Genomic DNA, 44,198 nt, shown 5'->3' with positions numbered 1-44,198 from the left:
CCGCACCACGGCCGACGACCACGGCACCGGGGCCCGCCGCACCGCTGACCCGTACGACGAGCCCTACGGCACCGGACGCGGCGAGTACCCGCGCCGCGCACCCGCCGACGACCACGGCACGAGCCCCCGCCGGACACCCGACGACGACTACGGCACGAGCCCCCGCCGCACCACGGCCGACGACCACGGCACCGGGGCCCGCCGCACCGCTGACCCGTACGACGAGCCCTACGGCACCGCGCGCGGCGAGTACCCGCGCCGCGCACCCGCCGACGACCACGGCACGAGCACCCGCCGGACACCCGACGACGACTACGGCACGAGCCCCCGCCGCACCACGGCCGACGACCACGGCACCGGAGCCCGCCGCAGCCCGGCCGACGACCCGGACGAGCCCTACGGCACCGGTCGTGGTGACCGGTACGGCGAACCGTCGCGGCGTGAGCCGTACGGCGGCAGCCGTCGGGGGGAGCGGTTCGGGGAGGACGCTGAGGCGGAGGAGGCCGGGGACGCGGACGGCTGGGGCACGCGTCGGGCCGGTGCCAACGGTTCCCGGGCGGACGACCGCCACCCCTTCGGCACGGACCGCGACGACCGTGACCGGGCCGCCGCCGGAGACGGCGCCGGGCGCCCCCGGACGCCGTGGGACGAGCCGGAGGACACCGCCGCCCGCGACCGTGACCGCCGCACCCCGTGGGACGGTGACGCGCAGTGAGCACGCCCGAGGAGTTCGGCGCCGTCATCCACCTCGACCTGCGCTCCGGCGCGGCCGAACTCGGCACTCCGCAGGCCCTGCGCGCCAGGGTCGCCCGCCAGTTGGGCCAGGCCGGCCTGCCGGAACCCGACGACCCCCTGTTCCTGGTCGTCGACACCCCGGCCGGACTCACCGACCACCAGCCGCAGTACGAACTGCTCACCAGCTACCGGGCGGTGGGCGAGGTCAGGATCCTGGTCCTCCTGGTGGGCAGCGCACCGGGGTCGTACGCGGGTGAGGGCGAGGCGTTCCAGCCCGATCGCCGGCTGGTGCGGCCCGCGGTGCTGCGGGCCTCGGGCTGCGCCCTGCTGTGGGCGGGCGACCTGCGTTCCGCCCGCACGGCGCTGGAGCGGCCCACGCCCGACGACCCGGACGCCCTCGCGGTCCTGGTGGACGTGCTGTCGGTGCCGGACGTCTACCTGACGGTCCTCGACCGCCTGGAGGAGCTGCCCGACGCCGTCGCCGCTCCCGGGGTCCGGCTGCTGGAGCAGGACCTGCCGCCGGAGGTCCGCGACCGGGCCTGGCGGGACGCGCTCGCCCGGTTCGCCGGCGAGGACGCCGAGCTCGCCCCGGACGTGCTGGCGACCGCCTCGTCGGGAGCCGACCTGCCGGAGCCCCTGCGGAGCCTGGTGACCGGCCGGGGCGCCCGGGACCAGCGGCACCGCGACCCCGGCGGGGTGGCGGACGACGCGTACCGCGCGTGCGCGGACTCCCTCGACCGGGCCGAGGACGCGCTGGCCGGGCTGGGCGCCCTGCCGGGACTGCTGCGGCCCTCCCGCCGGGCGGCGTTCGAGGCGGACGTGGACCAGGCGCGGCACGACCTCGACTCCTACCGGGAGCTCGTGGGTGCCGCGCTGCGCGGGGGCGGTGCGACGGCGTCCGCCGCCGAGTCCGCGGCCCGGCTCGCGGCCCTCGGGCTGCGGGTGCCCTCGGCGGAGGGCACGGGCGAGCGGATCGGCGAAGGGCTGAAGGAGTTCGCCGGGAAGCTGCTGGGCCAGGGCCTGACCCTGCGGTCGGTGGCCCAGCGCTTCACCGGCCTGGCCGGCCGGGTGGAGCCGGTACCGGGGACGGCCCTGCTGCCGAAGCTCGCCGCGTGCTCGGCCCGTGACCTGACGGGTGCCGGCGGCGCCCGGGACGGCCGGCCGGGCCCGCCCCCCGGCCCGGCGGTCGCCGGCCCGGCCGCGGCGGCCGTGGCGGGCCTGCTCGGCGCGCTGTGGCAGGGGCCCCTCCTCGCCCTGGCGCTCGCCGTCCCGCTGCTGTTCGTCGGCATGGCGGTGCTCGGCACGGCCCGGCTGCGGGACACCGGACGTCCGGGCCGCTGGGCCGTGGCCCCCCGGGTGGCGGCCCTCACCGGCGCCGCGGCCGGCGCCGCCCTGGCGTACGCGACCGGTCCCGCACCCTGGGTGAGCACCGTGGGCCTGCTGGTGGGCCTCGGCGTCGCGGCCGAGACGGCACGCCGGCTCTGGCGCGCGGCGGCCGGCGCCTGGGCCCCGGGCCACGCCACCGCCGCGCTCCGCCGCGCCCTGGAGGAACTCGACGCGCTGCTCGCCGAGGCGGTCCGGGAGCACTGGGCCGTGGAGGAGCGCCTGTACTGCGCGGACGCCGCCCGCTCCGTCGCCGGCATGCTGCGGGCCACGGCCGCCGCCGCGGAGGCCGAGGCGGAGCCCGAGCCGGAGCGGCCCGCGGCCGGCGGCGGGGAGGACGCCGGGACGCTCGCCGAGGACGACTGGCTCTCCAGCGCCTCGGTCCTGGAGACGGACCCCTTCACCGGGGACGACGACGCCGACTGGGCGAGCCCGTACACCCGGCGCGACGAACAGTCCCCGTGGGACGAGCCCGCCGGGGAGAGGCCGGCCGGCGCTCCGTGGGAGGACCGCGCCGCGAGCGCCCCGCGCTGGCTGGACCGGGAGAACGGCGAGGGAGGCCCCGAGCTGGTCGCCACGCTGGCCGCCGACCTGACGGACGCCGCTCTGGTGGCGATGGGGCCCTACTGGGGCGCCGTGGAGCGCGGGCAGGCCGGCGCCCTCGCCGTCCGCCGCACCGAGGAGAGGGTGCGGGAACTGCTGGCGGACGCCCGCCGGCACCTGCGGCACAACGGCGTACTGGCACCGCCCCCGTTCGCCGCCGCCCGCCGGGTCCGCGCCACCTCGGCGAGCCTGCTGGGCACCGACCCGCGGGGCCTCGCCGAACTCGTCGGCGCGGAGGCCGACCGGCAGGCCGTGGTGCAGTTGTCCTCGCCCGAGCAGGGCACGCTGCTCAGTCGCGACCCGGCCGCCGCGGTGTGGATCAGGTTCGCGCCGCGGGCCGTACAGGACGAGATCGAGAAGGCCTGGCAGGCGAGCGGCTCGACGCCACCGGCCGCGGTGCTGTGGACGTCGTCCGGACGGTACGCCGGCCTGCTGCGGCTCACCCCGCTGCGGATGGGCGTGGTGGACACCGTCCGCCCCCGCCAGAGCTCCGGGCCGGGCGGGACGGACGCCTACGGCCGGCCGGACACGTACGGCGCGCGGAACCCGTACGACCGGCCCGCCTCGTACGGCGAGGGGGACACCTACGACCGGGCCGGCAGCCCGTACGGCGAGTCGGACTCGTACGACCGGACCGGCCCGTACGAGGAGACGGCCCCCTACGGACGGGCCGCCTCCTACGGCGAGACGGGCACCTACTACCGAAACGGCCCGTACGACGACCCGGACACCTACGGGCGCGCGGACGGCCACCACCCGGCGTACGACCGCACGGACGCCCACGACCGCACGGACACGTACGACCGCACGGACACGTACGACCGGACGGACACGTACGACCGTGCCGCTCCGTACGACCCATACGACCCGGCCGAGCCGGCCGACCCGTACGAACGAGGGGACGGCGATCTCCGGTGACCAGCACCACGCACCGGCACACGACGGGGCCCGGCGGCCCGCGGGCGGCCACGCTCGCGTTCACCACGCCCTCGGGGCGGCGCCGTGTCGCCCCGGTGCGCCTGGGGCGCGAGTCGCGTCGTGATCCCCTGCTGCCCCAACTGATCCGCAACGGCCTGCTCGACGACGAGGGTCAGCAGTGCGTGCAGGTGCGCCTGACCACCGCCGACGCCTCGAACCCGGGGGCGCGGGAGCTGCTGGACACGGAGGCGGGCACCGCCCTGTCCCTGTACCGGGCGCTCGACGGCACCGAGTACGCGGGGCTCTTCCCGCGGATCATCGGCTACGACCTGGACGCGTCGGAGCCGTTCCTGCTGTACGCGGCGCCGCGCGGCACCGCCGCCGCACGGACCCATGTGATGTCGGCGACCGACCAACGGGGTTTCACCCGGGACCTGCTGCTGGCCCTGTACGTGCTGGAACGCCAGGGCCTGGTGCCGTGCGGCGTCTCGCCCGCCACCGTGCTGTGGGACGGCGCCGCCGCCCAGCTCTGGGGACTGGAGGGGGTGGCCCGTGCCGGGCGGCCGAGGCGGCCCTGGGGCCGGTCGCCCTACTGCTCGCCCGAACAGCGCCGGGGCGAGGGGCTCACCGACCCCCGGGACGCGGTGTGGAGCGCGGCCCAGGTGCTCTACCAGCTCGTGACCGGCCGGCCCGGCCACGCCGACCGGGCACCCGCCGACCTCGACGAGCACCGGCTGCTCGCCCGGACGCTGCGCGACGCGTTCGCCCCGCGCGCCGCCGACCGGCCCACACCCGCCGAACTGCTCGACCTCCTGGCGCCGGGCGCCGCCCGCCGGGTCGCGCTCGCCACCCCCGCCGCCGAGCCGGACACCCACCAGGAGGACGGCTTCGAGCAGGCACTGCGGCTCAAGCGCCGGACGCCCGCCGCCGCCCCGGAGGCCGAGCCGGGAGCGCCGGCCGGGGGCGGTGACGGCGGGGTGCTCTGCCCGTACTGCCTGGAGACCATCCGGCTCGACCTCACGGCGCTGTACGTCACCGACAGCCGGATGCAGTACCAGCCCCTGGACCCCGCAGGCATCGGCAACCCCCTGCGCCGGCAGGACGTCATGCGCGGTGCCGTCCAGAAGTGCGCGGCCGATCCGGACTTCCCGGAGCACTTCATCCCGGTGCCGTACCTCACCTACGGGCGACCGCTGACCGTCGCGATGGTCGGCCAGTCCTCCACCGGCAAGAGCCACCTGCTGACCCAGATGATCGCGGCGATCACCGACGGCGGTCTGGAGCCGTTCGGTCTCAAGTGGCAGTCCGTCAACCCGGAGCAGCACGCCCGTTTCGTACGGGAGCGGGTGCAGCCGTTGCGCAACGGCAAGGTCCTGGACCACACCGCGGGCGTCGGCCTGGACGGCTTCGCCCGCTTCGTGGAGTCCCTGCTGATCACCGACGTCCACGGGCGGGTGCGCCCGGTCGCCTTCTTCGACCTCGGCGGGGAGGACCTGGTGCGGACCGACGCGGCGCTGCGGTTCCTGCTCGGGATCGACGCCCTGGTCTTCGTCGTCGACCCGGCGCTGGCGCTCCCGCTGCCGCACCTGGACCACGCGCGGGAGCGTCTGGGGGTGGAGGTGAACCGGGACGGCGACCTCGCCTTCGGCACCGTCCTGGACCGGTTGCCGAAGAGCGGCCCGTACCTGGACGTGGCGGCCGCGATGGTGCTGGGCAAGGCGGACCTGCTCAGGTTCCAGCCGCCCGTCGACCGGTGGCTGGACCGGCCGCCCGCCACCTCCCTGGACACCGGCCTGATGCGGGAGGAGAGCCGGGACGTCCACCGGCTGCTGCACCGCTACGCCGGTCCGGCGTGGCTGCGCCCCTTCGACGCGATCCGCCGCTGCACCCTGCACGTCGCCTCCGCCACCGGCGGTCAGGAGGACCACGGCCGCTATCCGGCGGGAGCCGGCCCCCGGCGGGTGCTGGAGCCGTTGCTGTCGCTGTTCGCGATGCACGGGCTCATCGACGTACCGGGCGGCGCCGAGGCGGTCGCCCTGGGGGAGACGCCCGCGTTCGAGGCGGTGCCGGTGGAGGACGCCCGAGGAGGGGAGCGGAAATGAGCGACGTGCGGAGCGGAAGCGCGGGCCGCGGGGAAGGGGCCGCCGCGCGCGGGCCGGGCGGGGGCACGGACTCGGTGCACCAGGTCGTCTTCCGGTGGGACGGCAACCACGGCCGCCAGGGCACCGGCATGAACGCCGTCGCCCGTTCCTGCACGGCCGAGCGCGCCGAGGAAGTGGGCCGGGAGCTGGGCCCGCTGCTGTGGGTGTCCGGCGCCGCCGCCTCGCGGCCGAGCACCGTGCGCGTCGTGTCCCGCGACGGGGGCGTCATGCTGGTGTACCGCTGGCCCACCACCGACCGGGGCGGTCGGCCCAGCACGGTCAGCCACGTCCTGGTCGGCGACCCGCGGACTCTGAAGACGCGTCAGTGCCTCGCTCTCGCGTACGGCGGCTGGGGGCGGCAGGAGGTCGCCGAGACGGTGACCGGTCCGCAGCGCACGGTCGACTGCGCGCAGCTCGACCGGCTGGCGCTCCGGCGGCTGCCGGAGATGCTGGAGCGGCTGCCGTCGGTCAGGGACACTCTGGCCGTGGTCACCGCGGAGTGGCTGCGCGACCCCGCCCAGCGGGTGTCGTTGCTGACGGAGCCCGGGGACCGGCGGTCCGGCCACCCGGACCAGGACGAGGCACCGCTGGTGTACCTGGGGCTGTTCCTGATCTTCGGGACCTGGCTGCGGCAGGAGTGGACGTTCGCGACGTACGACACGGTGGACACCCATCCACTGCGGCTGATGTGCGTCCCGCGCTGGGAGGAGGGCACCGGCGGGTCAGGCCCGCTGGCCCGGGTGACCGGCCGTCCCGTGTCCGACCCCCGTTTCGAGCACTGGGCGGCGGACCGGCTGGTGGACCACCTCCTCGCGCATCGGGAGGCACGGGCCGGGGTGCCGCAGCTGGTCGACGAGTTCGCCGACGGGGCGACGTGGGACCGGACGCGGCGGCGCGAACGGCTCCGGGAGATCCTCGACCCGGACCGCCACGGCACGGGCACGGGCCGGCACGCCCCTGCCCGACACGTGCCGGACCGTAACGGCCCGGGCCGGGACGGCACTCCCCTGACCGACACGGACCGGGCCGGGGCGGCATGGGACGCCCCCGACCGCCATGGCACGGACCTGACCGGCACGGGCCGGGGCGGCTTCGGGCGGCCCGGACCGGACGACACTGGCTGGACCGGCACGGGCACCCCAGGCCGGACCGGGACGGAGGGCCCAGGCCGGTCCGGGGCGGACCGGCACGGTGGGGACCGGGCCGGAACGACACGGTTCGGCACGGGCCGACACGAACCCGACCGGACCGGAGCGGGCCGGAACGGCGCAGAGCGACACAACCCTGACCGGACCGGAACAGGCCGGACCGGAACGGAACAGACCCGAACGGACCGAAACGGTACCGACCAGGCCGGCACAGCATGGACGGGCACGAACCAGAGCGACCCGAACCGGCACGGCACCGACCAGACCGGACAGGACCGGACCGGACAGGACCGGACCGGCGTCGACCGGACCGGCACGGCATGGACGGGCACGGACCTGGACGACCCTGACCGGCACGACCCGAACCGGCACGGCACCGACCAGACCGGCGGGCGGCACCCGGTTCCGATCGCCGGTCGGCCGGCTCCGTCCGCGAGTCGGCCGGACGTCGCGGCACCCGGGCAGGGACCGGCCACGCCTGCGAGCCCGGTCGTCCCTGAGCCGTCCCCGAGCCCGGAACCGTCTCCCGGACCTTCCCGCGGACCGGCCCCGGAACCGGACCTGGGCAGAGACCCGGCGACGCTCACCCCCGACCCGTACTCCGGCCCTCCGTACTCCGGCCCTCCGTACTCCGGCCCTCCGTACTCCGGCCCGCACGCGGCCCCGCCCCCGTCGGAGTACGCGCCCTCCTCCCCGGAAGCGCCGGCCCGCGCGTCACGCCCCGGCCCGGGGACCGCCCCGCAGCACGATCACGAGCGTGAGCTGCACGCACTGCGCCAGGACCTGCGGGACACCCAGCGCGGCGACTCCATGCGGCGCGAGGTGGTGAGGACGCAGCTGCGCGCACTGCCCGACGAGTCGCTGGTGCGGGAGCTGCGCTCCGATGACCTGCCGCCGGACTCCGTCGACCTCCTGCTCGACGAGCTGGGCGACCCCCGCCGCGTCGAAACACGCCAGGAGGCCACCAGGCACGCGCTGTGCGAGCACGTGCTCCGCAGGAACCTGTACTTCTCACCGCCCGGACAGCCCGGGGGCCCCGTGTCGAGGACGGCCATGGCCGACCGCTCGGCCGACCTCTTCACCTGGGCCGTCGCCCCCCTGGCCCGCGACCCGCGCTATCTGACCGACCTCCGCGAGCTGCTGCACCGCATGCTCCGGGACACCAGCGTCCCCGCGGGCAACTGGCTGCACAAGGCCGTCGTCGCGCCCCCCGACGGCCAGGCCCCCGACCTGCCGCCCGAACTGTGGCAGCAGCTCGTGCGCGACGCGCTGCAACGCGGCACGAGCCTCTCCGCCGCTCTCCCGGCGTCGGCCGCGGCAGGGCCGACGCCGACCCCGCATGCCCCCTCCGCACCGGCGCCGGAGCGGCCCGACCTCACGGCGAGGCTCAGCGAGCAGCTGAACAAGCCCGGTTGCCTGATGGGGATCGTCGTCGGGGTGATCGTCGTTCTCATCGCCCTCGGCGTGCTCCTCGTCACCTGACCGTGCCCTCACCGTCCAGGCGCCGGGGAGAGGATCGGCCGGCCCCCGACGGGGCCGAAGACCCCGGCGCACGGCGATGGCGACCGGCTGCACGGCCACCGGCCGCGGGCCGGAGCGCGGGCTCACGGGCGGCACAGTTCCGCGATCCGCGCCGCCCGGTCCGGGTAGCGCGCCGTGAGGCCGGCCGCGTCGCCGTGCTCGTAGTCCGCGTAGGTGAATCCGGGTGCCATCGTGCAGCCGAAGAACGACCACGCGCCGCCCGTCGCCACCCGGCCGCCCATCCAGGTCCCGGCGGGGACGGTGAACTGCACGTGCTGCCCGCCCAGGACGTCCGGCCCCAGTACGGCCGTGCGGGAGCCGCCGCCCGGGGCGAGCAGCAGCAACTCCAGCGGATCGCCGAGGTAGAAGTGCCAGACCTCGTCGACGGGCAGGCGGTGCAGCGCGGAGAAATCACCCGGGCGGGCGGTCAGCAGGGCCACGATGGCCGAGCCCGCCGGGCGCCCGTCCGGTCCCTCGGGGCCGGCCCAGGTGCGCCGGAACAGGCCGCCCTCGCGGGGGATGGGCTCCAGCCCGTAGTGGGTGATCAGGCCCTCGGCGGTCAGCGGGGACGTCATCCGGCAAACGCTACCTCCCTGCGGAGGAAGGCGAGTTGCGCCTTCTTCTCCGGCAGGAACACGTCCGGCAGGTCGACCTCGGGCAGGACGACCGCGGGGCCGGCGGTGAAGCCCTGCTTGAGGAAGCGGGCGATCGCCTTGTCGTTGCGCACGTCCGGGTCGACCACGATCCGCGTCCGGTCCAGGCCCAGCAGGACGTACGCCAGGAGCGCCGCCGACAGCGCGGCGGTCCAGCCGGGCCGCGCGGCGCCCGGGTCGGCGGGGGCGAGCAGCAGGTGGACGCCGATGTCGCCGGGCTCGACGGCGTAGCACTCGCCCACCCGGTCGGCCCCGGGTTCGTAGGTCTGGAGCAGGGCGACCGGCACGCCGTCCTTCACCACGAGGTGGGCGTGGTGGGTGTCGAGCGTGTCCATGTGGGCGTAGATCCCGGCGACCTGATCCCGTGTGAGTCCGTTCATGCCCCAGAACGCGGCCCGTTCCTCGCTCACCCAGCGGTGGATCACGTCGGCGTCCGCGGCTGCGTCGAGGGGCAGGACGCGGACGGTGCCGAAGCCGTCGAGGTCCTGCTCGTGGACGGCGGTGCGGGAAGCGTACGGGGTGGTGGTGTGCGGGTCAGGCATCGCTTTCCTTCGTGAGCCGGTCGAAGTCGGTGACCACCGGGGCGAGTTCGCCCGCGAGCCACAGGGGCCGCTGGTCGCGGTGGTGGGGCGTGCCGGGGACGCCGCAGGCGCCGAGGGGCACCACCCAGCGGCTGTCCTGCCGGTCGGCCAGGTCCCAGACGTACCTGGCGGCGGGGCCGCGTGCGGCGCGGTCGGTGAGGCCGGGCACGGCGGAGGTGCACAGCACGCAGTCGTGGTCGCCGGACAGGCCGGGTTCCTCCGCCGGGGAGGCGCCCGGCAGCGCCCGCCAGGGGGCGAGGCGGTGCGTGTCTCCCCAGGTACCGGCGGGCGGCGCCGCGGCGACCTCCTCCAGCGCCGCGCGGACGATCCCGGCGCGGTCGATGCCGTACAGGTCCTCGGCGCGCAGCAGGTGTTCGAGGGCGTGGCCGATCCGCGGCACGAGCGCGAGCCAGGGCAGGAACACCTCGGGGTACGCGGGCGGGACGGCCGCCGCCGCGAACGCCGGGTGCGCCGCCAGCCGCCGTACGACCGCCGTGCGCACGGCCGCGTAGGCCGCCGCGTCCGTGCTGTCGGCGTCCATCCGCCGGTCCCAGGCGAGGAGGCGGTCGCGAAGGGCGCCGGCTGCGCGGCCCAGGCCGTCGAGGGAGGCCAGGTGGTCCAGCAGGGGGCCGGCCGAGCCGAGGTGGGTGTCCGTGTGGATGGCGGGCATGTCGGCGGCCGACCAGCGCTCCCGGCCGGCGAGGAGGGCGGCGATGCGGTCGGCGCGGTGCGGCGGGGCGAACTCGACGCCGAGCGGGGTGGCGGGGCCCCGCTGGTTGGCCATCACGGCGACGCCGTCGGTGAGACCGGCGCGGGGCGGGGTGTGCCAGCCCTCCCACTCGTGGCCGGGCTCCCAGGCGGGCACCGGGCGCAGGCGGCCCGCGGCGGAGCGCACCGGCACGCGCCCCGCGACCCGGTGCAGCAGCCCGCCCTCGGTGTCGGCGGCCTGCACGACGTTGACCGGCTCGGCCCACGCGTCCAGGGCGCGGTCCACGTCGGCGACCCGCCGGGCGCGCAGCAGCGGCAGCAGGGCGCTGAACCCGAGGTCGGAGGTGACGCGCGGCGGATGGCGCAGGCTGAGGGCGGCCGGGGTGCCGTCGTCGAGGCCCTCCGGCCCGCCGATGACCACCGGGCCCCGGTCGGTCTCGATGACCTCGACCTCGACGGTCTCCTCCCCCGCGACCCGGATCAGCTCGGTGTGCCGGGCGGCGCGGTGCCAGGTGCCGTCCGGGCCGAGCGCCTCGACGCCGGCGCCGGTGCGGCGCAGCCGCTCGTGGTACAGGTCCTGGTAGTCGGCCATGGCGTTGGTGATGGCCCAGGCGACGGTGCCGGTGTGGCCGAAGTGGGCGATGCCGGGGACGCCGGGCACGGCGAGGCCGACCACGTCGAACTCCGGGCAGGAGAGGTGGATCTGCTGGTAGACGCCGGGGTCCTCGATGAAGCGGTGCGGGTCACCCGCGATGACGGCGTGCCCGGTCACGGTCCGCTCGCCGCTGACCAGCCAGCCGTTGCTGCCGGCGGTGCCGGGGCCGTCGGTGGCGAACAGGGCGACGGCGTCCGGGCCGAGGTGGGCGGTGATGTGCTCGCGCCAGAGTTTGGCGGGGAAACCCGCGAAGAGGATGTGCGTGGCGAGCCAGACGCCGAGCGGGGTCCAGGGTTCCCAGCGGCCGGGGGCGAGGCCGGTGCGCCCGAACTCGGGGGCGGGCGCGTCCTCGGCCAGTCCGTCGTTCACGCCGTCGGCGTACGCCCGTACCCAGGCGGCCGTCTCCGGGTCCTTCTCCTCCAGCGCGGTGAAGCAGCGGCGCGCGGTGTCCGCGAGCCGGGCCCGCCGGGCGAGGCGGTCCCAGGGCAGGGCCTCGGGGCCGAGGAAGGACGCGGAGGTGCCCTGCGCGCGGTGCCGCTCGACCTCCAGCTGCCAGGCGCGGTCACGGGCGGTCACCCGGGCCTGGGCGCGGGCGAGTTCGTGCACGTCGTCCGCGCGCAGGTGGGGGATTCCCCAGGCGTCCCGGTATGTCTCGGCGCTCACCCCTGTGCCCCTACTTTCCTTTAGGTTAGGCTCACCTAAGTTAAACGTGGTGGCCGAATAGTACGCGAAGGGTGAAGAAACGATGGGGCAGGGGCGGGGCTGGGAGGGCGCGGTCCTCAGACTGATGCGCGCGAAGGACTTCGAGTTCACCGTGACGGACGCCGAGGACGTCACGGTGGACTACCGGCGGCTGCGCCTGACCGACGGCGGCATGCTGGCGGCGACCGGCGTCCACCCCACGATGTGGGTGCGGCTCTGGTTCGACAACGGGGGCAGGCCGCACCAGCGGGCGTACACACTGGTCGACCCGGACCCGGCGACCGGCACCTTCGGCCTGGAGTTCGCCCTGCACGAGGGCTGCGCGAGCGACTGGGCCCGGGCGGCGAAGCCGGGCGACACCATCGAGGCGACGGTCCAGGGCACGGGTTTCGAGGCCCCGGTACCCGCCCCCGGCCGGGTCTTCGCCGTGGCCGACCCGGCGTCGCTGCCCGCGCTCAACTCCCTCCTCGACGCGCTGGACACGGTCCCGGCGACGATCTGGTTCGAGGGCGACACCGGTGGCCTGCCCCTGCGCACGGACCCCGCCCGCCACGAGATCCGGCCGGTCCCGCGCCGCGACGCGGGAGCCCATCTGGTGGAGCGGGTGAAGGAGTCCCTGCCCGAGCTGCTGCGCTCGACACCCGAGCCGTACGTCTGGATCGCCTGCGACACCGCGACGACCCGGGCGCTGGCCGCGTACACCCGCAAGGAGCTGGGGGTGCCCAAGCAGCGGGTGAACGCGCTGGGGTACTGGCGCGCGACCTGAGCCCGCACGCGCGATCATCGGGGCATGGACGTCACCCTTCACCTCGCCCAGGACCCCGAGGCCGACGAACTCCTCGGCCGCAGTCCCCTCGCCGCGCTGGTCGGCATGCTGCTGGACCAGCAGGTACCCATGGAGTGGGCGTTCAAGGGCCCGTCGACCATCGCCCGGCGCATGGGCGCGGAGGACCTGGACGCGCACGACATCGCCGCGTACGACCCCGAGGCGTTCGCCGCGCTGCTGTCCGGCAAGCCGGCCGTGCACCGCTACCCCGGCTCGATGGCGGGGCGCATCCAGCAGCTGTGCCGGTACCTGGTGGAGAGGTACGACGGTGACGCCGAGGCGGTCTGGCGAGGCGCCGGCACCGGCAAGGAGCTGCTGAAGCGGCTCCAGGAACTGCCGGGCTTCGGCAAGCAGAAGGCCCAGATCTTCCTCGCCCTGCTCGGCAAGCAACTCGGCGTCCAGCCGGAGGGCTGGCGTGAGGCCGCCGGCGCGTACGGCGAACCCGGGTCCTTCCGCTCCGTCGCCGACATCACCGGACCCGAGTCCCTGACCAAGGTCCGGGCCCACAAGCAGCAGATGAAGGCGGCGAAGGCCTCCGGCGGTTGAGCGGGGGTGCCCGCGGCGGCCTGCGCGGGTTCGGCGGGGGGTGCGCGTGGCGCGGTGGGTGGTCCTGTGGGCCGGGGCCGTCAGCCCGGTGGACCGTCCCGGGTGGCGGGCCCGACGGAGCCGCCCCAGATGAAGGCGGCGAAAGCCTCCGGCGGTAGAGCGGGGGGTGCCCGCGGCGGCCTGCGCGGGTTCGGCGGGGTGCGCGTGGCGCGGTGGGTGGTCCTGTGGGCCGGGGCCGTCAGCCCGGTGGACCATCCCGGGTGGCGGGCCCGACGGAGCCGCCCCCAGCATGGAGCATGACCGAGCCACCGAGCGGCTCCCCTCAAGGACAGCCGTACGACGACCGCGGAGTCCACGCCCGGCACGGGACGCACACGCACCCGCACCCCCCGGCCGCCGACCGGCACGAGCCCGAACCGCCCTTCGAGGGGCCACTGCACCTGCTGTCCCGCGCCGCGTGGCAGACCGTGCTGGCCACCGGCGTCGCCTCGCTGATCCTGGGCGTCCTGGTCCTGGTCTGGCCGGGCGCCTCCCTGCTCGCCGCCGGCGTGCTCTTCGGCCTCTACCTCCTCGTCAGCGGCGTCCTCCAGCTCGCCTCCGCCTTCGGCACGCACCGGACGACCTCCCTGCGGGTCCTCGCCTTCGTCAGCGGTGCCGTGTCGATCCTGCTGGGCCTGTTCTGCTTCCGCGGCCCGTTGCAGTCGGTGCTGCTGCTCGCGCTGTGGATCGGCATCGGCTGGCTGTTCCGCGGCGTCACGGAGATCGTGGCCGCCGCGCACGACCCGGCGATGCCCGCGCGCGGGTGGCACATCTTCCTCGGCGTCGTCACCCTCGTCGCCGGCATCGTGCTGATCGACTCCCCGGTCGAGTCGGCCGCCGTCCTCATGCTGGTCGGCGGCTGGTGGCTCGTCGTCGTCGGCGTCGTCGAGATCGTCACGGCCGTGCGCTTGCGCGGGCGTGCCCGTCAGGTCCCGCACACGCTGTGAACCGCGCCCGTCCCCGCCGAGCCGTCGCTACGCCGGGCGAGCGGTTCTCGCCCCCGGTGCGCCGGCCCGCGCACGCCCGGCGGGGACACGTCCTGACATGAGCCCCGCCATGCCCGCCGTCGCCGTCCGCGCCCCGCGCGCCGGTCGGCGCGGCGCGTGGCTGCGGGCCCTGGTCCTGCTGCTCGCCCTGCTCGTGCCCTGCACGCACGTGACGGCCCAGGCCGTGCCGGTCGCGGCGGCGGCGAGCGGGGGAGCCGGTGGCGCGGGCGGCGCGACCGGGGAGTACGACCACCTCGACACCGTCGTGCGCCCGTCGGCCCGTGCCACCCGGCACGCCCCCGCGGCCCCGCCGGCCCCGCCGTGCCCGACGGCCGCCCGCCCCGCCCACGACGCCCACGCCCTCACGCCCTCCGTCGCGGCCGGGCCTCCGCCCTCTCCGCGCTCCGTGGTCCTGCGCTGCTGACCGGCCCCGGACCGGCCGCCCCCGCCGGTCCGCCGCGCACACGTGGCACCACAGGAACACGGAACACGGAACGAGGCACCGCCATGCTCAACGACCCCTACGCCGTCCTGCGCGCCCTCCTGCGCGCCGAGGCCGCCCGCCGCACCCCCAAGCCCGACACCCGGCCGCAGGCTCCGCGCGAGGGGCAGTCGCCCGCGCGGGACGGGAAGCGTGACTGACGGGAGGCCCGTACGGCGGGGCGGTCCGCCACCGGCTCCCCGTTTGCCCCCGTTTACGGCATCTTCCCGGCGCCGCACTCCGGCGCCATGGCTGCGCCCGCGACGTCCGGGCCGGTAGGCTTTCCGTGTGATCTTCAAGCGCATCGGAAACGGCCGGCCGTACCCCGACCACGGCCGGGAAAGCACCCGGCAGTGGGCGGACGTCGCGCCGCGCCCGGTCCGCCTCGATCAGCTCGTGACGACCAAGGGCCAGCTCGACCTGGAAACGCTCCTCGCCGAGGACTCCACGTTCTACGGCGACCTCTTCGCGCACGTCGTGAAGTGGCAGGGCGACCTGTATCTGGAGGACGGCCTGCACCGCGCGGTGCGCGCGGCGCTGCAGCAGCGCCAGGTGCTGCACGCCCGGGTCCTCGAGCTGGGCTGACGCGGCCCGGTTGGCCCGTTCGGGTGGGATTGCACCGGCCCACGGAACGCCGACTGATCATTTAATAGGCATCGCCATCCGGGCGCACTACGCTGCGCCCATGAGCATGCTGACTCCCCCTGGCATGGGCGGCCAGTACAAGATCACGGGGGACAGGTACCCGCGGATGCGGCCGGCCCGGCGGCGCGGCCGGCTCGCGTTCGCCGCCGTCGCCTGTGCCACCGTCCTCGGGGTGGTCGGCTGGGGCACGCTCCAGCTCATCGACGTCTTCACCGGCGACGACAAGGCCTCCGCGGCCGGGGCCGGGGACCGCTGCCGGCCCACCGGCACCGCGGCGAGCGCCGCGCCCGCCGCCGTGGCCGTGCCCGAGCCGGCGCAGGTCACCGTCAACGTGCTCAACGCCACGACCCAGGGCGGCCTCGCCCAGAAGACCGCCGACGAGCTGAAGAAGCGCGGCTTCCGCATCGGCGACGTGGGCAACGCGCCCGAAAAGTTCGACAAGAAGGTCGGCGGCACGGGCGTCCTGCTCGGCCCGGCCGCGTCCCTGAAGACCTCGCTGCCCGTCCTCGGCACCCAGCTCCCCGCCGCCGAGCGCCGCACCGACGCGGCCCGCGAGGGCGCCGCCGTCGACCTGATCATCGGCGACGGCTTCAAGGGACTGGCGCGGCCCGCGGCCGCCGACGCGGCGCTGGCCGAGCTGACCGCGCCGCGTCCGGCCTCCACCGGCCGGCAGACCTGCTGAGCGGCAGCGGTACGAAGGCTCCCGGTCGCCCGGGAGCGTGCTACTCGGCCGCCCCGTACATCCGGTCGCCCGCGTCGCCGAGGCCCGGCACGATGTAGCCCTGCTCGTTGAGACGCTCGTCGACCGAGGCCGTCACGACCGTCACCGGAGTCCCGGCCAGCTCACGCTCCATGAGTTCGACGCCCTCGGGGGCGGCGAGCAGCACGACGGCCGTCACGTCGTCGGCACCGCGCTTGATCAGCTCCTGGATGGACGCCACCAGGGTGCCGCCGGTGGCCAACATCGGGTCCAGGACGTAGACCTGGCGCCCGGACAGGTCCTCGGGCATGCGGGTCGCGTACGTGGAGGCCTGCAGCGTCTCCTCGTTGCGGATCATGCCGAGGAAGCCCACCTCGGCGGTCGGCAGCAGCCGGACCATGCCGTCGAGCATGCCGAGACCGGCCCGCAGGATCGGCACCACCAGCGGGCGCGGGTGGGAGAGCTTGACGCCGGTGGTCCGGGAGACCGGCGTGTGGATGTCGACCTGTTCGGTGCGCACGTCGCGCGTGGCCTCGTAGGCGAGCAGGGTGACCAGCTCGTCGGCGAGGCGGCGGAAGGTCGCGGAGTCCGTGCGCCGGTCGCGCAGGGTGGTGAGCTTGTGGGCGACCAGGGGGTGGTCGACGACGTGGAGACGCATGTCCACCACAGTAACCGGGCGCCAAGGCCAACGCTTCACCCGCTCACGGGCGTCAAACCGCCCGGCCGGGGGAAGGTGGGAGGGACCGACGCGGGGTGGTGAGACTGTGCCTGACCGGGACTTCCACGAGGCGCCGTCCGCCGGCGAGCAGCCGGGGACGGTGCGCGGGGCGAAGCGGAGTACGGAGCCGGAGGGGGAGGCCGAACGCCGTCGGCGGCGGGCCCAGTTCCTGCGCGACCTGGCGGAGGCCCGGGAGCTGCGGGACCGCGTCCAGCCGCGCCGCGCCAAGGCCGCCCGGCTGCGCCACGCGATGCGCATGCGCACCTTCCGCTGGTAGGCCCGCCCCTGGTCCGATGTGGTCCGTCCCTGGCCCGACCGGGGGTGATCGCGCGCCGCGCCGACGCCGTGGGGCGCGGGCGTGCGCGGGCGCCACGGGAATCCGCGTACGATCCGCGAGTGGCCGCAACAAGTGCGCTGTCGGGTGGCTGTCCGGGTACGTACTCCCGGACGCGATCGAAACAGCCGGACACAGGGCGCCGAAGACGTCCCCTGGGTGACTTGTTTCTGCCACGATTCCGAGTGGGTGGGGCTCGGAGCACCGCTCCCCCGCCCGAAACCTCCGCCGGGGGGATCCCCAACCGGCACGCCTACGACCAGTGGGAGAGTCACGGTGTACTTCGCCGCACTGCTCGCGCGCACCGAAGACGGGTGGGAAGCGAGCGACACGGAGCTCGACGATGTGGAGACCCTGTCGGATCTGGCCGACCTGGCCCGGGAAGCCTCGCCCGACGAGGACACGGTGCTCGTACTGATCGAGCAGGAGGACGCGTGGTTCGGAGTCGTCCGGGTGGACGGCGAGGACGACCCCCGCATCTACGTCTCGGACGCTGCCGCGGCCGCCCGCAGCAGCTACGGCGAGATCCTGCTCACCGACGAACTGCTCGGCCGGGAACCCGGTGACGAGGGCGACGACCTCGACGCCCTCGACCTCGACGGCACGGAGGACGGCGAGTCCGCCGACGACGGTGCCGACGACGCCGACGGCGACGACGCGGCCCCGGCCTCCGGGGAGTCCTCCGTGCCGCGCGGCCCGGTCGGCGACCCGGAGATCCTCGACGACCTCGGCCTGAGCGAGAAGGAGCTGCGCTCGATGTCCGGGGACGCGGTCGGTGAGATCGCGGAGGCGCTGGGCGCCTCCGACGTCCTGGAGACCGTCCGCTGACCGCGCCGACCGAGCAGGGCCGGGACGAGGACCCCGCGGACCGCTCCGTACCGCCCGACCCGGTGCGCGACCGGTGGCGGGCCGCGATGCGGCTCGCCCTGGCCGAGGCCGGGCGGGCCGGGCGGGCCGGGGACGTCCCCGTCGGCGCCGTGGTGCTGGCACCCGACGGCCGGACCGTGCTGGCGGCCGGGCACAACGAGCGCGAGGCCACCGGGGACCCCACGGCGCACGCCGAGGTCCTCGCGATCCGGCGGGCCGCCGCGGCCCTGAGGGATTCAGCGGCACGAAGCGCCTCCGGCAAGGGCGGTGGCGGAAGACGGGGGGGCGAGTGGCGGCTGGCCGGCTGCACGCTCGTCGTCACCCTGGAGCCGTGCACGATGTGCGCGGGCGCCCTCGTGCAGTCCCGCGTGGACCGCGTGGTCTACGGCGCCCGGGACGACAAGGCGGGCGCGGCCGGCTCCCTGTGGGACGTGGTGCGCGACCGGCGGCTCAACCACCGTCCCGAGGTGATCGAGGGCGTGCTCGCCGCGGACTGCTCCCGGTTGCTCACGGACTTCTTCCGCGACCGCTGACGGCCGTCGCCCCGGCGCCCGTCATGGATTTCGAACCACGCCGCACTGTGCTGTAAGGTCTCTCTCGGTAGCGTGTCCGAGCGGCCGAAGGAGCTCGCCTCGAAAGCGAGTGTGGCGCAAGTCACCGAGGGTTCAAATCCCTCCGCTACCGCTCTTGAAGGGCCCCGTCGAAAGACGGGGCCCTTCGTGCGATCATGAGCGACCGAAGGCGTGCTCGACGTGACAGGGGAGGCCGCGGTGGCGGTGAACTCGAAGAAGATCGCCGTCTACGTGCTCGTGGTCTTCGTGCTGTATGTGATCATCACGGATCCGGCGAAGGCCGCCGACTACGTGCAGATAGGCTTCCAGGGCATATCCGACGCGGCGGGAGCCGTCGGCGACTTCATGACCTGGGCCGCCAACGGAGGAAAGTGATGATCCGCCACCTGGTGCTGTTCCGGCTCGACGAGGGCGTGGAGCGCGACGACCCGCGCGTGGTGGAGGGCGTCGAGGCCTTCCGGGCGCTCGGCGACCGCATCGACGAGCTGCGCTTCTGGGAGTGCGCCTGGAACATCAGCGACCGGCCCATCGCCTACGACTTCGCCATCAACTCGGCCGTGGACGACGCCGACGCCCTCAAGCGCTACCTCGACCACCCGGCCCACCAGGCGGGCGTCGCCCTCTGGCGCGAGTTCGCCACCTGGGTGATCGCCGACTACGAGTTCTAGTACGGCCGCGGCCTCCGGCCCCGTACCCACGCGGTGCGGGGCCGGTTCGCGTTCACTCAACACGACGTTTTGCGGTGCTTGCACACAGTGCACATGTCTTGTGATGCTATGACCGCTTTTGACGGATGAGTCAACGGAAGAGTGACGGATCACGAGGTGGAGTTGACCGTGCCGGCCAGTACTGCGCCTCAAGCACCGCCCGCACCGCCCGCCCAGGCCCAGGCCCAGGAGCCGCCCTCGCCGCACCCCGCGCCGGAACCCGCGCCGCAGCGCAGCCGGGGCGCCGACACCCGGGCCCTGACCCAGGTGCTCTTCGGCCAGCTGAAGGAACTGACACCGGGCACGCCGGAGCACGACCGCGTCCGCGCGACGCTCATCGAGGCCAACCTGCCGCTGGTGCGCTACGCCGCCGCCCGCTTCCGCTCCCGCAACGAGCCGATGGAGGACGTCGTCCAGGTCGGCACGATCGGCCTCATCAACGCCATCGACCGCTTCGACCCGGAACGGGGCGTGCAGTTCCCGACGTTCGCGATGCCGACCGTGGTCGGCGAGATCAAACGGTACTTCCGTGACAACGTCCGCACGGTGCACGTCCCGCGGCGGCTGCACGAGCTGTGGGTGCAGGTCAACAGCGCGACCGAGGACCTGACGACCGCCTTCGGGCGCTCCCCGACGACCGCCGAGATCGCCGAACGGCTGCGCATCACCGAGGAGGAGGTGCTGTCCTGCATCGAGGCGGGACGGTCGTACCACGCCACCTCGCTGGAAGCCGCCCAGGAGGGCGACGGACTGCCCGGGCTGCTCGACCGGCTCGGCTACGAGGACCCCGCCCTCGACGGGGTCGAGCACCGCGACCTGGTCCGGCACCTGCTCGTCCAGCTCCCGGAACGGGAACAGCGCATTCTGCTGCTGCGCTACTACAGCAATCTCACCCAGTCACAGATCAGCGCGGAACTCGGCGTCTCCCAGATGCACGTCTCACGGCTACTGGCGCGTAGTTTCCAACGCCTGAGGTCCGCCAACCGGATCGACGCGTAGTCTCGAAGCCGACTCGACGCCGACCCGAAAGCACGATCGAGACGTCACCGGGGAGAGCGAATCGCTCACCAGGGCCGTTGCGGGTGGAATGGGCCTGAAAGGGCATCAGACCCCCTGTTTCCAGGGGGTATTCGCGTCTCGGATGTCGACATGTCACTACAGCGCGTTGCCGACATGTGACATTCTGCCGGAAGCGCGTTTGCCGGAGCCCCGGCTCCGGTATTCAGGTGAAGGCTGCGTTCCCGCCGTGGGTGCGCGCCGCGACCGTCCCGCGACCCAAAGGGGGTGGCATGTCCGCAGACCAGGGCAGCTCGAAGGTGCTCGCGCTCGCGGAGAGCGAGACCGCGCCCGACACGCTCGAGGCACTCGGCCCCATCGACGACGTCCCGGCCGTCGAAGCCGTACCGGCGCTCGACGCCGTTCCGAACCTCGACGCCGTGCCGGCCCAGGCCCTTCCGTCAACGGAGGCCATCGACACCCGCACCCTGTCCCGCTCCCTGTTCCTGCGGCTCGCCGCCCTCGACGAGGACAGCCCGGAGCGTGCCTACGTCCGGGACACCCTGATCGAGCTCAACCTCCCGCTGGTGCGCTACGCCGCCGCCCGCTTCCGCTCGCGCAACGAGCCGATGGAGGACATCGTCCAGGTCGGCACGATCGGCCTGATCAAGGCGATCGACCGCTTCGACTGCGAACGGGGCGTGGAGTTCCCGACGTTCGCCATGCCGACCGTGGTCGGCGAGATCAAGCGGTTCTTCCGGGACACCTCGTGGTCGGTGCGCGTCCCGCGCCGGCTCCAGGAGCTGCGCCTGGCCCTGACGAAGGCCAGCGACGAGCTCTCCCAGAAGCTGGACCGCTCCCCGACGGTCGGCGAGCTGGCCGCCGTGCTGGGCGTGTCCGAGGAGGACGTCGTCGACGGCCTCGCGGTCGGCAACGCCTACACCGCCTCCTCGCTGGACTCCCCGGCCCCGGAGGACGACGGCGGCGAGGGTTCGCTGGCGGACCGCCTGGGCTACGAGGACACGGCCCTGGAGGGCGTGGAGTACCGCGAGTCCCTCAAGCCGCTGCTGGCGAAGCTGCCGCCCCGGGAGCGGCGGATCATCATGCTGCGCTTCTTCGCCAACATGACCCAGTCGCAGATCGGCGAGGAGGTCGGCATCTCGCAGATGCACGTCTCCCGGCTGCTGACGCGCACCCTGTCGCAGCTGCGCGAGGGCCTCATCTCCGACTGAGCCCCGCCCCACGACAGCCCGGCGACCGCCGCGGCCCCTTCGGGGGTACCGCGGCGGTCGCCGTCGTACGGGTCCGTGCCGGTGCCGGCCGCTCGCTCCGGGCGGGCGCCGGTCCTACTTCAGCGCCAGCCAGGCGACGGCCGCGACGATCACCACGGCGGCCACGATGCCGACGATCAGTCCGATGCGGGGCCCGGAGGAGGCGGCGGGGGCCGCCTGCCGGGACTGGGGGGCGCCCTCGTCGACGAACGCGCGGAACATCTGGGTGCTGCCTGCGGGGTCGTAATTGCCCTGAGGGCCCTGGTTGTTAGCCATGGGCCGAGACACTAGCGAATGCACCGGGTGCGGCCCAAGTGCGGGGCTCCCGAGGCCCTTTGCCTCCGCTCACCACCCACCACCTGCGCGTTTACTTTTGCAATACTTGCCTTTGCCAACTTTTTATCCCGCGAGGGCCGTCTTTATTTGCCTGTAGCAACCAACCGATCTTATGGTTGCCCTAAGCAACGAAAACCGGGAGGTGCGCATGGCCGAGAGGGCGCAGTACGAGGAGCTGATCCGTCAGTTCAGCGCCTTCGGTGCCGTGAAACGGGAGATGGGGCGGCTGCTGCCGTCCGACTGTCCCGGCGGATCCGCCGCCGTACTGACGTTGCTGGGCCGCCACGGGGACATGCGCATCAGCAAGCTCGCGGAGCTGCTGGCCGTGGACATGTCGGTGACCAGCCGCCATGTCACCCACGTCGCCGAGCGCGGCTGGATCGAGCGCTCGCCCGACCCCGCGGACAAGCGCTCGCGCATCCTGCGCCTGACGCCGCTGGGCCAGGACCAGCTCGACGAGATCGCCGAGCGGACCACCCAGCTCCTCGCCCACCGGCTGAGTGACTGGACCGACGACGAGGTCGGCCAGCTCTCCCGGCTCATGGCCCGCCTCCGGGCCAGCTTCGACGACTGCCGGGTCCCCGCGGCCCGGCCCCCCGCACCGACCGGGGACGAACAGACCACTCGTACACCCCGTACACCCGCGATCACCACGTAAGTAAAGGAAGTCCATGGCAACGACCACACCAGCCGGTGTGCGGGCTCATGCCAAGCACGGGGGAGGCTCCTCCGGAGACGCTCCGATGTCGCACCGGCAGATCATGGAGGCGCTGTCCGGGCTGCTGCTCGGCATGTTCGCCGCCATCCTGTCCTCGACCATCGTCACCAACGCCCTGCCCGAGATCATCAGTGACCTCGGCGGCGGCCAGAGCGCCTACACCTGGGTCGTCACCGCCTCGCTGCTGGCGATGACCGCCTCCACCCCCCTGTGGGGCAAGCTCGCGGACCTCTTCAGCAAGAAGGCCCTGGTCCAGATAGCCCTCTGCGTCTACGTCCTCGGCTCCCTCGTGGCCGGCCTGGCGCAGAACCCGGCGATGCTGATCAGCGCGCGTGTCATCCAGGGGCTGGGCGCCGGCGGTCTGTCCGCCCTGGCCCAGATCATCATGGCCGCGATGATCTCCCCGCGCGAGCGCGGCCGGTACTCCGGCTACCTCGGCGCCACCTTCGCCGTCGCCACCGTCGGCGGTCCGCTGCTCGGCGGCGTCATCACCGACACCAGCTGGCTCGGCTGGCGCTGGTGCCTCTACGTCGGTGTGCCCTTCGCGCTGATCGCGCTGGTCGTGCTGCAGAAGACGCTCCACCTGCCGGTGGTCAAGCGCAAGGTCAAGGTCGACTGGGCCGGTGCCTTCTTCGTCACCGCGGCCGTCAGCCTGCTGCTGATCTGGGTCACCTTCGCCGACGACAAGTACGACTGGCTGTCCTGGCAGACGGCCGTCATGGTCGGCGGCGCGATCGTCCTGTCGCTGGTCTTCTGCTTCGTCGAGACCAAGGCCAGCGAGCCGATCATCCCGCTGCGCCTGTTCAGGAACCGCACCATCACCCTGGCCTCGCTGGCCTCGCTGTTCGTCGGTATCGCGATGTTCGCGGGCACCGTCTACTTCAGCCAGTACTTCCAGCTGGCCCGGGGCAAGTCCCCGACCATGTCGGGCGTCATGACCATCCCGATGATCGGCGGTCTGTTCGTCTCGTCCACGGTCTCCGGTCAGATCATCACCAAGACCGGTAAGTGGAAGGGCTGGCTGCTGGCCGGCGGCGTGCTGCTGACGGCGGGCCTGGGCCTGCTCGGCACCATGCGCTACGACACCCCGTTCTGGCACATCGCGATCTTCATGGCGCTGATGGGCCTCGGCGTCGGCATGATGATGCAGAACCTCGTGCTGTGCACGCAGAACCAGGTGGCCCCGAGCGACCTGGGTGCGGCCTCCTCCGTCGTGACCTTCTTCCGGTCCCTCGGTGGCGCCGTGGGCGTCTCGGCACTCGGTTCCGTCATGTCGTCCCGGATCAGCCACTACGCCGCGGACACCATCGGCTCGCTCAGCCCGCAGGAGCAGGCGGCGGCCGCCAAGGCCACCGGCGGCGGCTCCATCCCCAAGATGAACCTGCTGCCCCCGGGCATCCGCGAGTGGCTGGAGAGCGCCTACGGGCACGGCATCGCCGACATCTTCCTGTACGTCGCGCCGATCGCCCTGCTCGCCTTCCTGGTGACGCTGTTCATCAAGGAGGTGCCGCTGCGCACCACCGGCGCCCTGGCCCAGGCGGCGGAGTCCACCGCCGAGACCGCCTCCCCGGTGGCCCCGGTCCCGGCCGAGGCCACCCGGACCGCCCCCGAGCCGGTCCCGGCCGGTGTCCCCGCGGCCACGTCCGTCACCGACTCCGGCGCGCAGACCGCCCCGCAGCCGCTCGCCGCGTTCGCCGCGGTGCCCGGCTCCGGTGAGCCGGGGGCGCCCGTCTCCGGTGGCATCCCGGTCCGCGGCTTCGTCCGCGGCGCCGAGTCCGCGCCGGTCCCGCAGGCCGCCGTCACGCTGATCTCGCTGGCGGGCCGGCAACTGGGCCGCTCGGTCGCCCAGGCCGACGGCGCCTACGCCCTCGACGCGCCGGGCGCGGGGTCGTACGTCCTGATCGCCTCCGCCGACGGCTTCCAGCCGCAGGCCTCCACGATCGTGGTGAACGACGAGCCGGTCGCCTACGACGTCCTGCTCAGCGGCACCAGCGGGCTGACCGGCCTGGTCCGGGCCGCCGAGAGCGGACTGCCGGTCAAGGACGCGATGGTGATCGTGACCGATGTGCGCGGTGACCTGCTGGCCACCGCGGCCACCGGTGACCAGGGCGACTTCTCCTTCGCCGAGCTGGTGCCGGGCACGGTGACCGTCGCGGTCAACGCCGCCGGCCACCGGCCGCGTGCCCTGCCCGTCGAGGTCGGCGGCACCGGCGTCACCCGCGTGGAGGTCGACCTCCAGGCCGGGGCGCAGGTCCAGGGCGTCGTGCGGGCACCGCACGGTCCGCTGGCCGACGCCCGCGTCACGCTGGTCGACGCGGCGGGCAACGTGGTCGGCACCGCCACCACCGGGGCGGACGGCGCGTACGCCTTCACCGACCTGGACGCCGGTGAGTACACCGTCATCGCGACCGGCTACCCGCCGGTGGCGACGGCCCTGACGGTCACCGGCCAGGGTGCCGACGGCCACGACATCGAGCTCGCCCACCCCGGCGAGTAGCCGGAACCCGGCCCGTGGCGGCGTGCGCGCTCCGAGTGGAGGCGCGCCCGCCGCCACGGGCCGGTTCTCTTGCGGCCGGCCCTCCTACGGCCGGCTCCCCCCACGACTTCTCATACGACCTCTCAACGACCTCCAACGACCTCTACGACCAATTTCTGAGCCTTTGCAGGGAGAAAACGGGATGGGACTGACCGCGAGGATTCGCACGCGGGACGGATGGGCCGTGTCGCACGCGGTCGTCACGGTGACCGACATGACCGGCACACAGGTACTGCGCGCCGAGACGGACACCGAGGGCACCGTTCGGGACACGACCCCGCTGGCACCCGGGCCGTACACCGTCATCGTCACCGCCGTCGGCTACGCGCCCGCCGCCTCCAGCGCGATCGTCACCGCGAGCGGACGCGCCGAGGTGGGCACCGTGACGCTGGCCCGGCAGGGTGGCACCGAGCTGCCGCCGCCCGGACCGTGGACCGTCGACCCGGCGCACTCCAGCGTGGCCGCCGTCGCCCAGCACCTGGGCATCTCCAGCGTGCACGGCCGGTTCACGGACTTCGCCGGCACCGTCGAGATCGCCCCGGACGACGTCACCAAGTCCCGGGTGGAGGCCGTGATCAAGGCCGCGTCCATCGACACCGGCAACGGCATGCGCGACACCCACCTGCGCTCCGCCGACTTCCTGGACGTCGAGCGGTACCCGGAGATCACCTACCGCTCCACCGGGGTGACCCAGGCCGGCTCCGACCGCTGGACCGTCCACGGCGAACTGGGCCTGCACGGCGTCGTCCGCCCCGTCGACCTGGACCTGGCCTACCTCGGCACCGGCGCCGACCCCTGGGGCGGCACCCGGGCGGCGTTCCGCGCGACCACCGAGCTGCGCCGCGAGGACTTCGCCATGAACTACAACCAGGTCCTCCAGGCCGGCATCGCCGCCATCGGCACCACGCTCCGCGTCGAGCTGGACATCCAGGCGGTCCAGGGGGACTCACTCCCGGCCGCGTGAGGCACCGCCCGACGCCCGGGCCACCAGCTCGTCGCACAGGTCCCGGAGCTTGACGTTGGTGTGCTGGGAGGCCCGGCGCAGCCGTTCCAGGGCGCGCCGGGCGTCGATCCGCTCCCGGGCCATGAGGATGCCGACCGCCTGGTCGATGACGCTGCGGGAGAGCAGGGCGGTGCGCACATCGGCCGCCGAGGCCTGTTGCCGCTCGACGCGCAGGGCCTCGTTCACGACGTCCGCGGCCCGCTCCGCGAAGCGGCGGGCCGCTTCGTGCGTCTCGTCCGGCGCGCCGGGTTCGAGCCCGTAGAGATTGAGCGCGGCGCCCGCCCCGCCCTCGACGGGCAGGGGGAGCGCCAGCACCCGGCGCACGCCGGTGGCCAGCGCGTACCGCGTGTACGCGGGCCAGCGGGTCTCCGTGGCGAGGTCGGGGGCGTACTGCGTGCTTCCCGTCTCCGCGGCGTCCACACAGGGGCCCGAGCCGTTCTCGTACTGCCGCAGGTCCAGGCCGCTGGGCAGGCCGGAGCTGCCCGCCAGGGTCAGCAGGCGGCCGGTCCGGCGCACCGTGACCGAGCAGGCGACGGCCCAGGGCACCTGCGCGACGGCGCGGTCGGTCAGGTCGCGCAGCAGGGTGTCGAGCCCGTGGCTGCGCGCCATGGCCTGGTCGAGTGTGTCCTGGGTCCGGGTCTCCTGGGTCCGCGAGGTCATGTCCCTACGGATGTCCCGTCACCGCTCGCCCACGCCTCGCCCCTGGGAACCGCTGTTCGAGTCGACGACCCGGCGGGCGAGGTCGCGCAGTTTCACGTTCTCCCGCTGCGAGGCCTTCACCAGGGAGTCGAAGGCCCCGGCCGCGTCGATGTCCAGTCGCTCCATGAGGATGCCGGTGGCCTGGCCGATCAGGTCCCGGGTGCGCATGGCCTCGGTGAGCTGCTCGCGCACGGTCGCCGAGTCCAGGGCCAGGCTGACGTGCGCGGTGAACAGCCGGCCGATGCGGGTCGCGTCCTCGTCGAAGGCGCGCGGTTCGCGTGCGTACGCCGTCAGGACGGTCAGGCGGCGCCGGTCGGCGCGCAGCCGCAGCGACAGCGCCGAGCGGAGGCCGAGGTCGGACAGGGGGTTGCCGCCGCCGTCGGCCGCGCTGTCCTCTATCCGCACCACGGGCGTGGTCCACAGGTTCTCCCAGTCCGGGTGCGGCCCGCGGTGGCCGCCGTGCCGGGGCTCGCCGGCGAACCGTACGGCCTCGTCGGTCCAGGCGAGCGTGCGCAGCCGGCTGCCCCGCTGGATCTCCGAGATGTCCGCGTGCTCCGCGCCGGGCACCAGCCGTACCGCCAGCTCGACGGCGGTGTTCAGGGTGTTGTCCGGGGTGCCCGTGGCGTGCAGTTGCCGGGCTGCCGCCGTCAGGGCCTCGGCAAGCTCGAAACCCGCCGCACAACGCGGCACATCAGTGAATTCGGACGCAGTCACCACGAACCTCTTCGGCATGCGCGGCCAGGCGGCCGTGCGCAGGAGAGCTCCGCAGCACATTCCTGACTGCGAGCACAGGACGAACAGCACTTTAGCCGCTTGGTTGCGCGCCGGTGACGTCCGGCCGACGGATCGGGGGGACCTTCCGCACCCCTCGCCCGCGTGGTGGAATGGGGTCGGGTCAGGAAGCGGCCTTGCCGGAAGCCGGACGGACGTCTGCCAGGTGAGTGCCGTGACCTTCCTTCCCCATCCCAGCGAGGCGTGCGAGCCGTGCGACCCACCCGGCCGCGTCGTGCTCGCCCTGCCCCGAGAGATCGACTTCTGCAACGCCACGGGGCTGCTGCCCCTGATCATGACCGCGGTGGACCAACGGTCCGACGGGCTGCGCCTCCTCGTCCTGGACCTGACGGGGACCCGCTTCATGGACTCCCAGGGCGTCCGCCTCCTCGACGAGGTGCGCCGCCGCCTGCCCGGCCGCGCCCGGCTGCGGGTGGTGGCCGCGCCGACGGGTGTGCCGAGCCGCGTCCTGGAACTGTCCGGCCTGCGGCGGGACGTGCCGGTGTACGACAGCCTCCCGGAGGCGCTGCGGCCGGGGAGCGGGGCCGCGGCATAGGCCGGCGAGGGCGGCGCCGGAGCCACCGCCCTCGCCGGGTCACGCGGCGGCCCCGCCACGGTCCGCGCGGCCGTGGCTGCCCGGACGCGGGCGGCGCCGCCGGGGGTGGGCCCCCCGTCCGGCCGTCCGGGGATGGTCCCCACGTCCGGCCGTCCGAGGGACGGGTGTCCCCCGCGTGCGCCGGCCGGTCGTGGTGCGCCGTCATCGTCCGTCCCCCGGCTCGGTGCCGGCGGGTGGCACCGGCCGCAGCCGTACGGTCGCGTCGCTCCAGGCGCGGTGCGGGTCCGGCAGGTGAGGTTCCGGCGCGTACGCCGTGGGCGGCCTGTCCGGGAACACCCAGGCGCGCAGGAGCAGGAAGCGCAGCACGGTGGCGGCGAGGTTGGCGGCGATCAGCACCGCCAGCTCGGTGGAGTGGTCCGGGTCGGCCGCCGCCGCGTTCAGGGCGGCCAGCGATCCGCTGGTCAGGGCGAGGCCGATGCCGAAGACGACCAGCCCCTGCGCCTGGTGCCGCACGGCACCGCCCCGGCCCCGCACCCCGAAGGTCAGCCGCCGGTTGGCGGCGGTGTTGGCGACCGCCGAGACCAGCAGGGCGAGCGCGTTGGCGGGCTGGGAACCGGCGAAGAGGCGGAAGCCGCTGTAGAGCAGCAGGTAGAGGAGGGTGGACAGGACGCCGACGACACAGAAGCCGACGAGCTGCCGGGCCAGCCCCTGCGGGACGTCCGTCAGGTCCCGGTCGCGCGGATCGTCACCGAAGGGCCGGGCCAGCCGGTCCAGCGGCAGCGAACCGGTGGCCAGGGCCTTGCCGACCCGCCACACGCCCCTGAGGTCGTCGGTCGCGGTCGTCACGATGTGCACGGTGGAGTCCGGGTCGTCCACCCAGTCGACCGGCACCTCGTGGATACGTAGCCCGGCGCGCTCGGCGAGCACCAGCATCTCGGTGTCGAAGAACCAGCCGGTGTCCTCCACCAGCGGCAGCAGCACCTGGGCCACGTCCCGGCGGACCGCCTTGAAGCCGCACTGGGCGTCGGAGAAGCGGGCCTGGAGGGAACCGCGCAGGATGAGGTTGTAGGAGCGGGAGATGAACTCCCGCTTGGCACCGCGCACCACCCGTGAGCCGGGGGCGAGACGGGAACCGATCGCGAGGTCCGAGTGACCGGATATCAGCGGGGCCACGAGCGGCAGCAGCGCGTTGAGGTCGGTGGACAGGTCCACGTCCATGTAGGCGAGGACCGGGGCGTCGGAGGCGGACCAGACGGTCCGGAGGGCCCGGCCCCGCCCCTTCTGCTCCAGCCGGAAGGACCTGACCTCCGCGAGTTCCGCGGTCAGTCCCGCCGCCACGTGCGGGGTGGCGTCCGTGGACGCGTTGTCCGCGACCGTGATGCGGAACCCGTACGGGAACGTCCGGGTGAGGTGCTCGTGCAGGCGCAGGACGCACGGCCGCAGGTCCTTCTCCTCGTTGTGGACGGGGATCACCACGTCCAGGACAGGGGTACCGGCTCCTGCGGCCGGGAGGTGCTCCCGCGCCGGCAGGGAGCCGGGAGAAGAGTCGGTTCGCATGGAACGACTCTTCTCAAGCCCCCTGTCGCACCCGTGTGGTGACGCTGTGCCGGGCCTGTGAGTGCGTGCGCGCGTTCCCCGGAGCGGGTTGTGCGAGCCGCGCGGGTTGCACAGGTTGCACAGGTTGCGCGGGCCGCACGGGTTGCGCGGGTTGCGCGGGTTGCGCGGGCAGGCGCACGGTGAACACCGTCCGCCCCGGCACGCTGTCGACCGTCACGCCACCGCCGTGCGCGGCCGTCACGGCGTGCACGATGGCGAGCCCGAGGCCCGTCGAGCCGGTCGCGCGGGAGCGCGCGGAGTCGCCTCGCGCGAACCGTTCGAAGACGTGCGGCAGCAACCGGGCGGGGATGCCCGGCCCGTTGTCCTCGACGTCCACGCACAGCCACGCACCGCTGAACCGCACGCGCGCGGTGACGGTCGTGCCGGGCGGGGTGTGGTTGCGGGCGTTGCCCAGCAGGTTGACCAGCACCTGCTGGAGCCGGGCGGCGTCCGCCGGCACCGGCGCCGGTTCGTCGGGCAGGTCGAGCCGCCAGGTGTGGTCGAGGCCGGCCGCGCGGGCGTCGCTGAGGGCGTCCACGACGAGCGGTACGAGGTCGGTCTGCTCGAACCGCAACGGCCGCCCCGCGTCCAGCCGGGCGAGCAGCAGCAGGTCCTCGACCAGCAGGGTCATCCGACCGGCCTCGGACTCGATCCGGCCCAGGGCGTGCCGGGTGTCGGGACCGATCCGTTCCCCACCCCGGCGGGTGAGTTCGGCGTACCCGCGGATGGAGGCGAGCGGTGTGCGCAGCTCGTGACTGGCGTCGGCGACGAACTGCCGGACCCGCGTCTCGCTCTCCTGCCGTGCGTGCAGCGCTCCGTGCACGTGGTGCAGCATCCGGTTGAGCGCGGCACCGACCCGGCCGACCTCGGTGTGCGGGTCGCACTCGGACTCCGGGACGCGTTCGCTGAGGTTCACCTCGCCCGCGTGCAGGGGGAGTTCGGAGACCCGCGTGGCGGTGGCGGCGACCCTGCGCAGGGGGCGGGTGGCGACCTGGACGATGACGGTCCCGGCGAGACAGGCGGCGACGAGACCGGCGGCGGTGACGCTGGCTTCCACGAGGACCAGGGTGTTGATGGTGCCGGTGACGCCGGAGGCCGGGACGGCGGCGTAGTAGCCGTCGCGGTACTCCACTCGGTAGTCGCCGAGCCCGGGGACCTCGACGCTGTGCGCGTCACCGTCCTGGGGGACGGAGGCCAGCGCGGCGCGTCCCGCCTCGCTCAGGGAGACCGCCGTCGTCCTGCTGACGTCGGTGCTGTCGTCGTCCTCCTTGCCGTACTTGGCGTCGGCGACGACGCCGTCCCGTACCTCGGCGACGATCGTGCCGTGCGGCTGCGGCCCGTGCCTGACGAACTCGTCGAGGTCCATCCGCTGCGGGCCCCCGCCGCCGGCCTTGAACTCGCCCGGCGGTCCGAAGCCGGACACCCGCATCGCGACCTCGTGCAACTGCCCGTCCAGCTGCTCGTACAGGTGCGACCGCAACGCCACCGTCGTCACCGTCCCGATCACCGCGCACACGACGGCGATCAGTGCCACCGACGCGACGACGAGCCGTGTCCGCAGGGTCCGCGGCCGTCGTCGTCCCCGGCTCACGCCGCCGCGGGCTTGATCAGGTAGCCGGCACCGCGCCGGGTGTGGATCATCGGTTCGCGGCCGGCGTCGATCTTCCGGCGCAGGTACGAGATGTACAGCTCGACGACGTTCGCCTGGCCGCCGAAGTCGTAGGACCACACGCGGTCCAGGATCTGCGCCTTGCTCAGCACGCGCCGCGGGTTGCGCATCAAGAAGCGCAGCAGCTCGAACTCCGTGGCGGTGAGGTGGATGCCGTCACCGCCCCGGGTGACCTCGTGGCTGTCCTCGTCGAGGGTGAGGTCACCGACGACGAGTACGGAGTCGGAGCGCCGGTCGGCGGCGCCCGAGCGCCGGATCAGCCCGCGCAGCCGGGCGACGACCTCCTCCAGGCTGAACGGCTTGGTGACGTAGTCGTCCCCGCCGGCGGTCAGCCCGGCGATCCGGTCCTCGACCGCGTCCTTGGCGGTCAGGAACAGCACCGGCACGTCGGGCAGGTCGCGGCGCAGCCGCCCGAGCACGCTCAGCCCGTCCATGTCGGGGAGCATCATGTCCAGCACGACGGCGTCGGGCCGGAACTCCCGCGCGGCCTGCACGGCACCGTGCCCGTCCCCCGCGCTGCGGATCTGCCAGCCCTCGTAGCGCAGGGCCATGGACAGCAACTCGGTGATGGACAGCTCGTCGTCCACCACAAGCACCCGGACGGGGCTCCCGTCCGGCCTCAGCAGTTCGGTGCGCCCCTGGCGCGAGGTCGTCGTGGTCATACCGGACACGATGTCGGGGCGCTCTGAGAGCACTCTTTCCCCGAGCTGTGATTTGTCTGAGAAACCCACAGGGGCCTCTCAGGAACCTCCCCGCGGGTCGGCCACGGGGGAGGCGGCACCGGACACCGAGGCGAGGTCAGAACAGCCCGTCCTGTACTCCGGCCGCTCCTTTGAGCTCCCGCACGGGCACGGCACACGGCTCCCCCTCGGCGGACACCAGCTCCCACCCCGTCATCAACCGCGTGTCGAGGACGACCACCCCGCGCCCGGTCGCCAGGTGCAGGTCCGGCCCGGCGACCGCGACCAGCTCACCACCGATCGCCCCGCCCGCCACCAGCTCGACCACCTCGCCCACGGCGGCCGGCCCACCGTCCGGCTGCCCGAGCCCGAAGACGCGCGCGTGGTCCACCCCGCGGAACGGCTCCGGCGTCAGCGACTCCGGCCAGCCGCCGAGCCCCACCGCCTGCGCGTGCAGCTCCGCGATCTCGGCCGCCCGCTCCGCCTCCGACCGCGGCAGCCCGGCCCGCACCGCGCGCTTGTGGGCGTACGGAATCCGGTCGGGCACGCCGAGGGCGGCCCGCAGCAGCTCCTCGGTCCGCCGCGCGGCCATCAGCGGCCCGCGGCCCAGCCAGCTGAAGCAGACGGCCCCCTGCTCCAGCAGCCGGGCGCTCCCCCGTTCGTCCGCGGTGATCCCCACCTTGACGAGCCCCGGCCCGAACCAGGCCAGGTAGACGCGGTACGGCCGCGGATCGTCCGCGATCGTGTCGGCGGCCACGGAGTGCGCCCGGTCCAGCCGCGCGCACTCCTCGCACCGCGCCCCCGTACTCCGCCCCGGCACGACCGCCCCCACCGGACACCTGTGCCCCCGCGCTCCCACACACGTCCGCGCACCCCCCTCGGCGACCCCGAAGGCCACCCGCTTCCCCCGGGTCAGCGCACTGCGCCGCCCCCCGACCCACGTCAGCACGGGACCGTCCGCCGCCCACCGCAGCCCCGAGCACTTCCATGCCTGTGCCATCCCTGTCGAGCCTAGAGGGCACCACTGACAGTGTCCGGGCGGGCACTGACCTGTGGGTCAGTGCCCGCCCGGACGTACGGTATGGGCATGGCAGAAAGCGAAGCGATGTGCCCCGAGCGCCTGGTCATGGAGCACGTCACCAGCCGCTGGGGCACCCTGGCCCTGATCGCGCTGCTGGACCGCTCGTACCGCTTCAGCGAGCTGCGCCGGGAGATCGGCCGGGTCAGCGAGAAGATGCTGGCCCAGACCCTGCAGACCCTGGAGCGCGACGGCCTGGTCCACCGGGACGCCAAGCCCGTGATCCCGCCGCGCGTGGACTACTCCCTCACCGACCTCGGCCGGGAGGCGGCCGAGCAGGTCCGGGACCTCGCGCGGTGGACGGAGCGGCGGGCGGCGGCGGTCGAGAGGGCCCGCGAGGCGTACGACGCGACGAGGGCGTGACGCACCGCCACCCGCGGCGGCGTCACTGCTTCAGGACCGCCTCCATGACCTTCTTGGCGATGGGCGCGCCGAGACCGCCACCGGAGATGTCCTCACGGGAGATGTCCATGTCGGTCGGGTCGATGAAGACCGCCACCGCGACGGAGGACCCGTCTTCCTTCTTGCCGTAGGAGACGAACCAGCCGTACGGCACCTCGTCGGCCACGTTGACACCGCGCTGCGCGGTACCGGTCTTGCCGCCGACCGTGATGCCGCCGATCTGGGCGCGGCGGGCGCTGCCCTCCTTGGCGGTGAACTCCATCATCTCCTGGACCTTCTGCGCGGTCTCGGCGGAGACCGCCTCGCTCATCACCTTGGGTTCGGCCTTCTCCAGGGTGCCGAGGTCCGGGCCCTTGACCTCGTCGACGATGTAGGGCTGCATCAGCTTGCCGTCGTTGGCCAGCGCCGCGGTGACCATGGCCATCTGCATCGGCGTGCTGGTGAGGCTGCCCTGTCCCATGCCGGTGAGCGCGGTGCCCGGCTTGTCGAGGTCCTCGGGGTAGAGGCTCTTGGTGGCGAGCAGGTCGCCGAAGTCGTCGGAGTAGACGTCCTCGTTGAAGCCGAACTTCTCGGCCGTCTCGCGCATCTTCTCCTGGCCGAGCTTGGAGGCGGCGTCGAGGAAGACGTTGTTGCACGAGTGCTGCATCGCGACCTTCATCGAGGCCCGGCCGCAGACCGCGTCACCGGCCTCACTGCCGATCTTGTTGCGGGACTGCGGCAGCGGGTACGGAGAGACGGCGTCCGTACGGGCGTCGATGTCGGTGACGACCCTGTTCTCCAGAGCGGCGGCCGCGGTGAGGATCTTGAAGGTGGAGCCCGGCGGGTAGGTCTCGCGCAGCGCGCGGTTGGCCAGCGGCTTGTTCTTCTGCTTGTCGAGCGCCACGAACCGGTCGGACTCCTTGAAGGTGCTGCCCGCGAACGTCGACGGGTCGTAGGAGGGCGCCGAGACCATCGCCAGCACCTTCCCCGTCCGGGGGTCCAGGGCGACCACGGCCCCCCGCGCGCCCTTCAGGTCGGTCAGCCCGTCCCAGGCGGCCTTCTGCGCCTTCGGGTCGATGGTGGTGACCACCGAGCCGGCGCGCCGGCCCTCACCGCTGACGACGTCGGCGAAGCGCTGGAAGGCCAGCCGGTCGTCCTTGCCGGTCAGGATGCCGTCGTAGGTCTTCTCCAGCAGCGTCATGCCCTGGGCCTGCGACGCGTACCCCGTCACCGGCGCGTACATCGGCCCGTCGGTGTAGGTGCGCTTGTACTTGAGGTCGGTGCCCTTCACCTCGGTGGAGCCGGTGATGGCCCGGCCGCCGACGACGATGTCTCCGCGCGGGGTGGCGAACTGCTCGATCTGCACCCGCCGGTTCTTCGTGTCGGAGGCGAGCTCCGGGGCCCGGACGTACTGGAGCCAGTTCGCGCGGATCAACAGGCCGAGCACGAGCAGCCCACAGAAGATCGCCACGGCCCTCAGTGGCTTGTTCACCGGACGCCTCCGTCGTGGCTCGCCCGGATGGATATGGAGATCCGTCGTCGCAACATGCGCTCACCCTAGACACAGTGGCCGACCGCGATCACCCCGGCGCCGGAAAGCCGCAGGCCCCGTCGGTCTCTGACGCTTCCATCATGATGCCGGTACCGTGCCCGCCGACCGCCCGGGGGATGCGCCCACGGCATTCCCCGCACCCGGCGGCGCACCGGGTCAGCTGTAGACGTCCCGTCCGGGCGCGCACAGCGGGTCCTTCCGGGCCGCGTCGAGACGGACGAAGGTCGCGACCTCGCCGCCGTTGACCTGGATCACCCAGCAGAGCCGGTAGTGCCGCCGCAGGACCTCCCGCTTGGCGATCTCCGCAGGGCTGGCGTCCACCGGCTGCCCGGGACGGTCGCGGAGCACGTTGATCTCACGGTGCCGGAGCATGCGCCGCCGGATCGCGTCCGTACGCTGCTCGGAATTCCATGTTTCGCAGCCCCAACGACTTGGAGGGTGAGTTGTGAGTCGCCTCCACCAGAGCTGCCGTTCACCGCGTTCTACGGGGTCAGCCGAGGTAGGGCCGATCACGGTGCTCCAGGAAGTGACGGATCCGGAGCCGCTGCGTGTGGTGCATCGGCAGTTGAGTTATCTCTTCCGGCTGGACGAACCGCAGCTCCGTGGACTCGTCCGAGATCGCGAGCCGGCCCCCGACCACGCGGGCGGTGAAGCAGACGTTGAACTGCCTGCGCACCTCACCGTCCGAGTAGGCGATGACGTGGCGAGGGTCGGTGTACGTGCCCACGAGCCCGGTGATCTCTACGTCCAGGCCCGTTTCCTCCTTCACCTCGCGGACGGCCGTTCCCGGGAGTGAGTCAGTCATCTCCATGCCGCCACCAGGGAGCGCCCAAAGGTCGTTGTCCCGTCGGCGCTGGAGGAGCACGCGCCCTTCGTCGTCGGTAACCACGGCGGACGCGGCGACCACCAAGCTGTTCGGCTCAGGTGCCGCCGGGTCGTCGTAGTACTCGGTCCGTGCCATGATCACCCTTCGCTTACCGGCGTCGCGGTCTCCCAGACCGCGTCGAAGCTGCTCGCGTAGGTGTCGAACATGCCGCCCTCTCCACTGCGCCGCAGATGCCACACGGGAGCGCCGTAGGCGTTCACGCCCCAGACATGGGCATTGACCATTGCCTGGTCATCCGCACGGTAGATCGAGTTGTAGAGCGTGGTGGCATGGGTCCGTACCTCAATGCCAGGTACCCCAGTCAGGGGGCGGTAGTGCATGAGGGCGAGTCGACAGCGGGACTCGATCCCGTGGCCGAACCTCTCCTCCTTGCCGCGCTGTTGCACATTCGTGCTGTCCGGGTCGCCGATCGCGATACGGACCACACACCCGTCGGAAGCTCGCTCTCGCAGCAAGTCGTTGAGCCGCGGGTACGCCTCGTGCAGGAAGACGGCCGCGTACACCAACACGTCGATGCGCTCGCGGGCTTGGGTCAGCATGTCCACAAAGGTGGACACGGGGATGTCCGCCCGCTGGTCGTAGAGAGCCACAAGTTCCGGACTGACAGCGCGGGCGGGGCGTGCCTGCCGGAGCGCGGGCCATAGAGCGTGCACGTCTTCTCCTAGTGTTTCCGCTGCCAGCATGGCCGTGGCACGGCGCGGCGTACGCCCTAGGTTGGCCCATCGTTCAACGGACTTGGGATCGACTTCGACCTTGTCCGCAAGGGCGGCATACGTCCAGCCGCCGGCCGCCATGGCAGCACGTAACCTCTCGTTCGGCATCTCAATCTCTCCTAACACCCGGGGACGGCACCAGGGACGTTCTACCCGACGCGGGACGTCCCGAAGTGGGGTTTGTCGGAGGTTCCGACGTCCTGATGAGTGGCCGGATCCTCGTCCGCATGGCGAGCAACCAGCAGACCAGACCAGGCATCGGTGAATTGGCGAAGGACACCGCCAGGGGACGTATCGGTGTCGTCATGGGCGACGTCGGCGGCCGTGTGCGGATACGGCCGATCCGCGGCGGCACGGAATGGGATGCCATGCCGGACCACGTCGTGACGCCGAGTGCGCGGGAGGAACTGAGCGCACGTCTGGCCATCCGGAACGCCAACACTCGGGATGGGCTGTGATGCGCGCCATCGGCCGGTATGCGGGAGTCCTGTTCATCGTCATGATCAGCGGGTCGTGCGGCCTGGTGATCGGCATGGCTCTCGCCGTCGGCCAGTAGACCGGCCGCCCCGAACGGGTGCCAGCTCCCCGGCTCCCCGTCCCCGTTCGGGGCCGGCCTTCCAAGCCCGCCTTCTGGTCGTCCTTGAGCCGTGGCTCAGCGACCGATGCGGGAGGCAAGTGCCACGTACCGCCACAGACAAGGAGTACTCGCATGACGGCAACGGCGAACGACCAGAGGACCGGCCGCGCGGTGGCTGGTGAGGAGTTGTTCGAAAGCCTCGCCCACTTCGTGGTCGTCCACAACGGGCAGTCGCCCGAGCGTGCCCAGCGGATCGCGGACCAGGCCGTGGCCTTCTTGGTCACCGCTGCCACCGCCACCGTTCCCATGGTCCCGTCGGACGACGTGGACCTCGGGCTGCACGCGCTCATCCTGCACACGAAGGAGTACGCGTCCCTGTGCGAGCGGTACGCGGGCCGCTTCCTGCACCACAACCCTGCGCCGGGCGGCGGGGCCCGTGACCCGGAGAAGGTTGCCGCCTCCGCGCGCGCCATGAAGGCGGCCGGGTTCATGGTCTTCGACGACCTGTGGACCGTGGACGGCACCAACCTCGCGCAGTGCGACTCGGACTGCGGCCAGCCGTACGGTCAGGCGTAGCACACGACAGCAGCGACGCGGCCGACCACGAGTCGTGGCCGGCCGCGTTCGCCGGAACCGGAAGGAGAAGAGGCGTTGTCCGGGGCATCCCCTGAACTGCCGATCGTGGTGCTCGACGCCCTCATGCCCACGGCTCAGCGCCTGGTGGTGGACCGCCGGGGCTCCACGGTCTGGGACGTGGAGAGCCACCGGGGTCACTACGCCGTGAAGCTCGGCCATCCGATCGAGGCCACGGCCGACTGGCCCGCCCAGCCCTGGACCGCGCTCGCACCCGCACGCGAGGGGGCCGTGCTGCATCGCCTCGGTTTGGACGACTTGGCGTACGGCGAGTGGGAGCGCGGAACGTGGAACCTCCAGCCGTGGCACGAGGGGCCGAACCTCTACCGACTGTGGGAGCCCTGCCGCGCGAAGGACTCACCCGTCGAGCCGCACACCGGCGTCGCACTGGGCTGTGTCGAAGCGCTGGCCGAACTTCACGCCAAGGGCTGGGCACACGGTGACGTACAGCCCGCCCACTTCATCATCGGGCCGGAGCGGACGCACCTCATCGACCTCGCTCTTGCCCGGGGCGGGCACGTACCCGAGGGGTACGACTTCCCGTTCCGCGGCTGCCTCGTCCACTACGAGGCTCCGGAGATCGCCCGCAGCGTGCTCGCGACTGGAGAGGCCGAACCCACACAGGAAGCCGACATCTACGGACTCGGCGCGTCTCTCCTCATCTCCGCCACCGGGTGGCGAGCCATGGAGTATCCGGACGACGCTCCGCGCCCCGTCCAGAGAGAGGCAGTGGCGAACGGCAAGCGCCGACCTGTGAAGGCTCCCGGTCCGCTGGGCGAGCTGATCGACGCGATGCTCAGCCATACCCCACAGGACCGGCCAACCATCTACGAGGTGGGCAAAGCCCTGAGCTGACTCGAGTCGGACAGTTGGAGCCAGGAAGCAACGCGACCAGCGTCAGGGCCGGCGGAGCGGTGCGAAGACAAGGAGCGGCCGGAGCACAAGCGGCGCTGCGGCGGGCCGCATCGGCCTCCGGCGCGGTGAGCTGCTGGGCCTGCGCTGGTCGGGCGTAGGCCTTCACAACAGAGTCCTCACCGTCCGGCAGGCCCCGCAGCGGGGTCGGCGGCGAACATGATGCGCCGAGGGCGGGGGGATGGCGGCGGCACGGCTGAAGCCCGCGTAGCCGTCTAGCCTTGATCCGTGCAGCCCACCGCTGACGGTATATCGCGGCATCGCTGATCTTGGTGGGACTGAACCTCAACGCCACCGAAGACAACGATGCAGATCAGGACAGCCATGACGGCTTGGGTGACTACCGTCACGACCGACCTGGCCCATGCAGCTATCGCGGCTGCCACGATGGCGAGGGCTCCGACTCCGCCGACGGCAGCAAGGTAGTTCCACAAGGGGTCGGTCGTGACGCTCTTCGCTGGGTCGAGGTTGAACCCGGACAGGAACCAGAGTCCGAAGATCACCACAAGGATGATCAGCTCCAGGAACACAAGACCACACCCGGCTCCGATATCGGCACCACGGTCTGCACGGCGCCGCTGTCCGTGGCCAGTAGTGGCATCGAAGGCCGGCGGGGCAGCGGGCAGGTTCATACTCGCCACCATGCTCGCCTCTGCGAGGCTGGCGCATGAGTACGACTGCTCAGCTCCGCATCGGGTGAATCGAGAGATCCGCCCGAGCCGAGCCGGCTCCCCACCCGCGTCTGAGACGGTTACCGGCAAACACTGCCGTCAAGCCAAAGCCAGAGGCCCTGTGGATCACTCCACAGGGCCTCTGGTCTGCTGTGCACTCGGCAGGATTCGAACCTGCAACCTTCTGATCCGTAGTCAGATGCTCTATCCGTTAAGCTACGAGTGCTTGTGTTCTTCAGTTTTCCCGCCGCTCCCGGTCCTTTCGGCCCGCTCGCGGCGACAGGAAGAACATTACATGACTGCCGCCGTCATGTGAAATCCATTGGCCACACCCCTTGTGACCTGCGGAAATGCCACCCAGGCCGCTCGGGGGCGCCCCTCGCGTGCGTCCGTGCCCCGACAACACCGAAGCCCCGGCCGTGGGGCCGGGGCTTCGGTGATCGTGCGGAGGCGGAGGGATTTGAACCCTCGATGGGCTTTAAGACCCAAACCGCATTAGCAGTGCGGCGCCATAGACCGGACTAGGCGACGCCTCCAGACAACATCACCCCTCGCGTGCGAGCGCGAGTGGCGCGTGCCGATGATGACACAGTCGAGCGCGCTGTCACCAATCGACCCCTACGGTACTAGGCGGGCGGGCCGCAGGGCAAAGACGTTGCGGCGCGGCCGGTCGCGCAACGTCCGGCGGGCCGGCGCGTTAGTCAGGGCATGTCGAAAGTCACCCGCCTCACCGCCGCCCGCCTCCTCGGCGCCGCCGCCCTGTCCCTCGCCGCCCTCGTCCCCCTGCCCGCCGCGCACCCCGCGGCGGCCGCCTCGGGCGGTGACCACCTGACCGTCACCGTCCGGGACGCCGGCGCGGACGCGGACGGGACGTACGAGCTGTACTGCAACCCCGACGGCGGCAGCCACCCCGACCCGGCCGGCGCCTGTGCCGCCGTCGAACGCGACACGCAGTGGGGACAGGACCCCTTCGCGCCGGCCCCGAAGGGCGGCGTCTGCACCATGCAGTACGGCGGACCCGCCACCGCCCGGGTCACCGGCACCTGGGCCGGACGCCCCGTCGACACCACGTACGACCGCCGCGACGGCTGTGCGATCTCCCGCTGGGACCGCATGGTGCCGCTGCTGCCCGCGTTGGGGTCGGCGGGGCGGTCGTAGCCCGTCTCGTGCGCCTCCCGCGGGCGGCGCACGAGCACCCGGTCACACGTTCTGCGTCACTTCGTCGGACGACCTCCGCCCCATCCCACCCCGCCGGCCGGGCCCCAACCCTTAGACTCCCCCGCGTGACACTGCTGCGGGCCGGTTGGCAAGATGGTCCAGGCGTTCGGCAAGTGCGGTAACAGGAGGGAAGCGTCTCGTGAGCAGCAGGCCATCCCGAGGCGCTGCTCGCCTCGCAGCCATACTGGACGCCCTGCCCGACGCGTTGGTCCTGGTCAACGCCAACGGCACCGTCGTCAACGCGAACACCATCGCGCTGGAGGCCTTCGAGGCCCCGGGCACCGCGCTGGTCGGACGCGGGCTGCTGGACCTGCTGCCGCAGTTCGACTCGCGGCTCATCCCCGGGTCCATGCGGCGGCCCGACCACGTCGACCCCCGGGCGCGCACCAAGCCGACACGGATGGTCGCCCGGCGCACCGACGGGACCGAGTTCCCGGTCGAGGTCACCAGCGCCAACCTGGAGAACGGCCAGCAGGCCTACGACAGCTACGGCTACACCGGCGACGAGCTGCTGATGCTGGTCGTCCGCGACCTCTCCGGCACCGTCGACACCGAGGCCGAACTGGCCCGCTCGCAGCGGCAGACCGAGATGATCCTGCGGGCCGCCTCCGAGGGCGTCGTCGGCACCGACACCGACGGGCGGATCGTCCTCGTCAACCCGGCCGCCGCCCAGATCCTGGGCTACCGGGCCAGCGACCTCGGCGGCCGTGAGCTGCACACCCTCGTCCTGCACTCGCGGGCCGACGGCTCGCCCTTCCCGTACGACGAGTCCCCGCTCGCCGACACCCTGCGCTCCGGGCGCAAGCACCGGGTGCGCGGGCAGGTGGTGTTCACCAAGAGCGGCGACCAGGTGCCGGTCGACCTGACGACCGCGCCCGTGCGCGACGGCGACCAGCTCGTCGGCGCCGTGCTGACCTTCACCGACCGGCGGCCGTTCGACGCGCTCGCCAAGGAGCGGGAGGACGCGGAGAAGCGGCACGCCGAGGAGCTGGAGCGGCTCGCCGAGGAACACGCCTCCGAACTCACGGCGTTGCGCCGGCAGCACGTGACCGAGCTGGAGGAGCTGCGGGAGCAGCACGCGGAGGAGACCGCCGCGGACGCCGACCGCTACGCCGCGCTCGGTGAGCGGGAGAAGGACCGGTACGAGGCGATCGCCGCCCGGCACGAACAGCTGCTCACCCTCCTCGGCGACTCCCTGCGCGGGCCCCTGGAGGAGCTGCGCCAGGAGCTGGCCGCACTGGCCGCGGACGACGCCGGGCAGCTGTGGCCCGAGGCCAACCAGGTGCTGCACCACCTGTCGGCCGGTTACTCCCGCATCACCACGCTCATCGACAACGTCCTCGGCTACCAGCGCCTCGACGACGGCACGGAGAGCGTCGCCCGTACGAAGGTGATGCTCGACGCCGTCGTCGCCGCCGGTGTCGACGGGGCCGTCGAGCTGATCGGTCCGGGGCGGATCCAGTTCGCCGTCCACGCGCCGCCCATCGAGGCCGAGGTGGACCCCCGGCTGCTGGCCACCGCGCTCGCGCATCTCGTCGCGGACGTGGCGGGCGTCGACGCCACCGGCAACTCGCCCGTGTCGGCGACGGGCGGATACCTGGACAACACCGTCGTGGTGGCGGCGGCGCAGCGCGGCGCGGTCGTACGCATCGAGGTACGCGGGCCGTACGCCGGAGGCGACCCGGTGCACGAGCCGATCGTGCGCGGGATCGTCCGGGCGCACGGTGGCGTGCTGCAGACGCACGAGGTGCCGGGCATGAGCGGCAGCGCGTACGTGCTGGAGGTGCCGATCGGCGGTGGGGCGGGGGCCGTCGCGGCCCAGGCCCCGGCCCCGGTCCCGGCTGCCGCCCTCCCCCCGGCCACCGGGGCCGACAGCGGCGCGGACGCCGCCCCGGGCGTGGGCGACGCGCTCGCCGTTCAGGAGCCGGCCCCCGGCGGCGGGCGGCGGCGTGCCCGGCGGGTGTCCGTCGACGCGTTCCTGGAGAGCGAGGTCGCGGGCGCGGCCGGCGCGGCGGGGACGGACGCCGACGGGGCCTCCGGTCCCGAGGGCGAGGGTGAGGGCGTCGCGCCGACCGGGCGGCGCAGGCGGCGTGCGGCTCAGCTCCAGGCTCAGGGCGCCCCGGAAGAGGCGCGGGGGGCGGGTCCGCTTCCGGTTCCCGCGCAGGCGGCGCCGGGCGAGGGGTCCGGTGGCACCGGTCGTCGGCGCGGGCGCCCCGAGGACGACGCGGAGGCCGCCGACGCGGGCGTACCCCAGGGAGCGGGCGCCGGGGTCTCCGAGGGCGCCGTCGTCATGTCCGGCGAGAACTCCGGCGGTGCCGCGGCCTCCCACACCGGGCTGGGCGGGACCGTGCCGCCGCAGGGCGTGCCCGCGCCGACCGGGCGCCGTGCCCGGCGGGACGGCGGGGAACAGCACGCGCTGCCCCCGGCGCTGCCCACGCAGGCCGGCGAGGCGGACCCGGCCGACGCGTCCCGGCCGACCGGGCGCCGGCGGCGCGCCCTGGCCTCCGCGAACGAGCGTGCCGCCGCGCAGGAAGCGGCTCCGCGTCAGGTGTTCGCGCTGCCGCCCGCCGACGCGGACCGGCCGTCCGACGAGGCGGCGGAAACCCACGGGACCACCGGGGCCACCGGGACCACCGGGGCCGTGGCTCCCACGGCTCCCACGGCACGGGCCCAGGTACCCGGGCCTGCCGTTTCCGGGGATGCCCTGCTCGACGACGGCCGGCACGACGCCGTGCCGCACGACCAGGCCGACGACCACACCCCGCCGCAGCCGCACCCGGCGGAGGCACCCACGGGACGCCGCCGCCGAGCCGGGGCGCCCCAGCCGACCGAAGCGGTGCCCGACCCTGCGCCTGCCCCCGCGCCCGGTCCGGGGGTTGCGGGGCAGGGCGCTCCCGCGCAGGAGGTTCCGGTGCCGGGGGCTCCGGTGCCGGGGGTTCTGGTGCCGGGGGCTCCGGGACAAGGCGGGGCGGTGCCGGGTGGTTCGATGCCGGGCGTTCCCGTCCAGGGAGCTCCCGGGCAGGGCGCTCCCGCGCAAGGGGGCTCGACACCTGGGACTCCGGGACAAACCGGCCCCGTACCGGGCAGCCCGATGCCGGGCGTTCCCGTCCAGGGAGCTCCCGGGCAGGGCGCTCCCGCGCAAGGGGGCTCGACGCCAGGAACCCCGGGGCAGGCCGGGCCCGTGCAAGGTGACGGCCCGACGCCGGGCGCTCCGGCACCGGGCGCCCCCGTGCCGGCGCACGGCACCGTGGGGCAGGGCGTCCCCCTTCCCCCGCAGCCCCCCGCCGGCCAAGGCGACCCCGCACACAACACCGCCGCCCAAGGCGCACCCGCCCCCGCGCACAACACCGCCGGCCAGGGCGTACCCCTCCCCGCACAGCCCGCCGTAGGCCACGGTGCCCCCGTGCCCGCCCAGGGCACCGCGGGCCAAGGCGTGCCCCTTCCCGCCCAGCCCGCCGCCCCGGGCGTGCCCGCTCCGGGGGCCGCACCCGCGCGGCCCGTCGTTCAGGGCGGGGCACCCCGGCCCGCCGAGACCGCCGGGCCCGGCGGCACCGCGTCGCCGGCGACCGCGGGGCAG

At 73.6% G+C, this 44,198-nt stretch carries 43 protein-coding genes, 3 tRNA genes and 1 pseudogene; 29 read left to right on the top strand and 18 right to left on the bottom strand.

The features are described 5' to 3' along the window. The 4 genes and pseudogenes from KUM32_RS14505 to KUM32_RS14490 form a co-directional block, all read left to right on the top strand. A pseudogene (locus KUM32_RS14505) lies at positions 1–715 on the top strand (hypothetical protein); the annotation flags it as partial. Then, positions 712–3,639 (top strand): hypothetical protein, encoded by a 2,928-nt coding sequence (locus tag KUM32_RS14500; protein WP_217142270.1) that lies wholly within the window; start codon positions 712–714, stop codon positions 3,637–3,639. The pseudogene KUM32_RS14505 and the gene KUM32_RS14500, both read left to right, overlap by 4 nt. Next, positions 3,636–5,741 carry a hypothetical protein gene (locus KUM32_RS14495; protein WP_217142269.1) on the top strand — a complete coding sequence of 702 codons (2,106 nt, stop codon included), beginning with the start codon at positions 3,636–3,638 and terminating at the stop codon, positions 5,739–5,741. The genes KUM32_RS14500 and KUM32_RS14495 overlap by 4 nt, the downstream gene beginning before the upstream one ends. Further along, positions 5,738–8,410, top strand: coding sequence for a hypothetical protein (locus KUM32_RS14490; RefSeq protein WP_217142268.1), 2,673 nt, complete (start codon positions 5,738–5,740; stop codon positions 8,408–8,410). The genes KUM32_RS14495 and KUM32_RS14490 overlap by 4 nt, the downstream gene beginning before the upstream one ends. A gap of 122 nt (positions 8,411–8,532) precedes the next feature. Here KUM32_RS14490 and KUM32_RS14485 read toward each other — a convergent pair whose 3' ends face one another. From KUM32_RS14485 to KUM32_RS14475, 3 genes are read right to left on the bottom strand one after another with little or no spacing between them, the layout of a single operon-like run. After that, positions 8,533–9,024, bottom strand: a complete 492-nt coding sequence (locus tag KUM32_RS14485; RefSeq protein WP_217142267.1) for a cupin domain-containing protein — start codon at positions 9,022–9,024, stop codon at positions 8,533–8,535. Next, positions 9,021–9,644 carry a GNAT family N-acetyltransferase gene (locus tag KUM32_RS14480; protein WP_217142266.1) on the bottom strand — a complete coding sequence of 208 codons (624 nt, stop codon included), beginning with the start codon at positions 9,642–9,644 and terminating at the stop codon, positions 9,021–9,023. Before KUM32_RS14480 ends, KUM32_RS14485 begins: the two co-directional genes overlap by 4 nt. Beyond that, a complete protein-coding gene (locus tag KUM32_RS14475) occupies positions 9,637–11,709 on the bottom strand; it encodes a penicillin acylase family protein (protein WP_217142265.1) in 2,073 nt (690 codons plus the stop codon). The genes KUM32_RS14480 and KUM32_RS14475 overlap by 8 nt, the downstream gene beginning before the upstream one ends. 82 nt (positions 11,710–11,791) lie before the next feature. Here KUM32_RS14475 and KUM32_RS14470 point away from each other — a divergent pair, with 82 nt between their 5' ends. The 7 genes from KUM32_RS14470 (at position 11,792) to KUM32_RS14445 (ending at position 15,953) form a co-directional block, all read left to right on the top strand. Next, entirely contained in the window at positions 11,792–12,514 is a 723-nt protein-coding gene (locus KUM32_RS14470; RefSeq protein ID WP_217142264.1) for a siderophore-interacting protein, read from the top strand. 24 nt (positions 12,515–12,538) lie between these two features. Beyond that, a complete protein-coding gene (locus KUM32_RS14465) occupies positions 12,539–13,120 on the top strand; it encodes an HhH-GPD-type base excision DNA repair protein (protein ID WP_217142263.1) in 582 nt (193 codons plus the stop codon). Between the two features lie 296 nt (positions 13,121–13,416). Then, on the top strand, positions 13,417–14,106 hold the full coding sequence (locus tag KUM32_RS14460; RefSeq protein ID WP_217142262.1) for an HdeD family acid-resistance protein: 690 nt from the start codon (positions 13,417–13,419) through the stop codon (positions 14,104–14,106). Between the two features lie 97 nt (positions 14,107–14,203). Then, on the top strand, positions 14,204–14,569 hold the full coding sequence (locus KUM32_RS14455) for a hypothetical protein (protein ID WP_217142261.1): 366 nt from the start codon (positions 14,204–14,206) through the stop codon (positions 14,567–14,569). An 83-nt stretch (positions 14,570–14,652) separates the two neighbouring features. Then, a complete protein-coding gene (locus tag KUM32_RS44710; protein WP_302185143.1) occupies positions 14,653–14,787 on the top strand; it encodes a hypothetical protein in 135 nt (44 codons plus the stop codon). Positions 14,788–14,914: 127 nt separating this feature from the next. Continuing rightward, positions 14,915–15,211 (top strand): type II toxin-antitoxin system VapB family antitoxin, encoded by a 297-nt coding sequence (locus tag KUM32_RS14450; RefSeq protein WP_003955420.1) that lies wholly within the window; start codon positions 14,915–14,917, stop codon positions 15,209–15,211. Between the two features lie 124 nt (positions 15,212–15,335). After that, positions 15,336–15,953, top strand: coding sequence for a LytR C-terminal domain-containing protein (locus KUM32_RS14445; protein WP_217142276.1), 618 nt, complete (start codon positions 15,336–15,338; stop codon positions 15,951–15,953). Positions 15,954–15,993: 40 nt separating this feature from the next. On the opposite strand, the gene upp is transcribed toward KUM32_RS14445, so the two are convergent. Continuing rightward, positions 15,994–16,629: a uracil phosphoribosyltransferase gene (upp, locus tag KUM32_RS14440; protein ID WP_217142260.1), complete on the bottom strand. Its 636-nt coding sequence runs from the start codon at positions 16,627–16,629 to the stop codon at positions 15,994–15,996. A gap of 106 nt (positions 16,630–16,735) precedes the next feature. Between upp and KUM32_RS14435 the strand changes: the two genes are divergently transcribed. The 8 genes from KUM32_RS14435 (at position 16,736) to KUM32_RS14400 (ending at position 21,397) form a co-directional block, all read left to right on the top strand. Next, positions 16,736–16,966, top strand: coding sequence for a hypothetical protein (locus KUM32_RS14435; RefSeq protein ID WP_217142280.1), 231 nt, complete (start codon positions 16,736–16,738; stop codon positions 16,964–16,966). 333 nt (positions 16,967–17,299) lie between these two features. Next, positions 17,300–17,851: a hypothetical protein gene (locus KUM32_RS14430; protein WP_217142259.1), complete on the top strand. Its 552-nt coding sequence runs from the start codon at positions 17,300–17,302 to the stop codon at positions 17,849–17,851. Between the two features lie 86 nt (positions 17,852–17,937). Further along, positions 17,938–18,423, top strand: a complete 486-nt coding sequence (locus KUM32_RS14425) for a nucleoside deaminase (protein ID WP_254405548.1) — start codon at positions 17,938–17,940, stop codon at positions 18,421–18,423. 66 nt (positions 18,424–18,489) lie between these two features. After that, positions 18,490–18,574: transfer RNA gene (locus KUM32_RS14420), tRNA-Ser, on the top strand. Positions 18,575–18,633: 59 nt separating this feature from the next. After that, positions 18,634–18,837, top strand: a complete 204-nt coding sequence (locus KUM32_RS14415; protein ID WP_217142279.1) for a hypothetical protein — start codon at positions 18,634–18,636, stop codon at positions 18,835–18,837. Next, positions 18,837–19,130: a Dabb family protein gene (locus KUM32_RS14410; protein ID WP_217142257.1), complete on the top strand. Its 294-nt coding sequence runs from the start codon at positions 18,837–18,839 to the stop codon at positions 19,128–19,130. Before KUM32_RS14415 ends, KUM32_RS14410 begins: the two co-directional genes overlap by 1 nt. Before the next feature lie 168 nt (positions 19,131–19,298). Continuing rightward, a complete protein-coding gene (locus KUM32_RS14405; RefSeq protein ID WP_217142256.1) occupies positions 19,299–20,168 on the top strand; it encodes an RNA polymerase sigma factor SigF in 870 nt (289 codons plus the stop codon). Positions 20,169–20,458: 290 nt separating this feature from the next. After that, a complete protein-coding gene (locus KUM32_RS14400; RefSeq protein ID WP_217142255.1) occupies positions 20,459–21,397 on the top strand; it encodes an RNA polymerase sigma factor SigF in 939 nt (312 codons plus the stop codon). A 114-nt stretch (positions 21,398–21,511) separates the two neighbouring features. Here the strand turns inward: KUM32_RS14400 and KUM32_RS14395 are convergent, their stop codons facing one another. Further along, positions 21,512–21,712, bottom strand: a complete 201-nt coding sequence (locus KUM32_RS14395; RefSeq protein WP_217142254.1) for a hypothetical protein — start codon at positions 21,710–21,712, stop codon at positions 21,512–21,514. A 208-nt stretch (positions 21,713–21,920) separates the two neighbouring features. On the opposite strand from KUM32_RS14395, the gene KUM32_RS14390 reads away from it, so the two are divergent. From KUM32_RS14390 to KUM32_RS14380, 3 genes are all read left to right on the top strand, one after another. Continuing rightward, a complete protein-coding gene (locus tag KUM32_RS14390) occupies positions 21,921–22,430 on the top strand; it encodes a MarR family winged helix-turn-helix transcriptional regulator (protein ID WP_217142253.1) in 510 nt (169 codons plus the stop codon). A 13-nt stretch (positions 22,431–22,443) separates the two neighbouring features. After that, positions 22,444–24,987: an MFS transporter gene (locus KUM32_RS14385; protein ID WP_217142252.1), complete on the top strand. Its 2,544-nt coding sequence runs from the start codon at positions 22,444–22,446 to the stop codon at positions 24,985–24,987. A 181-nt stretch (positions 24,988–25,168) separates the two neighbouring features. Continuing rightward, the gene (locus KUM32_RS14380) at positions 25,169–25,990 is read left to right on the top strand and encodes a YceI family protein (protein WP_217142251.1); all 822 of its coding nucleotides are present in this window, start codon (positions 25,169–25,171) and stop codon (positions 25,988–25,990) included. On the opposite strand, the gene KUM32_RS14375 is transcribed toward KUM32_RS14380, so the two are convergent. Next, positions 25,973–26,689 carry a GAF and ANTAR domain-containing protein gene (locus KUM32_RS14375; protein ID WP_217142250.1) on the bottom strand — a complete coding sequence of 239 codons (717 nt, stop codon included), beginning with the start codon at positions 26,687–26,689 and terminating at the stop codon, positions 25,973–25,975. The two genes, KUM32_RS14380 and KUM32_RS14375, sit on opposite strands and share 18 nt — an antisense overlap. 18 nt (positions 26,690–26,707) lie before the next feature. Further along, positions 26,708–27,460 (bottom strand): ANTAR domain-containing protein, encoded by a 753-nt coding sequence (locus tag KUM32_RS14370; protein WP_217142249.1) that lies wholly within the window; start codon positions 27,458–27,460, stop codon positions 26,708–26,710. 214 nt (positions 27,461–27,674) lie between these two features. Here KUM32_RS14370 and KUM32_RS14365 point away from each other — a divergent pair, with 214 nt between their 5' ends. After that, positions 27,675–28,055 (top strand): STAS domain-containing protein, encoded by a 381-nt coding sequence (locus KUM32_RS14365; RefSeq protein ID WP_217142248.1) that lies wholly within the window; start codon positions 27,675–27,677, stop codon positions 28,053–28,055. A 201-nt stretch (positions 28,056–28,256) separates the two neighbouring features. On the opposite strand, the gene KUM32_RS14360 is transcribed toward KUM32_RS14365, so the two are convergent. From KUM32_RS14360 to KUM32_RS14345, 4 genes are all read right to left on the bottom strand, one after another. Beyond that, positions 28,257–29,612: a bifunctional glycosyltransferase family 2/GtrA family protein gene (locus KUM32_RS14360; RefSeq protein WP_217142247.1), complete on the bottom strand. Its 1,356-nt coding sequence runs from the start codon at positions 29,610–29,612 to the stop codon at positions 28,257–28,259. A 13-nt stretch (positions 29,613–29,625) separates the two neighbouring features. Then, positions 29,626–31,242 (bottom strand): cell wall metabolism sensor histidine kinase WalK, encoded by a 1,617-nt coding sequence (locus tag KUM32_RS14355; RefSeq protein WP_217142246.1) that lies wholly within the window; start codon positions 31,240–31,242, stop codon positions 29,626–29,628. Beyond that, complete coding sequence (locus KUM32_RS14350) at positions 31,239–31,982, bottom strand: response regulator transcription factor (protein WP_254405526.1); 744 nt, start codon at positions 31,980–31,982, stop codon at positions 31,239–31,241. Before KUM32_RS14350 ends, KUM32_RS14355 begins: the two co-directional genes overlap by 4 nt. Positions 31,983–32,118: 136 nt before the next feature. After that, the gene (locus tag KUM32_RS14345; protein ID WP_217142245.1) at positions 32,119–33,000 is read right to left on the bottom strand and encodes a DUF2797 domain-containing protein; all 882 of its coding nucleotides are present in this window, start codon (positions 32,998–33,000) and stop codon (positions 32,119–32,121) included. Between the two features lie 81 nt (positions 33,001–33,081). Here KUM32_RS14345 and KUM32_RS14340 point away from each other — a divergent pair, with 81 nt between their 5' ends. Next, complete coding sequence (locus KUM32_RS14340) at positions 33,082–33,441, top strand: helix-turn-helix domain-containing protein (RefSeq protein WP_217142244.1); 360 nt, start codon at positions 33,082–33,084, stop codon at positions 33,439–33,441. 22 nt (positions 33,442–33,463) lie between these two features. On the opposite strand, the gene KUM32_RS14335 is transcribed toward KUM32_RS14340, so the two are convergent. The 4 genes from KUM32_RS14335 to KUM32_RS14320 all read right to left on the bottom strand — a co-directional run bounded on the left by KUM32_RS14335 (position 33,464) and on the right by KUM32_RS14320 (position 36,718). Beyond that, a complete protein-coding gene (locus tag KUM32_RS14335; RefSeq protein WP_217142243.1) occupies positions 33,464–34,951 on the bottom strand; it encodes a penicillin-binding protein 2 in 1,488 nt (495 codons plus the stop codon). Between the two features lie 216 nt (positions 34,952–35,167). Then, on the bottom strand, positions 35,168–35,383 hold the full coding sequence (locus tag KUM32_RS14330) for a hypothetical protein (RefSeq protein WP_217142242.1): 216 nt from the start codon (positions 35,381–35,383) through the stop codon (positions 35,168–35,170). A 118-nt stretch (positions 35,384–35,501) separates the two neighbouring features. Continuing rightward, positions 35,502–35,972 carry an NUDIX domain-containing protein gene (locus KUM32_RS14325; protein ID WP_217142241.1) on the bottom strand — a complete coding sequence of 157 codons (471 nt, stop codon included), beginning with the start codon at positions 35,970–35,972 and terminating at the stop codon, positions 35,502–35,504. 2 nt (positions 35,973–35,974) lie between these two features. Then, on the bottom strand, positions 35,975–36,718 hold the full coding sequence (locus KUM32_RS14320; RefSeq protein WP_217142240.1) for a helix-turn-helix domain-containing protein: 744 nt from the start codon (positions 36,716–36,718) through the stop codon (positions 35,975–35,977). 119 nt (positions 36,719–36,837) lie between these two features. Between KUM32_RS14320 and KUM32_RS14315 the strand changes: the two genes are divergently transcribed. From KUM32_RS14315 to KUM32_RS14305, 3 genes are all read left to right on the top strand, one after another. Continuing rightward, on the top strand, positions 36,838–37,068 hold the full coding sequence (locus KUM32_RS14315; protein ID WP_217142239.1) for a hypothetical protein: 231 nt from the start codon (positions 36,838–36,840) through the stop codon (positions 37,066–37,068). Between the two features lie 251 nt (positions 37,069–37,319). Further along, positions 37,320–37,763: a hypothetical protein gene (locus KUM32_RS14310; RefSeq protein WP_217142238.1), complete on the top strand. Its 444-nt coding sequence runs from the start codon at positions 37,320–37,322 to the stop codon at positions 37,761–37,763. 75 nt (positions 37,764–37,838) lie between these two features. Further along, positions 37,839–38,675 carry a protein kinase gene (locus tag KUM32_RS14305; RefSeq protein WP_217142237.1) on the top strand — a complete coding sequence of 279 codons (837 nt, stop codon included), beginning with the start codon at positions 37,839–37,841 and terminating at the stop codon, positions 38,673–38,675. A 272-nt stretch (positions 38,676–38,947) separates the two neighbouring features. On the opposite strand, the gene KUM32_RS14300 is transcribed toward KUM32_RS14305, so the two are convergent. The 3 genes from KUM32_RS14300 to KUM32_RS14290 form a co-directional block, all read right to left on the bottom strand. Continuing rightward, a complete protein-coding gene (locus tag KUM32_RS14300; RefSeq protein WP_217142236.1) occupies positions 38,948–39,364 on the bottom strand; it encodes a DUF6234 family protein in 417 nt (138 codons plus the stop codon). A gap of 192 nt (positions 39,365–39,556) precedes the next feature. Beyond that, positions 39,557–39,629: transfer RNA gene (locus tag KUM32_RS14295), tRNA-Arg, on the bottom strand. Between the two features lie 219 nt (positions 39,630–39,848). Next, positions 39,849–39,939 (bottom strand) — tRNA-Ser (locus KUM32_RS14290). A 172-nt stretch (positions 39,940–40,111) separates the two neighbouring features. Between KUM32_RS14290 and KUM32_RS14285 the strand changes: the two genes are divergently transcribed. After that, positions 40,112–40,561 carry an SSI family serine proteinase inhibitor gene (locus KUM32_RS14285; RefSeq protein WP_217142235.1) on the top strand — a complete coding sequence of 150 codons (450 nt, stop codon included), beginning with the start codon at positions 40,112–40,114 and terminating at the stop codon, positions 40,559–40,561. Positions 40,562–40,760: 199 nt separating this feature from the next. Next, positions 40,761–44,198, top strand: a 3,438-nt coding sequence (locus KUM32_RS14280) for a PAS domain-containing protein (protein ID WP_308408653.1), incomplete at its 3' end; no start/stop codon positions are given.

The sequence above is a fragment of the Streptomyces sp. AC627_RSS907 genome (assembly GCF_019049165.1).
This window is presented reverse-complemented; position numbering and strand designations above follow the sequence as displayed.

What these genes read in the sequence shown, in the direction of transcription:
- KUM32_RS14490 (WP_217142268.1), top strand. Translation starts at nt 5,738, where the DNA reads ATGAGCGACGTGCGGAGCGGAAGCGCGGGCCGCGGGGAAGGGGCCGCC.
- KUM32_RS14485 (WP_217142267.1), bottom strand. Translation starts at nt 9,024, where the DNA reads ATGACGTCCCCGCTGACCGCCGAGGGCCTGATCACCCACTACGGGCTG.
- KUM32_RS14480 (WP_217142266.1), bottom strand. Translation starts at nt 9,644, where the DNA reads ATGCCTGACCCGCACACCACCACCCCGTACGCTTCCCGCACCGCCGTC.
- KUM32_RS14470 (WP_217142264.1), top strand. Translation starts at nt 11,792, where the DNA reads ATGGGGCAGGGGCGGGGCTGGGAGGGCGCGGTCCTCAGACTGATGCGC.
- KUM32_RS14465 (WP_217142263.1), top strand. Translation starts at nt 12,539, where the DNA reads ATGGACGTCACCCTTCACCTCGCCCAGGACCCCGAGGCCGACGAACTC.
- KUM32_RS14460 (WP_217142262.1), top strand. Translation starts at nt 13,417, where the DNA reads ATGACCGAGCCACCGAGCGGCTCCCCTCAAGGACAGCCGTACGACGAC.
- KUM32_RS14455 (WP_217142261.1), top strand. Translation starts at nt 14,204, where the DNA reads ATGAGCCCCGCCATGCCCGCCGTCGCCGTCCGCGCCCCGCGCGCCGGT.
- KUM32_RS44710 (WP_302185143.1), top strand. Translation starts at nt 14,653, where the DNA reads ATGCTCAACGACCCCTACGCCGTCCTGCGCGCCCTCCTGCGCGCCGAG.
- KUM32_RS14445 (WP_217142276.1), top strand. Translation starts at nt 15,336, where the DNA reads ATGGGCGGCCAGTACAAGATCACGGGGGACAGGTACCCGCGGATGCGG.
- upp (WP_217142260.1), bottom strand. Translation starts at nt 16,629, where the DNA reads ATGCGTCTCCACGTCGTCGACCACCCCCTGGTCGCCCACAAGCTCACC.
- KUM32_RS14425 (WP_254405548.1), top strand. Translation starts at nt 17,938, where the DNA reads ATGCGGCTCGCCCTGGCCGAGGCCGGGCGGGCCGGGCGGGCCGGGGAC.
- KUM32_RS14410 (WP_217142257.1), top strand. Translation starts at nt 18,837, where the DNA reads ATGATCCGCCACCTGGTGCTGTTCCGGCTCGACGAGGGCGTGGAGCGC.
- KUM32_RS14400 (WP_217142255.1), top strand. Translation starts at nt 20,459, where the DNA reads ATGTCCGCAGACCAGGGCAGCTCGAAGGTGCTCGCGCTCGCGGAGAGC.
- KUM32_RS14395 (WP_217142254.1), bottom strand. Translation starts at nt 21,712, where the DNA reads ATGGCTAACAACCAGGGCCCTCAGGGCAATTACGACCCCGCAGGCAGC.
- KUM32_RS14390 (WP_217142253.1), top strand. Translation starts at nt 21,921, where the DNA reads ATGGCCGAGAGGGCGCAGTACGAGGAGCTGATCCGTCAGTTCAGCGCC.
- KUM32_RS14385 (WP_217142252.1), top strand. Translation starts at nt 22,444, where the DNA reads ATGGCAACGACCACACCAGCCGGTGTGCGGGCTCATGCCAAGCACGGG.
- KUM32_RS14380 (WP_217142251.1), top strand. Translation starts at nt 25,169, where the DNA reads ATGGGACTGACCGCGAGGATTCGCACGCGGGACGGATGGGCCGTGTCG.
- KUM32_RS14375 (WP_217142250.1), bottom strand. Translation starts at nt 26,689, where the DNA reads ATGACCTCGCGGACCCAGGAGACCCGGACCCAGGACACACTCGACCAG.
- KUM32_RS14370 (WP_217142249.1), bottom strand. Translation starts at nt 27,460, where the DNA reads ATGCCGAAGAGGTTCGTGGTGACTGCGTCCGAATTCACTGATGTGCCG.
- KUM32_RS14360 (WP_217142247.1), bottom strand. Translation starts at nt 29,612, where the DNA reads ATGCGAACCGACTCTTCTCCCGGCTCCCTGCCGGCGCGGGAGCACCTC.
- KUM32_RS14350 (WP_254405526.1), bottom strand. Translation starts at nt 31,982, where the DNA reads ATGACCACGACGACCTCGCGCCAGGGGCGCACCGAACTGCTGAGGCCG.
- KUM32_RS14345 (WP_217142245.1), bottom strand. Translation starts at nt 33,000, where the DNA reads ATGGCACAGGCATGGAAGTGCTCGGGGCTGCGGTGGGCGGCGGACGGT.
- KUM32_RS14340 (WP_217142244.1), top strand. Translation starts at nt 33,082, where the DNA reads ATGGGCATGGCAGAAAGCGAAGCGATGTGCCCCGAGCGCCTGGTCATG.
- KUM32_RS14330 (WP_217142242.1), bottom strand. Translation starts at nt 35,383, where the DNA reads ATGCTCCGGCACCGTGAGATCAACGTGCTCCGCGACCGTCCCGGGCAG.
- KUM32_RS14325 (WP_217142241.1), bottom strand. Translation starts at nt 35,972, where the DNA reads ATGGCACGGACCGAGTACTACGACGACCCGGCGGCACCTGAGCCGAAC.
- KUM32_RS14320 (WP_217142240.1), bottom strand. Translation starts at nt 36,718, where the DNA reads ATGCCGAACGAGAGGTTACGTGCTGCCATGGCGGCCGGCGGCTGGACG.
- KUM32_RS14315 (WP_217142239.1), top strand. Translation starts at nt 36,838, where the DNA reads ATGGCGAGCAACCAGCAGACCAGACCAGGCATCGGTGAATTGGCGAAG.
- KUM32_RS14310 (WP_217142238.1), top strand. Translation starts at nt 37,320, where the DNA reads ATGACGGCAACGGCGAACGACCAGAGGACCGGCCGCGCGGTGGCTGGT.
- KUM32_RS14300 (WP_217142236.1), bottom strand. Translation starts at nt 39,364, where the DNA reads ATGAACCTGCCCGCTGCCCCGCCGGCCTTCGATGCCACTACTGGCCAC.
- KUM32_RS14285 (WP_217142235.1), top strand. Translation starts at nt 40,112, where the DNA reads ATGTCGAAAGTCACCCGCCTCACCGCCGCCCGCCTCCTCGGCGCCGCC.